The sequence below is a fragment of the Thalassovita mangrovi genome, from assembly GCF_009857745.1.
GTDB classification, from domain to species: Bacteria; Pseudomonadota; Alphaproteobacteria; order Rhodobacterales; family Rhodobacteraceae; genus Thalassobius; species Thalassobius mangrovi.
On sequence record NZ_WWEN01000002.1, the window covers coordinates 677,659 to 733,640 of the forward strand.

General features: G+C 63.1%; 55 protein-coding genes and 1 tRNA gene (1 of these 56 running past the window's edge). 26 read left to right on the forward strand and 30 right to left on the reverse strand.

From position 1 onward, the window contains the following. Positions 1-113: 113 nt before the first annotated feature. From GR167_RS05050 to GR167_RS05080, 7 genes are all read left to right on the forward strand, one after another. The gene (locus tag GR167_RS05050; RefSeq protein WP_160972340.1) at positions 114-1,460 is read left to right on the forward strand and encodes a substrate-binding protein; all 1,347 of its coding nucleotides are present in this window, start codon (positions 114-116) and stop codon (positions 1,458-1,460) included. Positions 1,461-1,587: 127 nt separating this feature from the next. Next, the gene (locus GR167_RS05055; protein ID WP_160972341.1) at positions 1,588-2,595 is read left to right on the forward strand and encodes a branched-chain amino acid ABC transporter permease; all 1,008 of its coding nucleotides are present in this window, start codon (positions 1,588-1,590) and stop codon (positions 2,593-2,595) included. Positions 2,596-2,601: 6 nt separating this feature from the next. Further along, positions 2,602-3,801, forward strand: a complete 1,200-nt coding sequence (locus GR167_RS05060; RefSeq protein ID WP_160972342.1) for a branched-chain amino acid ABC transporter permease — start codon at positions 2,602-2,604, stop codon at positions 3,799-3,801. Between the two features lie 13 nt (positions 3,802-3,814). Further along, positions 3,815-4,570 (forward strand): ABC transporter ATP-binding protein, encoded by a 756-nt coding sequence (locus GR167_RS05065; protein ID WP_160972343.1) that lies wholly within the window; start codon positions 3,815-3,817, stop codon positions 4,568-4,570. A 12-nt stretch (positions 4,571-4,582) separates the two neighbouring features. Then, a complete protein-coding gene (locus GR167_RS05070) occupies positions 4,583-5,338 on the forward strand; it encodes an ABC transporter ATP-binding protein (RefSeq protein WP_160972344.1) in 756 nt (251 codons plus the stop codon). Between the two features lie 72 nt (positions 5,339-5,410). Then, the gene (gene acs, locus GR167_RS05075; RefSeq protein ID WP_160972345.1) at positions 5,411-7,360 is read left to right on the forward strand and encodes an acetate--CoA ligase; all 1,950 of its coding nucleotides are present in this window, start codon (positions 5,411-5,413) and stop codon (positions 7,358-7,360) included. 151 nt (positions 7,361-7,511) lie between these two features. Next, positions 7,512-7,787, forward strand: coding sequence for a glucose-6-phosphate isomerase (locus tag GR167_RS05080; RefSeq protein WP_160972346.1), 276 nt, complete (start codon positions 7,512-7,514; stop codon positions 7,785-7,787). A gap of 45 nt (positions 7,788-7,832) precedes the next feature. Here the strand turns inward: GR167_RS05080 and GR167_RS05085 are convergent, their stop codons facing one another. The 4 genes from GR167_RS05085 to GR167_RS05100 all read right to left on the reverse strand — a co-directional run bounded on the left by GR167_RS05085 (position 7,833) and on the right by GR167_RS05100 (position 11,938). Next, a complete protein-coding gene (locus tag GR167_RS05085; RefSeq protein WP_160972347.1) occupies positions 7,833-8,339 on the reverse strand; it encodes a helix-hairpin-helix domain-containing protein in 507 nt (168 codons plus the stop codon). Positions 8,340-8,463: 124 nt separating this feature from the next. After that, positions 8,464-9,267, reverse strand: a complete 804-nt coding sequence (locus GR167_RS05090) for a 3-hydroxybutyrate dehydrogenase (RefSeq protein WP_160972348.1) — start codon at positions 9,265-9,267, stop codon at positions 8,464-8,466. Further along, positions 9,267-10,784, reverse strand: a complete 1,518-nt coding sequence (locus tag GR167_RS05095) for a class I adenylate-forming enzyme family protein (RefSeq protein WP_160972349.1) — start codon at positions 10,782-10,784, stop codon at positions 9,267-9,269. The genes GR167_RS05090 and GR167_RS05095 overlap by 1 nt, the downstream gene beginning before the upstream one ends. Next, the gene (locus GR167_RS05100) at positions 10,781-11,938 is read right to left on the reverse strand and encodes an acetyl-CoA acetyltransferase (RefSeq protein WP_160972350.1); all 1,158 of its coding nucleotides are present in this window, start codon (positions 11,936-11,938) and stop codon (positions 10,781-10,783) included. The genes GR167_RS05095 and GR167_RS05100 overlap by 4 nt, the downstream gene beginning before the upstream one ends. Before the next feature lie 169 nt (positions 11,939-12,107). Between GR167_RS05100 and GR167_RS05105 the strand changes: the two genes are divergently transcribed. The 4 genes from GR167_RS05105 to aat all read left to right on the forward strand — a co-directional run bounded on the left by GR167_RS05105 (position 12,108) and on the right by aat (position 15,388). Then, entirely contained in the window at positions 12,108-12,644 is a 537-nt protein-coding gene (locus GR167_RS05105) for a LuxR C-terminal-related transcriptional regulator (RefSeq protein WP_160972652.1), read from the forward strand. A gap of 171 nt (positions 12,645-12,815) precedes the next feature. Further along, positions 12,816-13,313: an acetyl-CoA carboxylase biotin carboxyl carrier protein gene (accB, locus tag GR167_RS05110; protein ID WP_160972351.1), complete on the forward strand. Its 498-nt coding sequence runs from the start codon at positions 12,816-12,818 to the stop codon at positions 13,311-13,313. Between the two features lie 10 nt (positions 13,314-13,323). Beyond that, positions 13,324-14,670: an acetyl-CoA carboxylase biotin carboxylase subunit gene (accC, locus tag GR167_RS05115; RefSeq protein ID WP_160972352.1), complete on the forward strand. Its 1,347-nt coding sequence runs from the start codon at positions 13,324-13,326 to the stop codon at positions 14,668-14,670. A gap of 64 nt (positions 14,671-14,734) precedes the next feature. Continuing rightward, positions 14,735-15,388 carry a leucyl/phenylalanyl-tRNA--protein transferase gene (gene aat / locus GR167_RS05120; protein ID WP_370741246.1) on the forward strand — a complete coding sequence of 218 codons (654 nt, stop codon included), beginning with the start codon at positions 14,735-14,737 and terminating at the stop codon, positions 15,386-15,388. On the opposite strand, the gene GR167_RS05125 is transcribed toward aat, so the two are convergent. The 7 genes from GR167_RS05125 to GR167_RS05155 form a co-directional block, all read right to left on the reverse strand. Then, the gene (locus GR167_RS05125; protein ID WP_212769830.1) at positions 15,343-15,708 is read right to left on the reverse strand and encodes a DUF2155 domain-containing protein; all 366 of its coding nucleotides are present in this window, start codon (positions 15,706-15,708) and stop codon (positions 15,343-15,345) included. The genes aat and GR167_RS05125 overlap by 46 nt on opposite strands. Beyond that, the gene (mlaD, locus tag GR167_RS05130; protein WP_160972353.1) at positions 15,705-16,169 is read right to left on the reverse strand and encodes an outer membrane lipid asymmetry maintenance protein MlaD; all 465 of its coding nucleotides are present in this window, start codon (positions 16,167-16,169) and stop codon (positions 15,705-15,707) included. The genes GR167_RS05125 and mlaD overlap by 4 nt, the downstream gene beginning before the upstream one ends. Positions 16,170-16,179: 10 nt before the next feature. Beyond that, on the reverse strand, positions 16,180-16,563 hold the full coding sequence (locus tag GR167_RS05135; protein WP_160972354.1) for an NADH:ubiquinone oxidoreductase subunit NDUFA12: 384 nt from the start codon (positions 16,561-16,563) through the stop codon (positions 16,180-16,182). Positions 16,564-16,751: 188 nt separating this feature from the next. Next, complete coding sequence (locus GR167_RS05140) at positions 16,752-17,111, reverse strand: RidA family protein (protein WP_160972355.1); 360 nt, start codon at positions 17,109-17,111, stop codon at positions 16,752-16,754. Between the two features lie 18 nt (positions 17,112-17,129). Further along, positions 17,130-17,684 (reverse strand): hypothetical protein, encoded by a 555-nt coding sequence (locus tag GR167_RS05145; RefSeq protein WP_160972356.1) that lies wholly within the window; start codon positions 17,682-17,684, stop codon positions 17,130-17,132. Then, a complete protein-coding gene (gene clpX / locus GR167_RS05150; protein WP_160972357.1) occupies positions 17,685-18,950 on the reverse strand; it encodes an ATP-dependent Clp protease ATP-binding subunit ClpX in 1,266 nt (421 codons plus the stop codon). Positions 18,951-19,083: 133 nt separating this feature from the next. Further along, on the reverse strand, positions 19,084-19,722 hold the full coding sequence (locus tag GR167_RS05155) for an ATP-dependent Clp protease proteolytic subunit (protein ID WP_160972358.1): 639 nt from the start codon (positions 19,720-19,722) through the stop codon (positions 19,084-19,086). A 249-nt stretch (positions 19,723-19,971) separates the two neighbouring features. Here GR167_RS05155 and GR167_RS05160 point away from each other — a divergent pair, with 249 nt between their 5' ends. Continuing rightward, the gene (locus GR167_RS05160) at positions 19,972-20,979 is read left to right on the forward strand and encodes a GlxA family transcriptional regulator (protein ID WP_160972359.1); all 1,008 of its coding nucleotides are present in this window, start codon (positions 19,972-19,974) and stop codon (positions 20,977-20,979) included. Between the two features lie 306 nt (positions 20,980-21,285). On the opposite strand, the gene GR167_RS05165 is transcribed toward GR167_RS05160, so the two are convergent. From GR167_RS05165 to GR167_RS05205, 9 genes are all read right to left on the reverse strand, one after another. Further along, positions 21,286-22,371, reverse strand: a complete 1,086-nt coding sequence (locus GR167_RS05165) for a c-type cytochrome (protein ID WP_160972360.1) — start codon at positions 22,369-22,371, stop codon at positions 21,286-21,288. Next, positions 22,355-23,641 carry a sulfite dehydrogenase gene (soxC, locus tag GR167_RS05170; RefSeq protein ID WP_160972361.1) on the reverse strand — a complete coding sequence of 429 codons (1,287 nt, stop codon included), beginning with the start codon at positions 23,639-23,641 and terminating at the stop codon, positions 22,355-22,357. The genes GR167_RS05165 and soxC overlap by 17 nt, the downstream gene beginning before the upstream one ends. 88 nt (positions 23,642-23,729) lie before the next feature. Further along, positions 23,730-25,433, reverse strand: a complete 1,704-nt coding sequence (gene soxB, locus GR167_RS05175; protein ID WP_160972362.1) for a thiosulfohydrolase SoxB — start codon at positions 25,431-25,433, stop codon at positions 23,730-23,732. A 144-nt stretch (positions 25,434-25,577) separates the two neighbouring features. Continuing rightward, positions 25,578-26,432, reverse strand: coding sequence for a sulfur oxidation c-type cytochrome SoxA (gene soxA, locus GR167_RS05180; RefSeq protein WP_160972363.1), 855 nt, complete (start codon positions 26,430-26,432; stop codon positions 25,578-25,580). Positions 26,433-26,491: 59 nt separating this feature from the next. Continuing rightward, entirely contained in the window at positions 26,492-26,821 is a 330-nt protein-coding gene (gene soxZ, locus GR167_RS05185; RefSeq protein ID WP_160972364.1) for a thiosulfate oxidation carrier complex protein SoxZ, read from the reverse strand. Between the two features lie 21 nt (positions 26,822-26,842). Continuing rightward, entirely contained in the window at positions 26,843-27,259 is a 417-nt protein-coding gene (soxY, locus tag GR167_RS05190) for a thiosulfate oxidation carrier protein SoxY (protein WP_160972365.1), read from the reverse strand. 31 nt (positions 27,260-27,290) lie between these two features. After that, positions 27,291-27,761, reverse strand: a complete 471-nt coding sequence (gene soxX / locus GR167_RS05195) for a sulfur oxidation c-type cytochrome SoxX (RefSeq protein WP_160972655.1) — start codon at positions 27,759-27,761, stop codon at positions 27,291-27,293. 148 nt (positions 27,762-27,909) lie between these two features. Beyond that, positions 27,910-28,497 (reverse strand): thioredoxin family protein, encoded by a 588-nt coding sequence (locus tag GR167_RS05200; protein WP_160972366.1) that lies wholly within the window; start codon positions 28,495-28,497, stop codon positions 27,910-27,912. A 19-nt stretch (positions 28,498-28,516) separates the two neighbouring features. Then, positions 28,517-29,257: a cytochrome c biogenesis CcdA family protein gene (locus GR167_RS05205; protein ID WP_306419551.1), complete on the reverse strand. Its 741-nt coding sequence runs from the start codon at positions 29,255-29,257 to the stop codon at positions 28,517-28,519. An 80-nt stretch (positions 29,258-29,337) separates the two neighbouring features. Between GR167_RS05205 and GR167_RS05210 the strand changes: the two genes are divergently transcribed. The 3 genes from GR167_RS05210 (at position 29,338) to GR167_RS05220 (ending at position 31,249) form a co-directional block, all read left to right on the forward strand. Further along, positions 29,338-29,706, forward strand: a complete 369-nt coding sequence (locus GR167_RS05210) for a thioredoxin fold domain-containing protein (RefSeq protein ID WP_160972367.1) — start codon at positions 29,338-29,340, stop codon at positions 29,704-29,706. Positions 29,707-29,804: 98 nt separating this feature from the next. Further along, on the forward strand, positions 29,805-30,149 hold the full coding sequence (locus tag GR167_RS05215) for an ArsR/SmtB family transcription factor (protein WP_160972368.1): 345 nt from the start codon (positions 29,805-29,807) through the stop codon (positions 30,147-30,149). 41 nt (positions 30,150-30,190) lie between these two features. Continuing rightward, positions 30,191-31,249 (forward strand): YeeE/YedE family protein, encoded by a 1,059-nt coding sequence (locus GR167_RS05220; RefSeq protein WP_160972369.1) that lies wholly within the window; start codon positions 30,191-30,193, stop codon positions 31,247-31,249. A gap of 223 nt (positions 31,250-31,472) precedes the next feature. Here GR167_RS05220 and GR167_RS05225 read toward each other — a convergent pair whose 3' ends face one another. Both GR167_RS05225 and putA read right to left on the reverse strand, forming a co-directional pair. Then, positions 31,473-32,702: an acyl-CoA dehydrogenase family protein gene (locus GR167_RS05225; RefSeq protein WP_160972370.1), complete on the reverse strand. Its 1,230-nt coding sequence runs from the start codon at positions 32,700-32,702 to the stop codon at positions 31,473-31,475. A 143-nt stretch (positions 32,703-32,845) separates the two neighbouring features. Further along, on the reverse strand, positions 32,846-36,283 hold the full coding sequence (gene putA, locus GR167_RS05230) for a bifunctional proline dehydrogenase/L-glutamate gamma-semialdehyde dehydrogenase PutA (RefSeq protein WP_160972371.1): 3,438 nt from the start codon (positions 36,281-36,283) through the stop codon (positions 32,846-32,848). Positions 36,284-36,404: 121 nt separating this feature from the next. Here putA and GR167_RS05235 point away from each other — a divergent pair, with 121 nt between their 5' ends. Continuing rightward, the gene (locus GR167_RS05235; protein WP_160972372.1) at positions 36,405-36,896 is read left to right on the forward strand and encodes an Lrp/AsnC family transcriptional regulator; all 492 of its coding nucleotides are present in this window, start codon (positions 36,405-36,407) and stop codon (positions 36,894-36,896) included. Positions 36,897-36,973: 77 nt separating this feature from the next. Here GR167_RS05235 and GR167_RS05240 read toward each other — a convergent pair whose 3' ends face one another. The 3 genes from GR167_RS05240 to GR167_RS05250 all read right to left on the reverse strand — a co-directional run bounded on the left by GR167_RS05240 (position 36,974) and on the right by GR167_RS05250 (position 41,158). Then, positions 36,974-38,887, reverse strand: coding sequence for an FAD-binding monooxygenase (locus tag GR167_RS05240; RefSeq protein WP_160972373.1), 1,914 nt, complete (start codon positions 38,885-38,887; stop codon positions 36,974-36,976). Positions 38,888-39,294: 407 nt separating this feature from the next. Then, positions 39,295-39,381: transfer RNA gene (locus GR167_RS05245), tRNA-Leu, on the reverse strand. A gap of 148 nt (positions 39,382-39,529) precedes the next feature. Continuing rightward, entirely contained in the window at positions 39,530-41,158 is a 1,629-nt protein-coding gene (locus GR167_RS05250) for a peptidoglycan-binding domain-containing protein (protein WP_160972374.1), read from the reverse strand. 89 nt (positions 41,159-41,247) lie between these two features. Here GR167_RS05250 and lipB point away from each other — a divergent pair, with 89 nt between their 5' ends. Continuing rightward, positions 41,248-41,913: a lipoyl(octanoyl) transferase LipB gene (lipB, locus tag GR167_RS05255; protein ID WP_160972375.1), complete on the forward strand. Its 666-nt coding sequence runs from the start codon at positions 41,248-41,250 to the stop codon at positions 41,911-41,913. A 129-nt stretch (positions 41,914-42,042) separates the two neighbouring features. Further along, positions 42,043-43,002 (forward strand): NAD(+) synthase, encoded by a 960-nt coding sequence (gene nadE / locus GR167_RS05260; protein WP_160972376.1) that lies wholly within the window; start codon positions 42,043-42,045, stop codon positions 43,000-43,002. A gap of 4 nt (positions 43,003-43,006) precedes the next feature. Here nadE and GR167_RS05265 read toward each other — a convergent pair whose 3' ends face one another. Then, on the reverse strand, positions 43,007-43,822 hold the full coding sequence (locus tag GR167_RS05265; protein WP_160972377.1) for a M90 family metallopeptidase: 816 nt from the start codon (positions 43,820-43,822) through the stop codon (positions 43,007-43,009). 131 nt (positions 43,823-43,953) lie between these two features. After that, a complete protein-coding gene (gene argC / locus GR167_RS05270) occupies positions 43,954-44,883 on the reverse strand; it encodes an N-acetyl-gamma-glutamyl-phosphate reductase (protein ID WP_160972378.1) in 930 nt (309 codons plus the stop codon). 250 nt (positions 44,884-45,133) lie between these two features. On the opposite strand from argC, the gene GR167_RS05275 reads away from it, so the two are divergent. The 3 genes from GR167_RS05275 to GR167_RS05285 all read left to right on the forward strand — a co-directional run bounded on the left by GR167_RS05275 (position 45,134) and on the right by GR167_RS05285 (position 48,245). Further along, positions 45,134-45,550 carry a c-type cytochrome gene (locus GR167_RS05275; RefSeq protein ID WP_160972379.1) on the forward strand — a complete coding sequence of 139 codons (417 nt, stop codon included), beginning with the start codon at positions 45,134-45,136 and terminating at the stop codon, positions 45,548-45,550. A 335-nt stretch (positions 45,551-45,885) separates the two neighbouring features. Next, positions 45,886-47,562: a cytochrome c oxidase subunit I gene (gene ctaD / locus GR167_RS05280; RefSeq protein WP_160972380.1), complete on the forward strand. Its 1,677-nt coding sequence runs from the start codon at positions 45,886-45,888 to the stop codon at positions 47,560-47,562. Positions 47,563-47,741: 179 nt separating this feature from the next. Next, positions 47,742-48,245, forward strand: a complete 504-nt coding sequence (locus GR167_RS05285; protein ID WP_160972381.1) for a DUF2244 domain-containing protein — start codon at positions 47,742-47,744, stop codon at positions 48,243-48,245. Positions 48,246-48,317: 72 nt separating this feature from the next. On the opposite strand, the gene GR167_RS05290 is transcribed toward GR167_RS05285, so the two are convergent. Next, a complete protein-coding gene (locus tag GR167_RS05290; protein WP_160972382.1) occupies positions 48,318-48,788 on the reverse strand; it encodes a GatB/YqeY domain-containing protein in 471 nt (156 codons plus the stop codon). 209 nt (positions 48,789-48,997) lie between these two features. On the opposite strand from GR167_RS05290, the gene carA reads away from it, so the two are divergent. Together carA and GR167_RS05300 are read left to right on the forward strand one after the other, a co-directional pair. Next, positions 48,998-50,158: a glutamine-hydrolyzing carbamoyl-phosphate synthase small subunit gene (gene carA, locus GR167_RS05295; RefSeq protein ID WP_160972383.1), complete on the forward strand. Its 1,161-nt coding sequence runs from the start codon at positions 48,998-49,000 to the stop codon at positions 50,156-50,158. 77 nt (positions 50,159-50,235) lie between these two features. Beyond that, a complete protein-coding gene (locus tag GR167_RS05300) occupies positions 50,236-52,077 on the forward strand; it encodes a glycosyltransferase (protein WP_160972384.1) in 1,842 nt (613 codons plus the stop codon). A gap of 7 nt (positions 52,078-52,084) precedes the next feature. Here GR167_RS05300 and GR167_RS05305 read toward each other — a convergent pair whose 3' ends face one another. Beyond that, positions 52,085-52,711, reverse strand: a complete 627-nt coding sequence (locus tag GR167_RS05305) for a GntR family transcriptional regulator (RefSeq protein ID WP_160972385.1) — start codon at positions 52,709-52,711, stop codon at positions 52,085-52,087. Positions 52,712-52,836: 125 nt separating this feature from the next. Here GR167_RS05305 and GR167_RS05310 point away from each other — a divergent pair, with 125 nt between their 5' ends. From GR167_RS05310 to GR167_RS05320, 3 genes are all read left to right on the forward strand, one after another. Continuing rightward, positions 52,837-53,481 (forward strand): pyrimidine 5'-nucleotidase, encoded by a 645-nt coding sequence (locus tag GR167_RS05310; RefSeq protein WP_160972386.1) that lies wholly within the window; start codon positions 52,837-52,839, stop codon positions 53,479-53,481. Between the two features lie 111 nt (positions 53,482-53,592). Then, entirely contained in the window at positions 53,593-53,808 is a 216-nt protein-coding gene (locus GR167_RS05315; protein ID WP_160972387.1) for a hypothetical protein, read from the forward strand. Positions 53,809-53,869: 61 nt separating this feature from the next. Continuing rightward, on the forward strand, positions 53,870-55,072 hold the full coding sequence (locus GR167_RS05320) for a UbiH/UbiF family hydroxylase (RefSeq protein WP_160972388.1): 1,203 nt from the start codon (positions 53,870-53,872) through the stop codon (positions 55,070-55,072). A 134-nt stretch (positions 55,073-55,206) separates the two neighbouring features. Here GR167_RS05320 and GR167_RS05325 read toward each other — a convergent pair whose 3' ends face one another. Further along, a protein-coding gene (locus GR167_RS05325) for a HAMP domain-containing methyl-accepting chemotaxis protein (protein ID WP_160972389.1) crosses the window boundary here: on the reverse strand, positions 55,207-55,982 show its 3' end. It continues 1,288 nt past the right edge of the window; only the last 776 of its 2,064 coding nucleotides appear in the window; its start codon lies off the right edge, out of view — the gene reads right to left on this strand; its stop codon occupies positions 55,207-55,209.

The following is a 55,982-nucleotide window of genomic DNA, read 5'->3' on the forward strand; positions in this document are numbered from 1 at the left end:
TCAAAAGCCGTTGTTGCGAAGTTTTCTTTTCCGCGCTGATAATCAATTTGCACGAATGTGCGCGCGGCACTGCTTGAGGAGGCTTGCCGCAAATCACAAAACGGGAGGAATTTATGTCCAAGACCAATCTGACGCGTCGTGGCGTGCTGAAGTCGGGTGCCGTTGCCGGTGCCGGCGTCGCGCTTCCGACGATCTTCACCGCATCGTCGGCGGCGGCCTATACGAACGAACCCACCGGTGGCACCGTCACCCTGGGCTTCAACGTGCCCCAGACCGGCCCCTATGCGGATGAGGGCGCCGACGAACTGCGCGCCTATGAGCTGGCGGTCGAACACCTGAACGGTGGCGGCGACGGCGGCATGATGAACACGTTCTCGTCGAAGGCGCTGAAGGGCAACGGCATCCTGGGCAAGAAGGTCGAATACGTGACCGGCGACACCCAGACCAAATCGGACGCCGCCCGCGCATCGGCCAAGTCGATGATCGAAAAAGACGGCGCCATCATGATCACCGGCGGGTCGTCCTCGGGCGTGGCCGTGGCCGTTCAGGGCCTGTGCCAGGAAGCCGGCGTGATCTTCATGGCGGGTCTGACCCACTCGAACGACACCACCGGCAAGGACAAGAAGGCGAACGGTTTCCGTCACTTCTTCAACGGTTACATGTCGGCAGCCGCGCTGGCGCCGGTGCTCAAGAACCTCTACGGCACCGACCGCAAGGCCTATCACCTGACCGCGGACTACACTTGGGGCTGGACCCAGCAGGAATCGATCGCAGCCGCGACCGAAGCCATGGGCTGGGAAACCGTCAACAACGTTCTGACCCCGCTGGCGGCGACCGACTTCTCGTCCTACATCGCGCCGGTTCTGAACTCGGGCGCGGACGTTCTGGTTCTGAACCACTACGGCGGCAACATGGTGAACTCGCTGACCAACGCGGTTCAGTTCGGCCTGCGCAACAAGCAGGTGAACGGCAAGAACTTCGAAATCGTGGTTCCGCTGTTCTCGCGCCTGATGGCACGCGGCGCCGGCGAAAACATCAAGGGCATCGTCGGTTCGACCAACTGGCACTGGTCGCTGCAGGATGAGGGTTCGAAAGCCTTCGTGAAATCCTTCGGCACCAAGTACGGCTTCCCGCCGAGTCAGGCCGCGCATACCTGCTATGTGCAGACCCTGCTTTATGCGGATGCGTGCGAACGCGCCGGTTCGTTCAACCCCTGCGCAGTCGGCGAGGCCCTGGAAGGCTTCGAATTCGACGGCATGGGCAACGGTCCGACCCTGTACCGCGCCGACGACCACCAGTGCTTCAAGGACGTGCTGGTCGTGAAGGGTAAAGAAAACCCGACCTCGGAATTCGACCTTCTGGAAGTTGTCGAAGTCACCCCGGCGGCGCAGGTCACCTACGCACCCGATCACCCGATGTTCGCAGGCGGTTCCCTGGGCACCTGCAACCCGGGCGCATAAGCTCAAAAAGAACAATGAAATCAGGGCCGTGCGCGCAAACCGCGCGCACGGCCGTTTCGGCCAATGCATCGGGGCACACCCGTGCGGCCTGCTGGCCGGCAGCCGATAAATTTCCAAGGTGGGGACAATGGACGCAATCATCCTGCAAATCCTGAACGGGCTCGACAAGGGCTCGGCCTATGCGCTGATCGCGCTCGGGCTTACGCTTATTTTCGGCACATTGGGCGTCGTGAACTTCGCCCATGGCGCGCTGTTCATGATCGGCGCCTTCTGCGCCGTCTTCGTGCAACGGGTGCTGACCCTGTCGGTCGAAACCGTCGATCCGACCAAGACCGACTTTCTCGGCAATCCGCTGAAGGTGAAAACGCCCTATGTCGAAAACTGGTTCGGCCATGATTTCGGCTCGGCGATCATCGACTGGTCGGTGCCGCTGTCGGTGCTGTTCTGCATCCCGGTCATGGTGCTGATCGGTTTCGTGATGGAACGCGGGCTGATCAAGCATTTCTACAAGCGCGAACATGCCGACCAGATCCTGGTGACCTTCGGGCTTGCCATCGTGCTGCAGGAAGTGATCAAGGCCTTCTACGGCGCCAACCCGATCCAGACCCCTGCCCCCGAAATGCTGTCGGGCGTCGCCACCCTGGCCGGCGGCATCGTCTATCCGGTCTGGCGGATCGTCTATTTCTGCTTTGCCGCGCTGATCATCGGCGGCGTCTTCGCCTTCCTGCAATTCACCACTTTCGGCATGGTCGTGCGCGCCGGCATGGCGGACCGCGAAACCGTGGGCCTGCTGGGCATCAATATCGACCGCCGCTTCACCATCATGTTCGGCATGGCCGCCGCGGTGGCAGGTTTGGCCGGGGTGATGTACGGGCCGATCAACGCGCCGAATTACCATATGGGGATGGATTTCCTGGTGCTGTCCTTCGTCGTCGTGGTTGTCGGCGGCATGGGATCGCTGCCGGGCGCCGTCGCCGCAGGGTTCCTGCTGGGCATTCTGGAAAGCTTCGCCTCGACCACCTGGGCGACCACCACCATTCCCGGCATCAACCAGATCATCATCTACCTTGTCGCCATCATCATCCTGCTGACCCGTCCGCGCGGTCTGCTGGGTAAAAAAGGCGTGATGGAGTAAGAGACAATGTTTGGACTCAACAAAAAAGACAGCGCTCTGCTGCTCGCCGTCGCCGTGCTGACCATGCTGGCGCCCTTCATCCTGAACCCCTTCCCCACCGATAGCGGGCTGGCGCAGTTCAATGCCGGGTATCCGGACCTGATGCAGCGTTTCGTGATCTTCGGCATCTTCGCCATCGGCTTCAACATCCTGTTCGGCCTGACCGGATACCTGTCCTTCGGCCACGCGGCCTTCCTGGGTGTCGGGTCCTATTCCGCGGTGTGGATGTTCAAGCTCTTGTCGATGAACATCATCCCGGCGATCATCCTGTCGGTGATCATCGCGGGCCTGTTCGCGCTGGTGATCGGTTACGTGTCGCTGCGCCGCTCGGGGATCTACTTCTCGATCCTGACCCTGGCCTTCGCGCAGATGTCCTTCGCCCTGGCCTATTCGGTGCTGACCCCGATCACCAACGGGGAAACCGGCCTGCAGCTGAGCCTGGACGATCCGCGCATCCTGGACGGCGCCAGCACCACCGGGTCGCTGCCGGTGACCAGTCTGTTCGGGCTGGAAATGCGCGAAGCGGTCGACATGGCGGTGGGCCCGTGGAGCTTCACCTTCTCGGTCGGCTACTATGTCTGCGCCGTGTTCATGATCCTGGCCTTCTATCTGGCGATCCGCATCTTCCGGTCGCCCTTCGGCATGATGCTGCGCGCGATCAAGTCGAACCAGCAGCGGGTCAGCTATACCGGCCTGAACCCGCGCCCCTACACGCTGGCGGCCTTCGTCATCTCAGGCATGTATGCCGGTCTGGCCGGTGGGTTGCTGGCCTCGATGGACCCGCTGGCTGGCGCCGAGCGGATGCAGTGGACCGCATCGGGCGAGGTGGTTCTGATGACCATCCTCGGCGGTGTCGGCACCCTGATCGGCCCGGTTCTGGGCGCAGGCCTGATCAAGTATTTCGAGAACATCTTCTCGAAGATCAACGACAACGTTCTGCATGGCTGGTTCAGCTTCCTGCCCGACGGGATCGAGGATTTCATCGTGACCATCATCCACCCCTTCGTGGGCAAGGGCTGGCACCTGACGCTGGGCATCATCTTCATGCTGGTGGTGACCTTCCTGCCCGGTGGCCTGGTCGAGGGCGGACAGCGCATCGCGCGCATGTTCCGCGGCAAGAAGAAAACCGGTGGCGCCGATGCCGCCAAAACCGAAGCTGCAGAATAAGGAGACGCGAAGAATGGGTATTCTTGAAGTCAAAGGCGTCAACAAGCGCTTCGGCGGTCTGCAGGCGCTTGGCAATGTGAACCTCAGCGTGAAGGAAAATTCCGTTCACGCCATCATCGGCCCCAACGGGGCGGGCAAATCCACCCTGCTGAACTGCCTGGTGGGCAAGCTGATCCCCGATACCGGGTCGGTGATGTTCGACGGCCAAAGCGTGCTGGGGCGCAAGCCGCATGAAATCAACCAGATGGGCATTTCCCGGGTGTTCCAGACACCCGAGATCTTCGGCGACCTGACGGTGATGGAAAACATGATGATCCCGATCTTCGCCAAGCGCGACGGGGCCTTCCGGATGCATGCGATCGAAAACATGATGGCCGAAAAGGACGTCGTGGAAGCGGCCGAACACATGCTGGAAGAAATGAACATGGCCGACAAGCGCGGCATGCATTCGGCCTCGATGTCGCGCGGCGACAAGCGGCGGCTGGAAATCGGCATGTGCCTGGCGCAGGAACCGAAACTGTTGCTGCTGGACGAACCCACCGCCGGGATGGCGCGGGCCGACACCAACAACACGATCGACCTGCTGAAACAGATCAGCGACGAACGCGACATCACCATCGCGATCATCGAACACGACATGCACGTGGTGTTTTCGCTGGCGAACCGGATCACCGTTCTGGCCCAGGGCACGCCGCTGGTCGAGGACGATCCGGAAAACATCAAGGGCAATCCCAAGGTGCGGGAAGCCTATCTGGGCGAAACCGCGTAAGGAGTTGAGACCATGAACGTCAAACCTGATTTCTCGAAGGGTCACAACCTTGCCGAAACCGCCCCGGCCTTCCTGTCGGTCTGGGACATTCACGCCTATTACGGCGAGAGCTACATCGTGCAGGGCGTCGATTTCAACGTGCACGAGGGTGAAATCCTGGCCCTGCTGGGCCGCAACGGGGCGGGCAAGACATCCACCCTGCGCGCCATCGCGCGGCTGGACGACCCGGCGATCACCCATGGCGAGGTCTGGCTGGATCACCAGCCGCTGCACCTGATGAATTCCTACAAGGCCGCCCAGGCCGGGATCGCGCTGGTCCCCGAAGACCGCCGCATCATCCCCGGCCTGACGGTTGAGGAAAACCTCAAGCTGGCGCAGATCGCCCCGCCGATCGGCTGGTCGATCGACCGGCTGTACGAACTGTTCCCGCGGCTCGGCGAACGCCGCCTGCAGGAAGGCGTCACCCTGTCGGGCGGCGAACAGCAGATGCTGGCCATCGCCCGGGCGCTGGCGCGCGACATCAAGGTACTGCTGCTGGATGAACCCTATGAGGGCCTGGCCCCGGTGATCGTCGACGAGATCGAGCGCACTTTGCGCAAGATCAAGGAACAGGGGATCACAACGGTGATTGTGGAACAGAACGCCGTGCGGGCCCTTGAACTCGCCGACCGTTCGGTCATTCTCGACACCGGCACCGTCGTATTTGACGGGTCGGCCGCCGAAGTTCTGCAAAACAAGGAACTTCGCGAAGAATACCTGGCCATCTGACCTTGGCCGGATCGGGCCTGCCCGGAGGAGGGCAGGCCATTGAACTAAGATTGAATTGAGGGAGGCCCTCCGATGACCGAAAACATCTATCCCGTGCCGCAGGAATTCAAATCCACGGCGCATGTCGATGCCGCGAAATACGAAGAGCTTTACAAGGCGTCGATTTCGGACCCCGAAGGGTTCTGGCGGGAACAGGGTCAGCGTCTGGACTGGATCAAGCCCTTCACCAAGGTGAAAGACACGTCCTTCGCGCCGGGCAATATCGACATCAAGTGGTACGAGGACGGCACGCTGAACGTCAGCGCCAACTGCATCGACCGTCACCTGGAAACCCGCGGCGACCAGACCGCGATCATCTGGGAACCCGACGATCCCGAGGATGAAGCGCAGCACATCACCTATGCCGAACTGCACCGCCGCACCTGCCGGATGGCCAACATCCTGGAAGACCTGGGCGTGCGCAAGGGCGACCGGGTGGTGATCTACCTGCCGATGGTCCCCGAGGCGGCTTACGCGATGCTGGCCTGCGCCCGGATCGGCGCGATCCATTCGATCGTCTTCGCGGGCTTTTCGCCCGACGCCCTGGCGGCGCGCATCAACGGCTGCGACGCCAAGCTTCTGATCACCGCCGACCACGCCCCGCGCGGCGGCCGCAAGACCCCGCTGAAGGCCAATGCCGACGCCGCCCTGCTGCATTGCAAGGACACGGTGAAGTGCCTGGTGGTCAAGCGCACCGGCGATCAGACTACCTGGATCGACGGCCGCGATTACGACTACAACGAACTGGCAATGGAAGCGGACGATTATTCCAAGCCGGTGGAAATGGACGCCGAAGATCCGCTGTTCATCCTCTACACCTCCGGGTCGACCGGCCAGCCCAAGGGCGTGGTGCACACCACCGGCGGCTACCTCGTCTATGCCGCGATGACGCATGAAATCACCTTCGATTACCACGACGGCGACATCTACTGGTGTACCGCCGATGTGGGCTGGGTCACCGGGCACAGCTATATCGTCTATGGCCCGCTGGCCAATGGCGCCACCACGCTGATGTTCGAAGGCGTGCCGACCTACCCCGATGCGGGCCGGTTCTGGGCGGTCTGCGAAAAGCACAAGGTGAACCAGTTCTACACCGCCCCCACCGCGATCCGCGCGCTGATGGGCCAGGGCGTCGAATGGGTGAACCGCTACGACCTGAGCGACCTGAAACTGCTGGGCACCGTGGGCGAACCGATCAACCCCGAAGCCTGGGCCTGGTACAACGACAATGTCGGCAAGGGCCGCTGCCCGATCGTCGACACCTGGTGGCAGACCGAAACCGGCGGTCACATGATGACGCCGCTGCCGGGCGCACATGACACCAAGCCGGGCGCCGCGATGAAACCGTTCTTCGGCGTCAAGCCGGTGGTCCTGGACCCGCACACGGGCCAGGAAATCGACGGCAACGGGGTCGAGGGCGTGCTGTGCATCGCCGACAGCTGGCCGGGCCAGATGCGCACCGTCTGGGGCGATCACGAACGGTTCGAAAAGACCTATTTCGCCGATTACAAGGGCTACTACTTCGCCGGCGACGGTTGCCGCCGCGATGCCGACGGCGACTACTGGATCACCGGCCGCGTCGATGACGTGATCAACGTGTCGGGCCACCGGATGGGCACGGCTGAGGTCGAAAGCGCGCTGGTGGCGCATCCCAAGGTGGCCGAGGCCGCCGTGGTCGGTTACCCGCACGCGGTCAAGGGCCAGGGCATCTATTGCTATGTCACCCTGATGAACGACGTCGACCCTTCGGACGAGCTTTACAAAGAGCTGCGGACCTGGGTGCGGACCGAAATCGGCCCGATCGCCAGCCCCGACCTGATCCAGTGGGCCCCGGGCCTGCCGAAGACCCGCTCGGGCAAGATCATGCGCCGCATCCTGCGCAAGATCGCCGAAAACGACTACGGCTCGCTGGGCGACACCTCGACCCTGGCCGATCCTTCGGTGGTCGACGACCTGATCGAAAACCGCATGAACAAGGGTTAATTCCTCCCCCCTTTCACATGCGAAGACCGGCCTTTTTCGGGCCGGTCTTTTTCTTTGCGCGTTTGCGCAAGATCAAGATGGGGCGGAAATTATGCGGTTAAGGTTGTATGCATCAACTGCATTATTCCACCATTCGCGAAAGGGGAATTTCATGAGACATCTGATCCTTGGCGGCCTGGCCGCGTCGCTGCTGGCCCTGCCCGGCTGCTACGGCATGACCCGCGACGAAAGCATGGTTGTGGGCGGCCTGACCGGCGCGGCCCTGGGCATCGTTACCGCAGACATGCTGGATGCCAACCGCAACTGGACCATCATTGCCGCCCTGGCCGGCGCGGCCGTGGGCACCCAGGTCGCGGTCAACAACTCGACCAACGAATGCGCCTATTCCAGAGGCGACGGCACCTATGTTGTGCGCCCCTGCTACTAAGGCTTAGCGTACTGAGCTGAAAGGGCCGCCTCCGTCAGGGGGCGGTCATTTTTTCTTCTTGCCCGCCTTGCCGGTTTTCTTCGGCTTGTCCTTGGCCGGTTTCTTGCCGGCCTTCTTGGATTTTTCCGCCTTCGGCTTCTTTTTCTCGGCCTTTTTCTTGTCGGCTTTTTTATCGGAGGCGGCCTTGGCCGCTTTTTTCTTGCCGTCCTTCTTGGGGGCCTTGTCCTTCTTGGGCTTGTCCGCCGTCTTCGCTGTCTTGGCTTTCTTCGGCGCCTTTGCGACCTCTGCGGCGGCCTCCACTATGGGTTCAGGCGCAGGTTCGGCGGCAGGTTCCGGCGCGGGCGCGGCCTCGGGCGCGATTTCCGCCAAGACCCCGGCCACTTCGCGGGCGGCGGCCACCAGCATCAGCGCGCGCGCCGGACCGACGCGCGGGATGGTGATCAAGTCGGCCGGGTCGGCCTTGGCCAAATCCGCCGCGGTGCGAATCCCCAACTCGCCCAGCTGCGCGGTGATCGCCGGGCCCACGCCCTTCACGTCGGAAACCTCTGTCATCTCTGCCTGTCCTCATCCATCCCGGAAAGTTTCGGGGACCCTACAGCAAAAGCACAGACAATGTATATACATTTCCGCGAAGAATTCCGGCGCCGCCCTTCATAGGCGGCGCCAGAGCGTTCCGTTACTGCGCGGTCCAACCGCCGTCGACGGGGATCGCGGTGCCGGTCACGTTATGGGCGATCGGGGCACAGAGCCACAGCGCCAAGGCACCGATTTCCGACGGGTCCGACATCCGCTGCGAGGGCTGCTTTTCCGACACCAGATCGGCGATCCCGGCATCGCGGTCACCGCCAAAGGCCGCCGCGCGGGCGTCGATCTGCGGGCCAAGGATGGCGGTTTCGGTCCAGCCGGGGCAGATGCAGTTCACCGTCACCCCGCCCGCGTCCCTGCGGCCTTGCGCGGCATATTCCAGCGCCGCCACCCGGCTCAGCCCCACCAGCCCGAACTTGGCCGCCACATAGGGCGCCTTTTCCTTGCTGGCGACCAGCCCGTGCACGCTGGCGATGTTGATCACCCGGCCATAGCCGCGTTCGGCCATTTTCGGCAGCGCCTTTTGCATTGTGGCAAAGGCCGAGCTGAGGTTGATCTGCAGGATCGCGTCCCACTTGTCGCGCGGCATCTCGGCCAGCGGCGCTGTGTGCTGGATGCCTGCATTATTGACCAGGATGTCGGCGCCGCCCCAGGCCTCGACCGCGTCCATCATGTCGTCGATCTGATCGGGGTGACGCAGGTCGCCGCGGAAAAATTCCGCCTGCGGCGATCCCTTGGCGCGCAGATGTTCGCAGACCTCGTGCACCTGCGCGTCGCCCGCGATGCCGTGCACCGCGATCCGCGCCCCCGCCTCGGCCAGGCTTTCGGCGATGGCCAGGCCAATCCCCTGTACCGATCCCGTGATCAGGGCGGTTTTGCCGTTCAGATCCGTCATCACATCTCCTCCAGTCGTTTGCGCAGCTCGGTTTTCAGAACCTTGCCGTAATTGTTCTTGGGCAGCTCAGGCACCGCGAAATACGCCTTGGGCCGCTTGAACCGCGCGATCTGATCCAGACAATGCGCGTCGAGCGCCGCTTCGTCCAGCGCCGCGCCCGGGGCCATCACCACGAAGGCCACCACGTCTTCGCCCCATTCTTCGTTGGGGCGGCCCACCACGCTGACCTCGGCCACCGACGGGTGGGTCAGCAAAGCCTCTTCCACCTCGCGGGGATAGATGTTGGTGCCGCCCGAAATGATCAGGTCCTTGGAGCGGTCCTGCATGGTGACGTAGCCGTCTTCGTCCATGAAGCCGACATCGCCGGTCATCAGCCAGCCGCCCTGGATGGTCTTTTCGGTCGCTTCGGGATTCTGCCAGTAACCGGGCATCACGATATCCGACCGCACCATGATTTCGCCCGCCTGCCCCCAGGGCAGTTCGTTGCCGTCAGAATCTCCGATCCGCACCTCGACCGCCGATTGCGCCCGGCCGACCGACTTCAGCCGCTCCTGCCAGCGCAGGTGGGTCCGGTCGGCAACGTCGTGGCGCGACAGGGCGGTGATGCCCATCGGCGCCTCGCCCTGGCCGTAGATCTGCACGAAGATGGGGCCGAAATGATCCACCGCCTCGGCGATATCGGCCAGGTACATCGGCCCGCCGGCATAGACGATGGTGCGCAGCCCCTCACCCGTTTCGTCATTGGCCTTGGCGATCTGGGTCATCCGCTTGACCATGGTGGGGGCGGCGAACATCTGCACATTGCCGAAATGGCGCGCGAGATCGAAAATCTCGGCCTCGTCGAAGCCGCCCGAGGGCGGGCAGACATGGCGCGCGCCCATCCGCACATGCACCATGTTGTAAAGCCCCGCGCCGTGGCTCATTGGCGCGGCGTAAAGGATGGCATCGTCGCCGCTGACCTGATCGACATCGGCGAAATAGCTCAGCGACACGGTGGTCAGCATCCGGTGGGTGATGATCACCCCCTTGGGCCGCCCAGTGGTGCCCGAGGTGTAGAACAGCCAGGCCAGATCGGCGGGGTTGCGCGCGATCGGCGCGGCGGCGGGATCGCCTTGCAGGATGCCCGCGTAAGCGTCAGAGGTCACGTCGACGATATCGCCCGCCGCATCGGCATCGCGCAACGCCTCGGTCAGGCCCGGCGAGGTGAAGCTGATCTTCGTTCCCGAATTGTCGATGATCCAGGCCGCTTCGCGCCCGTGCAGTTTCGAATTGATCGGCACCACCGCGGCCCCGGCATACCAGGCGCCATATTGCACGATCAGGAAATCGGGACAGTTCTTCATGAAGATCGCCACCCGGTCGCCCGGTGCCAACCCCTGAGCGGTCAGCCAGCCCGCAACCTGCAGCGCCTTTTCGTGGAAGGTGGCATAATCGGCGACGCAATCGCGGCCCAGATAGAGGGCGGGTCGATCCGGATGGATCTGCGCGCTGCGTTCAAGCCAGGATGCGATATTCATTTCACCACCTCGAGGATCGACACGTGCGACGCCACGCCCGATCCGCCCATGTTGAAGACCAGCCCCAGCTCCGCGCCGGGATGCTGCATCGCGTCGGCCTGCCCAGTCACTTGCCGGGCGATCAGCGCATGCATCGACACGCCGGTGGCACCAACGGGATGGCCCTTGGCCTTCAGCCCGCCGGACAGGTTCACCGGCAGGCGCCCACCGGCATAAACGGTGCCGTCTTCCAGCACGCTGGCCCCCTGCCCCTTGGGCGCGAGGCCCATCGCTTCGTAGATCATCAGCTCGGCGATGGTGAAACAGTCATGCACCTCGGCCACGTCGATATCGTTCACGGTGACGCCCGCGCGCTGATAGGCCAGCGCCATCGCCCTTGCCGGGCCTTCGAAATCGGTCAGCTTGCGCGCCGACATCGGCAGCATGTCACTGACATGCGCGACCGAGCGGAAGCGCACCGCCTTTCGCACATCGCCCAGCAGATCGTCGGCCACCAGAACCACCGCCGCCGCACCGTCGGATACCAGTGAACAGTCGGTTTTCTTCAAGGGTGCGGCGATCATCGGGTTGCGGTCGCTTTCCGTGGCGCAGAATTCCAGGTCCAGCGGCTTTTGCAGCTGCGCCAGCGGGTTGTGCACCGAATTGCCGTGGTTCTTAGCGGCGATTTTTGCCAGCGCCAGGGAATGATCGCCGAATTCCTTGAAATAGGCCTGGGCGAATTGCGCAAAGATGCCGGGGAAGGAGGTGCCCGCCTCTTCCTTCTGGTAAGACGCACGCCCCAGAGCGGCGGTCACGTCGGCGCCGGACAGGTGGGTCATCTTTTCCACGCCGACCACCAGCGCCACCTTGCACTCGCCTGCCAGGATCGCCTGACGCGCCGCATGGACCGCCGCCGATCCCGAGGCGCAGGCATTTTCCAGCCGCGTCGCCGGTTTGTACCGCAGCCCCGGATCGATCCCCATCATCAGCGACGAAGCGAAACCGTCATCCACCATCCCGGCGTTGAAGTGGCCCAGCCACATGCCGTCGACATCCGCGCCCGCGATGCCGGCATCGGCAAGCGCCTGACGCCCGGCCTCGATGATCAGATCCTCAAGCGACTGGTCGCTCAGACGGCCGAATTTCGTGTGGCCCCACCCTGCGATGCAAACCATGTCTTCCTCCCTTATTTGACTGTAGCAGGAAACCACCAGCCCGATAGCGGTTCAATTGGTAGAAATACGCGAGCACGGCCTGCGGCCTTGTTCCGGGCCGGGCCATGTCCCTTTCAGCCAAACACAGTTGCCCCGCATACCGGTTTCGCGGCATATGTGGCGCATGGAAATTTCCGACCTTGGTTTCGAATACGCGCCCATCGGGCTGTGCGTTCTGGAAAACCGCATCATTCGCGGCTGCAACCGGCATTTCGCCGAAATCTTCGGGGCCCCCGCCGCAGACTTCACCGACGTGCCGCTGGCCGATTTCTATGCCAGCGCGGAAGATTACGAAGCCATCGGCGCGCGCGGGCTGGCGGCGATGCGTGAAACCGGGCGCTATGGCGACGAACGGATCATGAAGCGCCGCTCGGGCGAATTGTTCTGGTGCCGGGTGCGGGGCCAGTCGCTGACCCCCGACGATCCGTTCCGGCGCGGCATCTGGTCGTTTTCCGACCTGTCGGACGAACGCCCCATCGTGGCCCTGACGCAGCGCGAACGCGAGGTGGCGATCCTGACCTGCCGCGGCATGACCAGCAAGGAAATCGGCCTGGAATTGAGCCTGTCCTACCGCACGGTCGAGGTCTATCGCGCCCGGCTGCTGGAGAAATTCCAGGCCCGCAAGCTGGCGGAACTGGTGGCGAAACTGTCCGGCATGCCGCTGTGATTCCTCTCATTGCGACATTTTGAACATTTTCCCCTCGTAATTTTGTGCAAAAACCCCCATTTTCCCGTGCAGAAGGGCGCTTTCCGCTCCGTCAAGGATCGCCTATAAGGCGGCAAATTGGGGAACAGGCCCCGCCGACGCGCGGGCCAACCGAAACCGGTCGAGGACAATATGACAAAGAAAAACCATGATTCCGACGTGGCCTTCATCCAGGCTCTGGCAGAACTTTTGCAGGAAAACGATCTGACCGAGCTTGAGGTCATGCGCGAATATGGCGACAACGACAGCCTGAACGTGCGCGTCAGCCGCGCCACCCAGGTGGTGACCCAGGTGGCCGCGCCGGTCGCGGCAGCAGCCCCCGCCGCAGCCCCGGCCCCGGTGGCCGCCCCGGCCGCAGCCGAAGCCCCCGCCGCTGCCGAGGACCCCGCCAGCCATCCCGGCGCCGTGACCTCGCCGATGGTCGGCACCGCCTACCTGCAGCCCGAACCGGGCGCGCCGAGCTTCATCAAGGTCGGCAGCCAGGTCAGCGAAGGCGACACCCTGCTGATCATCGAGGCGATGAAGACCATGAACCACATCCCCGCCCCCAAGGCTGGGACCGTGAAGCGTATCCTGGTCGAAGACGGCGCCGCGGTCGAATTCGGCGCGCCGCTGGTCATCATCGAATAAGGCGCAGGCGATGTTCGAGAAAATCCTCATTGCCAACCGGGGCGAGATCGCGCTGCGCGTGATCCGGGCCTGCCGTGAAATGGGCATCCAATCGGTGGCGGTGCATTCCACCGCCGATTCCGACGCGATGCATGTGCGCATGGCCGACGAAGCGGTCTGCATCGGCCCGCCCGCGGGCGCGCAAAGCTACCTGTCGATCCCGGCGATCATCGCGGCCTGTGAAATCACCGGCGCGCAGGCGATCCATCCCGGCTATGGCTTCCTGTCGGAAAACGCCAATTTCGTGCAGGTGATCGAAGATCACGGCCTGACCTTCATCGGCCCGACCGCCGAGCATATCCGCGTCATGGGCGACAAGATCACCGCCAAGGACACGATGAAGGACCTGGGCGTGCCCTGCGTGCCCGGTTCCGACGGCGGCGTTCCCACGCTGGAAGACGCCAAGCGGATCGGCGAGGAAATCGGCTATCCGGTGATCATCAAGGCCACCGCAGGTGGCGGCGGGCGCGGCATGAAAGTGGCGCAGACCGCAGCGGACATGGAAAGCGCCTTCATGACCGCGCGGGCCGAGGGCAAGGCCGCCTTCGGCAATGACGAGGTCTATATCGAGAAATACCTGACCACGCCGCGCCATATCGAGATCCAGGTCTTCGGCGACGGCAAGGGCAACGCGGTGCATCTGGCCGAACGCGACTGTTCGCTGCAGCGCCGTCACCAGAAGGTGTTCGAAGAAGCCCCCGGCCCCTGCATCACCCCCGAGGAACGCGCCCGGATCGGCAAGATCTGCGCCGATGCGGTCGCCAAGATCAACTATATCGGCGCCGGTACGATCGAGTTCCTGTATGAGAACGGCGAGTTCTATTTCATCGAAATGAACACCCGCCTGCAGGTGGAACACCCGGTCACCGAAAGCATTTTCGGCGTCGACCTGGTGCGCGAACAGATCCGCGTGGCCGAAGGGCTGCCGATGTCGTTCACCCAGGACGACCTGGAAATCAACGGCCATTCGATCGAAGTGCGGATCAACGCCGAGAAGTTGCCGAATTTCTCGCCCTGCCCGGGCAAGATCACCGCGTTCCACGCCCCCGGCGGGCTTGGCGTGCGGATGGATTCGGCGCTGTATGACGGCTATTCGATCCCGCCCTATTACGACAGCCTGATCGGCAAGCTGATCGTGCATGGCCGCGACCGGGCCGAGGCGCTGAGCCGGCTGAACCGGGCCCTGGGCGAATTGATCGTGGACGGCATCGACACCACGCTGCCGTTGTTCCACGCGCTGCTGCAGGAAGAAGACATCCATTCCGGCAACTACAACATCCACTGGCTTGAAAAATGGCTGGAAACCAACATGGGCTAAGGCCCTCGCGGCGGGCGCAGGATGTGCCCGCCGTTTTTCGTTCCGGACAGAAGGCGCAAATCCCGTGAAGGATGACCGCGAACCCTTTCTGACCCCCGAGCTTTTGCTGAGCGCCTATGCGTCCGGCGTTTTCCCGATGTCCGAAGGCCGCGACGATCCCGAGATTTTCTGGGTCGATCCCCGCCTGCGCGGCATCTTCCCGCTGGACAGGTTCCACATTTCGCGATCCCTTGCAAAGCGGATGCGGCGCGGCGGTTTCGGCGTATCGGTCAATGCCGATTTCGAAGGCGTGCTGCGCGGCTGCGCCGACCGCGACGAGACCTGGATCAGCGGCGTGATCCATGACCTTTATGTCCAACTGCACGATCTGGGCCACGCCCATTCGCTGGAAGTCTGGATGGAGGGCGAGCTGGTCGGCGGCGTCTATGGCGTCACGCTGGGGCGGGCGTTTTTCGGCGAAAGCATGTTTTCGCGCCGCACCGACGCGTCGAAGATCGCCCTGGCCTATTTGGTGGACCGGCTGAACCTGGCCGGGTTCACCCTGTTCGACACCCAGTTCATTACCTCGCATCTGGCGTCACTGGGGGCGATCGAAATTCCCCGCGCCGAATATCACCGGCTGTTGCACGAAGCATTGCAGGGCCACGCGGATTTCACCGCGCCGGAGCTGCCTCATTCACCCTCGGAGGTGATACAGCGCAGCACCCAGACGTCATAGCGCGCGTGATCCAGCGCGTTCAGCGCCGGGGAGGAGGCCATCATCCAGCCCTGGAACAGCACCCCGTCGCGGTCCTGTTCGCGGATCGTCAGGAAGGCATAGGCGTCGCCCGCCGGGTTGCCCACCGGGAAGCGGCATTCGCGCAGTTCAACCGACAGGCGACCATACTCGGCCGAGGCGCCGTTCTGCAGCTCGATATCGGTGGTTTCGCCGCTGACCTTGTCCAGCCCGCGCAACATCGCGCCGCGGCCTTCGCTAACCTCTTCGGCCATGGCGGGCGCGGCGGCCAGCAGCGCCAGCAGCGACAGGATGCGGATCATTGCGCGCTGTCCGACGAGCTGCCGGAGCTGGAGACGAATTTCATCAGCAGCGACACCAGCGACACCGACCCTTGGGTATCTTCGATTTCATCGCCGGGGCCGAAGTTGAACGGCGACCCGCCGGGCACGATTTCCACGAAATTGCCGCCCAGCAGCCCTTCGGAGGAGACCGCGACGGCGCTGTCATCGGGGATGTCGATGCCGTTCCTGACGCTGAACGTGGTGTCGGCGCGGAAGGTCTGCGGGTTCAGTTCGATCCCCGTGACGGTGCCGATCTTGACCCCGGCCAGCCGCACATCGGTGCCCACGGTCACCCCTTCGAGCGACCGGAAGGAGGCGCTCAACGGATAGCCTGTGCTGCGTTCGGTGAAGCCGGTCACCTGACCGGCATAGATGACGAAGCCGATGGCAACGGCCAGAACCGCGCCCCCAACGACCACTTCGGTTTTGTTTTCGGACATCGGTACGGCCTTATTCCGGCGACCAGGCCTCGTAATCGCTGCGCGCGGAAGGTTCGGCGCGGCGGATCGATCCGGCGGGCGCATAGGCCTGCGCGGTCCCGGTCAGGTTTTCCAGATGCGGTTTTTCCCAGGTCTTGTGGACCATCGGGCGATCGGTCGGCGCTTCCTTGAAGGTGTGGTGCAGCCAGCCATGCCAATCGGGGCTGACCCGGCTGGCTTCGATTTCGCCGTTATAGATGACCCAGCGGCGCTTGCCGTCACGGGACTGGTAGAACACGTTGCCCTGTTCATCCTCGCCCACTTTCACGCCCTTGCGGGCGGTGTAGAGCTGAGTGTTGAGCGTCTGCCCGTCCCACCAGGTGACGGCGCGCAGAAGGGTGTTCAGAAGGCCCATGAGTCTCTCCGCAATTTCCTATGGCTGGTATGGCGTAATTCGGGAGCGAGGTCCAGTAGGTTGACCGTTTCGGAACCGGATCGACCCGGCGTCGCGTGGAAGCCGGGCTAGCGTCCGTCCGCGGACTGTCGCCAGCCCGGCTTGCGCGTCGGTTCGGCCTCCATTTCAGAGACCATTCCAGAATCGGCTCAGCCGGCCAGCGCGGTCAGTTCGATCTCGATGCGGAATTTCGGATCGATCAGCCCGCATTGGATCATCGTCGCTGCCGGGGGATTGTCGCCGAACACCTCGGCCAGCACCGGCCAGCAGGGTTCGAATTCGGCAGCGTCGGGCAGGTAGTAGTTCACCCGCACCGCATTGGCGAAAGAAGTCCCCGCCTGTTCCAGCGCCTTGCCGATGGTGTCGAGCGCCGAACGGCACTGTTCCTCGACGGTGTCGCCCTGTCCCACGGTGCCCGCCACATGGACGAAACCGCCGGCCACGACGGCGCGGCAATAGCCGATCTTGGCTTCGAATTCGCCGCCCGAATGAATGCGTTTGATGGTCATTTCATTACCTCTTTGAACTTAGTCGCCGAAACGAATACGCGCGGCGATGTTCTGAGGCAATGAGTAGATGTAGAGTATTTCGTCCACCACCGATCCGCGCTGATACCAGCTGCCCGGTTCGGCCAAGGCGCGGGACAGCCGAGCGTTGGTCGCATCGTCAAAATATTGGGAACAAAAGCTCAGCGCCATTCTCGTGTTGTCATCGAGCTCTGGCTCAGGCGTTTCCTTCCAGTCGCCACCGAAGCGATAGCGCAGGTTGGTCGTCATCCCGTCGGGATCCAGACGCCGCGTGGGCGGAAGGTCCGGCGCGCCATCGTGCAATTCCACAACTGAATAGGTGCAATCCCAACCGGGCCAATCCGGGCCAATTGGATGGTATCCCCGGCTGGCGAGGACGCTGCGAATGGGCACCAGTTCCTCGAAAAAGGCCACTGCATAGGCAGGATCGTCCGCCCTGGCGTTGTAACGTGCTTTCAAGCCGTTCCAGCCCCATATGGTCAAAAAATAAATGCCCGCGAAGATCGCGAGCATTTTAAGGACATTGAATGCCAGTTGCCGAAAGAACCAGCGCATTTAGCTGGCGCTGGCCTCTTCCTTCTTGGCGTCCGCGTAGATCATCAGCGGCTTGGCGTCCGAGGTCACCGCCTCTTCGTTCACCACGACTTCCTCGACATTGTCCATGCCCGGCAGTTCGAACATGGTGTCGAGCAGGATGTCCTCGAGGATCGAGCGCAGACCGCGCGCGCCGGTCTTGCGCTGGATCGCGCGCTTGGCGATCGCGTGCAGCGCGTCCTCGGTGAAGGTCAGCTGGCTTTCTTCCAGTTCGAACAGGCGCTGGTACTGCTTGACCAGGGCGTTCTTCGGTTCGGTCAGGATGGTGACCAGCGCGTCCTCGTCCAGGTCTTCCAGCGTCGCGATGACCGGCAGACGGCCGACGAATTCCGGGATCAGGCCGAATTTCAGCAGGTCCTCGGGTTCGAGATCCTTGAAGATCTCGCCGACGCCGCGTTCGTCCACGTCACGCACATCGGCGCCGAAGCCCATCGCCGAGCCCTTGCCGCGCTGCGCGATGATCCGGTCCAGTCCGGCGAAGGCGCCGCCGCAGATGAACAGGATATTGGTGGTGTCCACCTGCAGGAACTCCTGCTGCGGATGCTTGCGGCCGCCCTGCGGCGGCACCGAGGCGACGGTGCCTTCCATCAGCTTCAGCAGCGCCTGCTGCACGCCCTCGCCCGACACGTCGCGGGTGATCGAGGGGTTTTCCGACTTGCGGGTGATCTTGTCGACCTCGTCGATATAGACGATGCCGCGCTGCGCGCGTTCGACGTTGTATTCCGACGACTGCAGCAGCTTCAGGATGATGTTTTCCACGTCTTCGCCCACGTAACCGGCTTCGGTCAGCGTGGTGGCGTCGGCCATGGTGAAGGGCACATCGAGGATGCGCGCCAGCGTCTGCGCCAGCAGCGTCTTGCCGCAGCCGGTCGGGCCGATCAGCAGGATGTTCGACTTGGCCAGTTCGATATCGCCGGATTTCTGCGCGTGGTTCAGCCGCTTGTAGTGGTTGTGCACCGCCACCGACAGAACCCGTTTCGCCATCGCCTGACCGATCACGTAGTCGTCCAGCACGTTGCAGATGTCCTGCGGGGTCGGCACCCCTTCGGAGGATTTCAGCCCGGCGCTCTTGGTCTCTTCACGGATGATATCCATGCAGAGCTCAACGCATTCGTCGCAGATGAATACGGTCGGTCCGGCAATCAGCTTGCGTACCTCGTGCTGGCTTTTGCCGCAGAAGGAACAGTAAAGCGTGTTCTTGCTGTCGCCGCCGTTTGAATTCGCCATGTCTTCCCTTTCAGGCCAGGTATATCGAGCGCTTGTCCGTGCTTCTTGATCAGAGAGCTTATGACAGGCCCTTGGCCGCTACAATGCAAAAATATGACACAGGGCCGCCGGGGGCGGCCCCATGCCGACGCCGTTACGTGGCGCCCTTGTCGTCTTCCCCCGACGCCCGGCTGGACACGATTTCGTCGATCAGGCCCCAGGCCTTGGCTTCCTCGGGCGACATGAAGTTGTCGCGCTCGAGCGCCTGTTCGACTTTTTCCAGCGTCTGGTTGGTGTGGTGGACGTAGATTTCGTTCAGACGCTTCTTCAGTTTCAGCGTCTCTTCGGCGTGGATCATGATATCCGTCGCCTGGCCTTGGAAGCCGCCCGAGGGCTGGTGCACCATCACCCGGCTGTTGGGCAGCGAGAACCGCATCCCCGGCGCGCCCGCGGTCAGCAGCAGCGACCCCATCGAGGCCGCCTGGCCGATCACCAGGGTCGACACCTTGGGTTTGATGTACTGCATGGTGTCGTAGATCGACAGGCCGCTGGTCACCACGCCGCCCGGCGAGTTGATGTACATGCTGATTTCCTTGGACGGGTTTTCCGCCTCGAGGTGCAGCAGCTGCGCCACGATCAGGCTGGACATGCCGTCATGCACCGGACCGTTGACGAAAATGATGCGCTCTTTCAGCAGGCGCGAGAAGATGTCGTAGGCCCGTTCGCCGCGGGAGGTTTGTTCCACCACCATCGGGACCAGGGTGTTCATGTAAACTTCTAAGGGATCTTTCATTTCCGCCTGCCTGTTGCTTACCGTCATGATCATTATCGACCAAATCCGCATAGAATCTTAGTGCTGCGCCAAACCGACTACAAGGGCAGGACGTTCATTTGTCACAAACAGGGGGATCGGACGGCCAGTTGTCGCAATTCTTGCCAGCGGCGGCGCAAAACGTATAGGGTCGATTCCGGACCCGGCCTAATCCTTCTTGCGCCGGATCAGTTCCGGATTCCCGCCGTTTTGCCCGTTCCAAGACCAGAGATGCAACAAGACCACTTTATCCAGCGCGCGGCCACCGCCAATTTCCCGATGAAATTCGAAGGTGAACCGCAGGATTTCTATTTCCTGCTGCTGCCCAACACGACGATGCTGGCGGTGGCCTCGGCCATCGAACCGCTGCGGATCGCCAACCAGCTGACCAAATCGAAGCTCTATCGCTGGTTCACCATGACCGAAGACGGCGAACCGGTGCGTTGTTCGACCGGGGTCAAGGTGACCCCGGACATGGCGCTGGAACCCATGCCGGCCAATGCGATGGGATTCGTCTGTTCCTCCATCGCGCCGAATGGAATCGCCTCGGAAAAGACGATCAACTGGCTGCGCCGCGAAGACCGGTTCGGCCGGCCGCTGGGCGGTATCTGCACCGGTGCCTTCGCGCTGGCCGAGGCGGGGCTTTTGAACGGGCGGCGCTTCACCCTGCACTGGGAAAACCACGACGGATTCGCCGAGGCCTATCCCGAGCTGGTGCCCTCGCCCAATATCTATGAAATCGACGGCAAGGTGATGACCTGCGGCGGCGGCAATTCGGCGATCGACATGATGCTGGCGCTGATCGAGGAACGGCACGGGCCGGACCTGGCGACGCTGGTGGCCGACATGTGCCTGCACACGCGCACCGGGCCGGTCAATTCACCGCAGAAATCGGCGCGCTCCTTCACCATCGGCACCCGCAACCGCAACCTGCTGGAAGCGATCCGGGTGATGGAAAGCGCGCTGGAGGAACCGCTGTCGATGGCCGAGCTGTGCACCCGGCTGGGCGTGTCGCGGCGCCAGATCGAGCGGCTATTCAAACGCTACCTGGGGCAAAGCCCGATGTCCTATTACAACGGGCTGCGGCTGACCCGGGCCTACGGGTTTCTGAACGAAACCGACATGACGGTGACCGAAATCGCGGCGGCGACCGGGTTCCGCTCGTCCAGCCACCTGGCCCGCGCCTTCCGCAAGAAATATGGCAACAACCCCAATTCCTACCGCAAATACTGGCTGTGAGGCCGGGCAGAGCCGCTACCAGACGTCGGGGTCGATGCCCTGGCGCCTGAGCGTTTCGGGCTGATGGAAAACCATGACTGCATGTGCGTCCGTCGTCGCCTGGCCTGATCGCCAGCCCAGGCCAGGACCGGACCGACGGACACAAGTGCCCCGAGCCAGGGCAAGAAAGACAGCTCTTGGAATGAACAGACGCCTCACGAGCGTCGTTTCCCCCGAAATCGTGCCCCTATCACGTCAAACAGTGGCAAAAACACAAAACGGGGCCATCTTTCGATGGCCCCGCCTGCACTCGCTATGCGAAAATTTTTACTGGGAAACGGATTTCAGGTATTCCGTAACCGCCTTGATGTCGTCTTCCTTCTTCAGGCCGGCAAAGGACATCTTGGTCTTGTTGATGAAGTCCTTCGGCTTGCTCAGGAAGTGGGCCAGGTTTTCTTCGGTCCAGACACCGCCGGATTCGCCGAACTCCTGCATCCCCTTGGAATACTTGAAGCCCTCGATCGCACCGGCCGGGTGGCCGACGATACCGTTCAGAACCGGACCGGTCTTGTTCTTGGCGCCTTCGCCCACCTGGTGGCAGGCCTTGCACTTCTTGAAGACCTTTTCACCGGCCGCGACCAGTTCGGGGTCGAGAGCCGCGGTTTCGGTCGCAGCGGGCTCGGCTGCCGGTTCCGCCGCAGGCTCTTCAGCCTTGGCTTCCTCAACCGGGGCAGCGGTTTCTGCCGGTGCTTCTTCAGCAGCAGCTTCTTCCGCGGCGCCTTCCTCTTCCGGGGTCACGTCCAGAACCGTGGCGCGCATGGTGATCTTCACCTCGCCTTCCTTGCAGTTTTCCATGCAAGGTTCGGTCCAGAAATGCGCCTCGGACGTGTTGCGGTCATCGACGATGAACCCGCCCGCGTTGGGCATTTCCACATCCAGGAAGTTTTCGTTCGACAGAACGAAGTCGTCTTCGACCAGGTAGTTCGAATACAGGATGTAGGCCACGATCGCATAGACGTCGTCATCGCTCATGGTCTGAGCGGCACCGAACGGCATCGAACGGCGGACATAGTCGTACACGGTCGACAGGTAGGGCCAGTAGGACCCCACGGTCTTCAGCGGGTCCTTGTCGGCCAGGGAGCCTTCGCCACCGGCCAGTTTCGGCCAGTTGCCGGAACCTTCGGCGAATTCACCGTGGCAGACGGCGCAGTTTTCGATGAAAACCACTTCACCGTCTTCGACCGACCCCGAACCGACCGGCAGGCCGGATCCGTCGGGATGCACGTCGAGGTTCCAGGCGGCGATTTCTTCCGGCAGCGCCTCGCGGCCCAGGCCCAGCTTCCCGGCCAGGGCCGGCGACGCGGTCATGGCGACCAGTGCGGAACCGATCAGGAGATTACGATACTTCGACATTTTCGGCCTCCCCATCTGCCTTGACCCACCAGGTCTGAATGCAGTTGTTGTGATACACAGAGTTTTCGCCACGGACTTCGCGCAGCATTGCCTTGGTCGGCTGGACATAGCCGGTTTCATCCATGGCACGCGACTGCAGGAACATTTCTTCGCCGTTCCACTCGGTGTCGAGATAGAAGCGGGTCAGAGCCATCGGCTGACCGGGGTTGGCCAGACGCGCGGTTTCCCAAGTCTTGCCGCCGTCCTTGGACACGTCGACGCGGGTGATCGCGCCACGGCCCGACCAGGCCAGACCGGTGATGACCAGCGGGCCCTTGCCATGCTTGATCGGCGATTGCGGGCTGGGCGAGGTGACGACCGATTTGGCGTCCATGACCCAGGTCCACTTGCGGCTGGTGCCGTCTTCCAGCGTGTCGGTGTATTTCGAGGTCTCTTCGCGGCTTTCGACCGCAGAGTCCGAAACTTCGATACGACGGATCCACTTGACCCACATGTTGCCTTCCCAGCCGGGAACGACCAGACGCGCGGGGTAACCGTGTTCCTTGCGCAGCGCTTCGCCGTTGGCCTTGAAGGCGATCATGCAGTCGTCCAGCGCCTTTTCCATCGGGATCGAGCGGCCGTTCGAGGACGCGTCGGCGCCTTCGACATAGACCCATTTGTCCTTCAGGTCGCCGGCGGCGTTCAGGCCCGCCTCTTCCAGCAGGGTGCGCAGGGTCACGCCGGAATATTCCATGTTATGGATCATGCCGTGGGTGAACTGGGCGCCGTTCAGCTGTGCGCCGGCCCATTCCATTCCGGTGTTCGCCGCGCATTCCAGGAAGAAGGTTTTGTTGACGCGCGGGAAGCGTTCCAGGTCTTCGTAGGTGAAGACCAGCGGCGTGTCGACCAGGCCGTTGATCATCAGCCGGTAGTCTTCCTTGCGCAGCTCGATCGCGCCCGAGTGGTGGCGTTCGAACGCACAGCCCTGCGGGGTGATGGTGCCGTCCAGCGCGTGGATCGGCGAGAAGTTGATCGAGCTGATCGTGTCGGCGGTCAGCCATTCGACGTTGCGACGGATCACATCGTCTTCGTATTTGATCGGCAGGCCGTAGGGCGTTGCATCGACACCTTCGCCGGTGCCCATTGCCCATTCCTGCTTTTCGGTGATCAGGGGATCGGGGCCAGCAGCGTTTGCTGCCCCGGCTCCGGCTACTACCCCCGCCGTCGACGCCAGCGTCCCTTTCAGGAACGCGCGCCGCGAGGGCTTCTTGCCAGTGAAGCGGACGGTCATTTGTCTTTGCCTCCTAGTTAAATCATCAAATTCATTTGCGTGAATTTGTTATGGACAGTAATGCGCCAAGAGGTCGCGGTTGGGGCTTTTAAGCCCCAACCACCTTAACGTTGTCGCGCGGTTGCACCGAGACGGTGCCTTGCTTGCGGATATGGCTTTCGACCACATCCCAGATTTGCGGGCCTTCGGTGCCTTCGTTCACGCTGGCCCAGCCGGCAACCACATAGGTCTTGGCCGGATCGACCGATTCGCCGGTCTTCAGCATGGTCAGACCGCTGATCCGTTCGCCTTGCGGCTTGGTCACGTCGATCGTGTAGCCCATGCCGCCGATGCGGACCATGTCACCGCCCTGCTGGTAGTAGGGATCGGTGTTGAACAGGTTGTCGGCCACGTCTTCCAGAACCACCTTGATGTACTCGCCGGTCATTTCGGTCCGGTAAGCTTCACCATAGGTCATCGAGGTCACGTTCCAGATGTCTTCGCGGGTGATGTCCTGACCCGGCAGGATCGACGGACCCCAGCGGACGCCCGGCGACATGGCGATATCGGCTTCGCGTTCGCTCAGCAGCGCGTCGCAGATCAGGTCGTCCCAGGTGCCGTTGAAGTTGCCGCGGCGATACAGAACGCTGGCATCGTCGGTGCGGCCGATCACTTCGGACATCTTGTCCAGGTGCGGCGCGCGCTGTTCGTCGATCAGCTTGGTCACCACCGGATCGGGGGTGATCACGTCCGAGAAGATCGGGATCAGCTTGTGGCGGAAGCCCATCATGCGGCCGTCACGCACGTCCAGATCGACGCGGCTGACGAATTTGCCGTTCGAGCCCGACGCGATGATGATCGTCTCGCCGACCAGGACCGGTTCGGGAACCGCGTCATGGGTGTGGCCCGACAGGATCACGTCGATACCTTTGACGCGGGACGCCATCTTCTTGTCCACGTCGAAGCCGTTGTGGCTCAGCAGCACGACCAGCTCGGCGCCTTCGCCGCGTGCCTCGTCGACGACTTCCTGCATCCGCTCGTCACGGATACCGAAGCTGTACTCGGGGAACATCCAGCGCGGGTTGGCGATCGGCATGTAGGGGAAGGCCTGACCGACAACGGCGATTTTCACGCCACCGCGTTCGAACATCTTGTAGGGGGCGAAATCTTCCGCCGGTTCGTCCCACTCGGCGTCGAAGATGTTGGCGCCCAGGGCCGCGAAGGGCAGGTCCTGCACGATTTCGCGCACGCGTTCGCTGCCCAGGGTGAATTCCCAGTGGAAGGTCATCGCATCAGGCTTCAGCGCGTTCATCACGTTGACCATGTCCTGGCCTTCGGTGTGATAGCAGGTGTAGGAGCCGTGCCAGGTGTCGCCGCCATCCAGCAGCAGCGCGTCGGGACGGTCTGCGCGGATCGCGTTGATCACGGTGGACACGCGATCCAGACCACCGACCTTGCCATAGCCACGGGCCAGCGAGGTGAAGTCGTCATAGGTCAGCGCATAGGCCGAGGGAGACCCGTCTGCGATGCCGTACATCTTGCGGAAATCGGCGCCGGTGATGTGCGGCACCTGCCCGCGGGCAGCGCCAACACCGAGGTTGATTTCGGGTTCACGGAAATAGATCGGCTTCAGCTGAGCGTGAATATCGGTGATGTGAATCAGCGATACGTTGCCGAAAGTATCGAATTCCAGCAGCTGATCCTGAGTCAGTTTCTGCTGTGCGGCGAGGCGGGCCCAGTTACCGAAACCGGATGCGCCAAGCATCGCGGATGCAGCCATTGAGACCTGGAGGAAGTCGCGGCGGGAGATCATTGCACAAAGCTCCGAACAGTTATAGTAAACCAAGCCCCTGACCCTATGGACCAGAGGTTAGGCCAGTTTCTGACCTGAATTCAACCTGCTGAGATTTATAGTTGTTGTCCGGGGGCACCTTCTGCGGCGCCCCCGGAAGGTATCTTAGTTACGCACCGACGGTCCTTCGACCGACAGCCCGTTGCCGCGGCTTGCGACATAGAGTTCCAGCGCGAGGAAATCCTCGCTGCCCGGCTTGTAGGTTTCGGCACGGGTATCGCGCACGCACCCCTTGAAGCGGCCCTGCGGGGTGGTCAGCTTCGTGTCCTTGAGACGGTACACCGGGAAGGCGTTGATCTGACCCTGGCTGAGGTGGTCAGCGCGGATCATGTTGCCGTAGTTTTGCTCGTGGCAGCTTGCGCAGGACAGGTCCAGCTGACCGGTGCGGGTGTAGAACATTTCCTTGCCCTTTTCCCACATCGCCTTGGCCGGTCCGTCGATCGCCACATTGACCGGCATACCGCGCGACACCGAAGCGATCAGCGCTTCCATGTCCTTGGCGGGACCCGCGTCATAACCCCAGGCTTCGGCGCCCATCCGGTTGGTGCGGCAGTCGTTGAACTGCATCTGCAGGTTGCGAACTTCGCCAGCGGCTTCGTTCCACTTCGGATAGACCGCCTTGACGCCCTTCATGCTTTCCGCGACATCGCCGTGGCAGGAGGCGCAGGACTTGCCTTCGCTACCGTCAACGGTTTCCCAAACGCCCATGGCGTTTTCGACAAACAGCATACCGGGATTGTCGAAATCGTCCATTTCCATTGCCTGGGTGGCGTCGTCACGGAAATGCCAGCCCGACATGATTTCGTCCAGCGCACCTTCAAGGTGTGCCGGCGCCGGGGCCTTGGTCACGATTTCAATTTCGCCGTTGATGACCAGGCTGTCATCATCCGCATCCGCCATACCCAGCGTCGGAACCGACAAGGCCAGGACTGCGATTGCGCTCATTGGCTTGAATTTCATCTAGCTTCCTCCCTGTATAAGCTGCCTTGCCCCCGGGAAGGGACAAGGCGCTATTATTATTAAGCGACTTCTACCGGCTTGGCGTCTTCGTAGACCGACCCGTCATCGTCATACCAGGTGAACTTGAATTCACCGGCTTCGGGCACGATGGCCTCGAATTCGAAATAGGGGTTGGTCGAGATCGCCGGCTCCAGGGTCACGTCGATGACGGACTTGCCGTTGAACTCGCAAGTGAAGCGATTGATGATCGAACGCGGAATGATCGAACCATCCTTGTTCTTGCGCTGACCCGATTCCATCTTGTGGCTGATCAGGGTTTTCAGCGTGACGGTTTCGCCAGCTGCGGCCTTTTTCGGGGCCTTGACGCGGGGTTTTACACCTTCTGCCATTTTTCTTCTCCTTGAACCTGATTAGCCGCCGCAGCCGCCGATGGTGACCTTAACGGTCGAAGCAGCCTTCGCGAAGGAACCGTCAGCCATTTTGGCGATGGCGACGACGTCCTGGGTGCCGGCCAGACGGATACGAGTCGATGCCGACTGCGAACCGGCCAGTTCGCCGAACTTGAAGGTTGCCACGCCCGGGGTCGGGTTGCCGGTCGCCAGCAGCAGGATTTCGCTTGCGCCTGCAGCTTCGACCGAAACCGGAACGGTGTTACCGTTTTCGGCGATTTCGGGCGCGGTCAGGTTGACACCGCCTTCGGCAACGTCTGCGCCACCGGTGAAGGCGGCAATTGCGTCTTCAGCAGCCGCGTTGACCTGGAACGGCAGAACGGTCAGTGCCGCGGCCCCCAGCCCAAGCGCCAGCGTATCGCGTCTTGAGAATTCCATATTTAACTCCATTACTTACTGGTCAACCCGATCACTCTTTCAGAGTGCTCAGGAACGCGACCACGTCTTCGATTTGCTGAGCCGACAACAGCGGATCCAGCGGACCGTCCGGCGCTTTGCCGGTATAGGCGTTACCCGGACGGGTAAACCCGTCGGTTTTGAAATAGGCCGGCATGACCGTGCCTTCATAGGTCATCTTTGCATTGACAAGGATGCCGCGCAGCTGGGTTGCATCCCAACGATCGGCGACCCCATCCAGCATCGGACCTACGTTCCCCGGGAAGGGGGCATCCAGCGTGGAAACCTCGTGACAGGCAACGCAGTTCCCCATGCTTTTGGTGGAAAAGATCTTGGCGCCCTCTTCAGGGTTGCCGGCCACGCCCGTCAGCGAAGCCTCAACGCCGCCATCTTCATTGAAAACCACGTCTGCATAGGTGACCGGGTTGGCGCTTGCCGTCCCGGCAGCGAGCAGTGCCGCCAGTGTCAGTGTTGAAAGCCTCATGATTCCTCCCTTGGCTACCAGTTCTTTGGCTGTGTTAGCTTGGTGTACGGTAGTCGACAAAGGACCCGGACGCAACATCAAATTCACAGAAGTGAATTTCATTTGAAACCCCCAAACCCCTATCTACGTTACGAATTATGTATCTGCGCTACTGATTATTCCGCTCGGAAATCTTGCGCGCATGGTAGCGTTGAAAATCCTCACCGTTATCAAGCAGGTATCGTTTTTCGTTCACCCAGACGAACATATCATAGGTTGTCTGCTTTCCGAAAGCCCCCGGCATCATTGCAACGGCCGCTTGCGGCGCGGGCACGCCTTCGGGCACCTCTTCGGGGAAGAAAAGAACGGTCGGGGTGAACAGAATCCCCCATTTGCGCATCATCGCGGACTGTTCCATTTCCTCGCCATCGAAATCGGTCGCCGAATCGTTGCCGTGCAGATTGAGCTGCACCACGAAGAAGTTTTCCGAGATGTAGTCGGAAACCCACGGATCGGGATAGATCTCCTCGTGCATCTTCTTGCAGTAGATGCAGCCGCGCTGCTCCACCATCACCGCCAGCCGCTTGCCTTCGGCGTTGGCCTCGGCCAGGTCCTCGCGCAGGTCCTTGAAGGTGTCGCGCATCCAGGGCTCCTTGTGCAGCCCGTCATCGCCGATCTCGGCCGCCCAGGCCGGCAGCGCCGCGTTCAGCCCCACCGCCAGCCCCGCCGCCAGCAATCCCCGTTTGGTCAGTTTCATATCAACCCTCCCTACTCTCTCAAATCGACTGGAAGCTTGGGAAGGCTTCCAGCATCCAATTGGCAATCTCGTTGACCGACCCCGTCAGGATCAGGATCGCGAACAGGATCAGCAGCGCCCCCATCACCTTTTCCATCTTACCCAGATGCTGACGGAAACGGCCGGCAAATTTCATGAACGGCGCCGTGAACAGCGCCGCGATAATGAAGGGCAGCACCACGCCCGCCCCGAAGACGACCACCATGAGCAATCCCTGCCAGGCGGTGTCATCGGTGCTGGCCATCATGAACACCCCGGTCAGAACGCCGCCCACGCAGGGCGTCCAGCCCGCCATGAAGGCCACGCCCACGAAATAGGAACTCAGCACCGTCATATTGGCGGTGTCGCCGGCATTCATCTGGAACTGGCGATCCAGGAACCCGATCCGGAAGACGCCGAGGAAATGCAGCCCCATGATAAGGACGATCCCGGCCGCCACATAGCTGAACCAATCCATGTTCTGCTTGAACAGCGTGCTGACCGCGAAGGCCCCTGCCCCGAGAATGGTGAAGACGGTCATCATCCCCAGCGAAAACATCACCGCTGCCGCGATCAGGCGCATCCGCGCGCCCGGCGCCAATTCTCCATCTCCGGTGATCTGATTCATGCCCACCCCTGCCATGTAAGACAGGTAAAACGGTACAATCGGCAAAATACACGGCGAAAAAAACACGACGATTCCGCCAACAAATGCGCTCCAAAGGCTGATATCCATCAGCATTAGCGCTCCTCCCTTGAACAATTCACATATTCATATTACGTTGTTTAAAATACTTGCGTCAATCTAATGTATACCGTGCCATGCAGATTATTTTTCGCTTTCTCGCCCCGTTCATTCTGATCCTTGCCCCGGCTTTGACGCAGGCGGCAGAACTGATCATGGTCGAACGCCAAGGGTGCCATTACTGCCTCGCATGGAAGAAGGACCTGGGTCCGATCTATCCCAATACCGCTGCCGGTCAATACGCGCCGCTGCGCATCATCGACATCGCCGATGACGTTCCCGAAGACCTCAGTTTCGACCGCAAGATCGTTTTCACCCCCACTTTCGTGCTGGTCGAGGACGGCAAGGAAATCGGCAGGATCGAAGGTTATCCGGGCGAAGATTTCTTCTGGGGCCTGCTGGAAATGATGCTCAAAGCCAAGACAGATTTCGGCGGAGCGACCTGAAAATGGCGTCTGAACGCCGCGTCGGGCTGGACGAAGAGCCCCAAATTGGGCAGAAGGGCCCAGATTTAAGCGCGGAACAGACTTGCCCGAGGTGTTGCATGGGATTGCCGATGTTTGACGACACCATAACCGAAGAAGAAATGGACCTGATCGTGGACAACGCGACCACGGCGTCCAATTTCCTCAAAGCCGTCAGCCACGAAGGCCGGCTGATGATCCTGTGTCACCTGGTGACCGGGGAAAAATCGGTGACCGAACTCGAAGAATTGCTGTCGGCCCGCCAGGCGGCCGTTTCGCAGCAGCTGTCGCGCCTGCGGCTCGAAGGGCTGGTGATCCCGCGCCGCGAAGGCAAGGCGATCTACTATCGATTGGCCGATGACCGCCCCCGCCGTATACTGGAACTGGTTTACGAATTGTTCTGCACCGACACGGCCCGCGGCTGAACAGCCCGGTCTCCGCGTCCGGTCAAGGGAGAGACCCTTTCATGCTTGATCTACTCGGTGAGGAACTAGCCGTTGCCCTGGTCGGGCTGTTCGGCGGCGTATTGCTGGGCCTGGCGGCGCGACTGGGCCGCTTCTGCACCATGGGCGCGATCGAAGACGTGCTCTATGGCGGTTCGAGCCGGCGCATGCGGATGTGGATCCTGGCCATCGGCGTGGCGGTGATCGGCGGCTTCGGGCTGTCCGCGCTCGGGCTGCTGCGCACCGAAGACACCTATTACCTGTCGATCCGCTGGATGCCGGTCGCCTCGATCCTGGGCGGGCTCATGTTCGGCTATGGCATGGCGCTGGCGGGCAATTGCGGCTACGGCTCGATCGCGCGGCTGGGCGGCGGCGACCTGCGCGCCTTCGTCATCGTGGTGGTGATGGGGGTGAGCGCCTATGTGGTGCTGTCGGGGCCGCTGGCCGGGCTGCGGGTGATGATTTTCCCCCAGCAGGACGTGGTCAACGACGTGCCGCCGGGCCTGGCCCATATGATCGGCAACTGGACCGGGATGCCGGTCAATGCGATCGGCCTGATCATCGGCGTGCTGATCACCCTCGCCGCGCTGGCCAGCAAGGATCTGCTGTCCGATCCCAAGGCCATCTTCTGGTCGGTGGTAGTCGGCGTCGCCGTCACCTCGGGCTGGGCCGGCAGTTCCTGGGTCGCCACCCACGGCTTCGAGGAAGTCCCGGTGGTGTCGCATAGTTTTTCCGCCCCGGTGGGCGAAAGCCTGCTCTACCTGATGACCGCCTCGGCGCGGCTGCCCTCCTTCGCGGTGGGATCGGTGGCCGGCGTGGCGCTCGGCGCCTTCATCGGGTCGCTGTTCAAGGGGCATTTCCGCTGGGAAGCCTGCGAGGATCCGCGCGAATTGCGCCGCCAGATCACCGGCGCGATCCTGATGGGCGTCGGCGCGGTGCTGGCGCTTGGCTGCACCATCGGCCAGGGCGTGTCGGCGTTTTCGATGCTGGCCTTTTCCGCCCCCGTCACCTTCGCGGCGATCTTCGCCGGTGCCGCCTTTGGCTTGCGCCAGCTGATCGAGGGCTTCCAGCCCGCCGAGTAACGGCCACCCTTTCCCAACAGAGCGCCTGCGGCGCACAGGCTTTGCTTCGCCTTGCGACGAAGCGGATCGGGGGCGCTGCCCACCGTCGTGGCAAGCCACGACTCCCCCCGGGATATTTGAAAACAGAAGAAGAAAAGCCCCCCTGCTTTCATCTTGGTGAAAATACCTTGGGGGGGTGAATTGGCCAAAGGCCAAGAGGGGGGCCAAGGCCCCCCTCCCGTTTTCAGACTTTTTGCTGCGTGTATTTACGCAGCTCGGAGCGCGCAATCTGGCGGCGGTGCACCGCGTCGGGACCGTCGGCCAGCCGCAGGGTCCGCACATGGGTCCATTTATGCGCCAGCGGCGTGTCTTGGCTGATCCCTTGGGCGCCGAAGATCTGCGACGCCTCGTCGATCACCTTCAGCGCCATGCGCGGCGCCACCGTCTTGATCATCGAAATCCACGGCGCGGCAGCGCGGGCATCGCCCTGGTCCATGTACCACGCAGCCTTCAGGCACAGCAGCCGGGCCTGTTCGATCTCCATCCGGCATTCGGCGATGATGTCGTAATTGGCGCCCAGATGCGCGATCGCCTTGCCGAAGGCTTCTCGCTCCAGCGACCGTTTGCACATCAGTTCCAGCGCCGATTCCGCCTGGCCGATGGCGCGCATGCAGTGGTGGATGCGCCCCGGTCCAAGCCGGCCTTGCGAAATCTCGAAGCCGCGGCCTTCGCCCAGCAGCAGGTTTTCCGCTGGCACCCGCACGTCGGTGAAACGCATATGCATATGGCCGTGCGGCGCGTCGTCGGCGCCATAGACCTGCATCGGGCGGATGATTTCAATCCCTTCGGATTTCGCATCCACCACGATCATGCTGTGGCGCTGGTGTTTCGGCTGCTCTTCGCCGCCGGTCTTCACCATCACGATATAGACGGCACAGCGCGGATCGCCCGCACCCGACGCCCACCATTTTTCGCCGTTCAGCACGTATTCGTCGCCGTCACGGACGCAGGACATCGAAATGTTGGTGGCATCCGAGGACGCGACATCGGGTTCGGTCATGCAATAGGCCGAGCGGATTTCCCCCGCCAGCAGCGGCATCAGCCACTTTTCCTTCAGCGCAGGCGTACCGTAGCGTTCCAGCACTTCCATGTTGCCGGTATCGGGGGCGGAACAGTTGAACACTTCCGCGCCCAGCGGCGTCTTGCCCATTTCCTCGGCGAAATAGGCGTATTCGACGGTGGAGAGCCCGAAGCCCTTGTCACTGTCGGTCAGCCAGAAATTCCACAACCCCTCGGCCTTGGCCTTGGCCTTCAGCCCTTCGAGGATTTCCGATTGCCGCTCGGTATATTGCCAACGATCGCCCTTGGCGATCTCGGCCTCGTATTCCTCGTTCAGCGGCTCGATCTCGTCGCGCACCATCGCTGCGACGCGGTCCAGCAGCTTCCGGTTCTCCTCCCGAATCCCGAAATCCATGTCTCCTCCCTCATTCCTCTATGCGAAAATAGGTTCCGCAGATTTTAGATCATGCCGGGAAGGAAATGGAAAGCGCGAAAGTGACAGGGGTCACCCCGGGACGGGGTTACCCTACGTCGCTTTCGCGCCCGGGGCCAGAGGGATCAGAGCGTTTCCTCGCCCGCCAGCAGGCTGGCATTGCCGCCCGCCGCGGTGGTGTCGACGCATAGATGCCGTTCGTGCAGCGCGTGGGCCGCGTCGGGCCGGCCGGTGATCAGCGGGAGGATCGGGCCGTCGCGCTCGGCCAGCGCCCGGGCGTAGTCGCGGGCGGTGTCCGCCCCGCCCCACCAGATCACGCCGGAGATGCCCGCGATGTCGCGCAGCAGGTCGGCGGGCACGGCCCCGGATACGGCCTGGGCCGCGCCGCCGAGCGCCTCGATCCGCGCCGCCTGTTCGCGCGCCGCCTCCGCACCCGGACCAAGGCACAGGACCGGATCGCGCGGGACAAGCGTCAGCCGGTTCATTTCCCCGGTCGGGCCCGGCAGGTCGATCTGGCGCGGCGCGGCGGCGGGTTTGGCGGCGGCGATGTCGGCGGCTAGATGCGCGGCGGAAACCTCCGCGCCCGTTTCATCCTCGACGGTATCGACGGCAGCACGGGTGAAGCGCGGCAAGTAATGCGGCCCGCCCGCCTTCGGCCCGGTGCCGGACAGGCCCTCGCCACCGAAGGGCTGGCTGCCGACGATGGCGCCGATCTGGTTGCGGTTGACGTAGATGTTGCCGGCATGGACCTGATCGGCCACCTCCTGCACCCGGGTGTCGATCCGCGTATGCAGCCCGAAGGTCAGCCCGTAACCGGTGGCGTTCACGTCCGCGATCACCTGATTGACCTCCCCCGCCTTGAACGTCGCCAGATGCAGGACGGGGCCGAAGACCTCGCGCTCCAGATCGGCGATGCCGGTCACCTTGATCAGGGTCGGGGCGACGAAAGAGCCCCTGCCCGGTTCGTTCAGCGCATGCAGAACCCGGCCTTGTTCGCGCGCAGCGCCGATATAGGCGTTGATCTCGTCCCGCGCGGCCGCGGTGATGACCGGGCCGATATCGGTATCCAGCGCCCAGGGATCGCCCAGCGACAGTTCCTCCATCGCGCCGATCAACATCTTGCGGAACGCCGGTTCGATGTCTTCCTGTACGTAAAGGCAGCGCAGCGCCGAACAGCGCTGGCCGGCCGACTGGAAGGCCGAGGCGACAACATCGCGCACCGCCTGTTCCGGCAATGCGGTGCTGTCCACGATCATCGCGTTCAGCCCGCCGGTTTCGGCAATCAGCGGCGCGCCGGGGGCCATGGTTCCGGCCATTGCGCCCTGGATCATCCGCGCCGTCGCGGTCGATCCGGTGAAGGCCACGCCCTGCACGCGCGGGTCGGAGGTCAGCGCGCGACCGACCACCCGGCCCTCGCCCGGCAGCAATTGCAGCGCCGAGGCCGGGACGCCCGCCTTGTGCAGCAGCCGCACCGCGAAGCAGGCGATCAGCGGCGTGGTTTCGGCGGGCTTCGCCAGCACACCGTTCCCGGCAGCCAGCGCCGCCGCGATCTGGCCGGTGAAGATCGCCAGCGGGAAGTTCCACGGGCTGATGCAGGTGAAGACGCCGCGGGCGGGGTTTTCCAGCCTTTCCGCCTGCGCTGCGTAATAGCGCAGGAAATCCACCGCCTCGCGCAATTCGCCCACCGCGTCGGGCAGCGACTTGCCTGCCTCGCGCGCCAGCAGGGCGAAGATTTCGCCGAAATGGTCCTCATAGAGGTCAGCGGCCCGGCGCAGCGTTTCAGCCCGTTTCGCCACCGGCGCAGACCACGGTTTCGCCGCCGCCAGGGCGGTTTCGACATCCTTGGCGCTGGCCAGGACCACCTTGCCGATCACCGCGCCACTGGCCGGGTTATGCGCGTCATGCCTTGCACCGCCCTGCACCGGCCCCGCGATCAACGGTTCGGCGCGGTCGGGAAGATCGATGTCGCGCGCCGCCTCGATCCGGGCAAGCTCGGTCGTGTCGAACAGATCGAACCCGGCGGAGTTGCGGCGGCTGTCGCCGAACAGGTCCGGCCCGGTGGCGATGCGTGCACCCGTTGCCATTTCGTCTTCAAGCGCGTCGAAGGGACAGGCGGCGACCACCGAGGCCGGGATATCTTCGTCCACGATCTGGTTCACGAAGGAGGAATTGGCGCCGTTTTCCAGCAGCCGCCGCACCAGATAGGCCAGCAGGTCGCGATGCGCCCCCACCGGCGCGTAGATTCGGCAGTGGGTGCCCTCGTCGCGCAGCACCAGGTCGTGCAGCGCCTCGCCCATGCCGTGCAGGCGCTGAAATTCGTAAGCCGCTTTCGGCAGGTCCCCGGCCATGTCCAGCACGGCGGCGACCGTATGGGCGTTATGGGTGGCGAATTGCGGATAGATGCGGTCGGTCAGGCCCAGCAATTTGCGCGCGTTGGCGATATAGCTGACATCGGTGGCGGATTTGCGGGTGAAAACCGGGAAATCACGCAGCCCCTCGACCTGCGTATGCTTGATCTCGGTATCCCAATAGGCGCCCTTCACCAGCCGCACCATGATACGGCGATCCAGCTTTTCGGCCATTTCATACAGCCCATCGATCACATCCGGCGCGCGGCGGCCATAGGCCTGCACGACGACGCCGAACCCGTCCCAGCCGGTCAGCTCGGGATCGGCCAGCACGGTTTCTATCACCTTCAGCGACAGGCCCAGCCGGTCGGCTTCCTCGGCGTCGATGTTGAAGCCCATGCCCGCCTTGGCCGCCTGCCGCGCCAGATCGCGCAGTACAGGCACCAGTTCGGCCATCACCCGGTCGGTCTTGGCGACCTCGTAACGCGGATGCAGCGCCGACAGCTTGACCGAGATACCGGGGTTTGACCGGATATCGCCGGAGGTGCAGCCCTTCGCGATGGCGGCGATGGCAGCGGCGTAAGAGGCCGCATAGCGCTTGGCGTCCTCGGCCGTCATCGCCGCCTCGCCCAGCATGTCGTAGGAATAGCTGTATCCCTTCGACTCCTGCCCCTTGGCGCGGTCCATCGCCGATTTGATGTCCTGGCCCAGCACGAATTGCCGCCCCATTTCGCGCATCGCGCGGCCCACGGCGGTGCGGATCACCGGTTCGCCCAGCCGCTTGACCGCCTGTCGCATATGCCCCGCCAATCCCGGCGCCTCGGCCTTCAGCACCCGGCCCGTCAGCATCAGCCCCCAGGTCGAGGCATTGACCAAGGGCGAGGCCGAATGGCCCAGATGCTTGCCCCAGTCGGACGGCGCGATCTTGTCCTCGATCAGCGCGTCGATGGTCACGGAATCGGGCACCCGCAGCAGCGCCTCGGCCAGGCACATCAGCGCGATGCCTTCCTCGGTCGACAGCCCGTATTCGGCCAGGAACACCTCCATCAGCCCCGGTTTGGCATCGTTTCGGATGCGGCTGACCAGGGTTTCGGCACGTTTGGAAATCGCTTCGCGCTGCGCGGCGTCCAGATTGGCCATCGCGACCAGCGCGGTCACGGCGTCGGTTTCGTTCAGGCGTTTGTTGCGGTCCCAACGGGGGTCAAGGTCGATCATGCTGGCCTCGGGCGGAAAGATGTTGCGTTATGACAAGGATACTCCAATTCGATTGTTCATATCGTCCATTTGAATTAGACACACAGACGATCAGACCTTAATCGCACCGGAATTCAGACCAATGGATCAGACCGAACAGGAATTGCCCGGCATCGACCGGTTCGACCGCCGGATTCTGGAAATCCTGTCGGTCGAGGCGCGGATTTCGATGACCGAACTGGCGCAGCGGGTGGGGCTGTCGAAAACGCCTGTGCTGGCGCGGGTGCGACGGCTGGAAAAGGACGGTTATATCACCGGTTACCGGGCGCAGCTGTCGACGCAGAAACTGGGGCTCGACCACGTCGCCTTCATCCAACTCAAGCTCAGCGACACGCGCGAAGCGGCGCTGGCCGCCTTCAACGCCGCCATCCGCAAGATCCCCGAGGTCGAGGAATGTCACATGATCGCGGGCGGTTTCGATTACCTGATCAAGGTGCGCAGCCGCGACATCCGCGATTACCGCCGGGTGCTGAGCGAAAGCATTTCCACCCTGCCCCATGTCGCCTCCAGTTCGACCTATGTGGCGATGGAGACGGTGAAGGAATCCGGCTTCGACCAGCTGAACGAGTTCTGAGCCCCGACAAAGGAACACAACGCAAAACGGGCGCCCCGATCCGGGACGCCCGCCTCTCAGAAACCGTTCCGGCCCGCTCAGCCTTGCATCAGCACGCCGTCGAAGAATTCGGACAGCTCGGCATAACCGTCCAGCGGCAGCACATGGGCGATATACTGGTCGGGGCGCACCACGATCATGCAGCCCTTGTCGCGGTCGATGCCGCGCATGTCAAAGATATCACCCAAGCCCTTGTGATCGGTGCAGAAAACCTTTTCGTGGTCCTGCAGGCCCAGCTTGCCCTTCATGGGTTTCAGCAACGACGGCATGTCCTCATAGGCCAGGTCTTCGAAGGTCTGCTGGAACACCCCGCGCAGATCGATCACCGCGTCGATGTCTTCGCCCGCGCGGGTGTATTTCACCACCGGCGAAGCGGCATCACTTTCCAGCCAGTCGGCCAGCTTGTGGATCGCCGACCCGGCGGCCGAACTGTCGCCCTTGCCCGCGAAGGCATAGATGCGCCAGCGGCCGTCTGCCTGTGCCGCATGGCCCAGCTGCATCTGCATCGCATCCGCCAGCCGCACCACCGGGGCGGAATGGAACCGGCGGCCGATTTCCTCACCCGTGGCCAGCGCCTGATGGGTCGGCATGCCGACCAGGGCGGAGGCTTCGTATTTCACCGCCAGACCGCCGGTGAATTCCAGGTTCTCGATGAACTGTTTCTGGAACCGCGGCATGTCCGACCCGTCCAGTTCGGATTCGCCCGGCGGCGCCGACATGATCCGCGCCCATTCGTGATCGGTATCGACCAGACGCTTGGCCTCGGCCCAGCGTTCGGCGGAATAGCTGCGCAGCAGGCTGGCATCGGCGCGGCCCTGCAGCACATGCGCCAGCTTCCAGCCCAGGTTGAACGTGTCCTGCATCGACACGTTCATCCCCTGCCCCGCCTTGGGGCTGTGGGTATGGCAGGCGTCGCCGGCGGTGAAGACGCGCGGATTGCGATCTTCGCCCGCGGGCACATCGTCGAACCGGTCGGTCATCCGGTGGCCGATTTCATAGATCGACCACCAGACCACTTCCTTCACGTCGATCGTGTAGGGCTGCATGATCCGGTTCGCCGCCGCGATCATGTGATCGGCGGTGAAATTGCGGCTGCTGACCCGTTCGTCGGGGTTGAGCTTGTCCAGCTCCACATACATGCGGAACAGGTAGCCGCCCTCGCGCGGCAGGATCAGCACGTTGCCCTCATGCGCCGAGGTGACCAGGCATTTCTGCCGCACGTCGGGGAAATCGGTATTGGCCAGGATGTCCATCACGCCCCAGGCCTGATGCGCCGCGTCGCCATGCAGCTTGCCGCCGATCGCCTGGCGCACGTTCGACCGCGCCCCATCGCAACCCACAACGTAGTTGGCGCGCACGGTCTTGGTCGCGCCCGCGTTCACCCCGGTGTTTTCCAGCGTCACGGTGACCGGGTGGTCGTCGGTCGTGGGATCGATTGCCACGTCCCGCACCGCCCAGCTGTAATCCGGCTCCAGCCGCGAGGGCGAGTTTTTCATCACGCCAAGGAACAGTTCATGCACCCGCGCCTGGTTGATCAGCGTATGCGGCATTTCCGAAGACCCTTCGGGCACGTCCTGCACCCGGCCGATCCGCTTGATATGGGCGGGGTTGGCCGGGTCCGGCGTCCAGAAAGCGGTCTGGTTCACCCAGTAGCTTTCGCGCTTGACGGTTTCGCCGAAGCCGAAAGCCTGGAACATTTCCATCGTGCGGGTGTTGATGCCGTCGGCCTGGCCCTTTTCGATCGGACCCGGTTTCTGATCGACGATCATCGTGTCGATTTCGGGAAACTGCGACAGCTGCGCGGCCAGGCACAGCCCGGCCGGGCCGCAACCGGCGATCAGCACGTCGACCTGTTCCGGCAAGGGCGCGTGCGGGCCCCGGTCGCGCCGGTTCGGTGCCGCGTTCTTGATATCGGGATCGCCACCGCGAAAACCGTCCACGTAAAATTGCATCGTAAATCCTCCCTGTCGCACAGCCGCAAGCATTCGTTCAGATGCACAGTTGATAATTGCACGCGCCCGTTTTGGTCAATAATTAATTAGTGTACTATCTTTATATCGGGCAACATGTTGTTATTGCGATAACTTCTAGCCTTCCCAGGCAAACGGCTAACCCGCATTCGAAGCACAAGGGATGCTGTTGTTCTTGATTCGGCAGGTCGCATCGCCGGCCCCACACCCTCAACCGTGTGGGATGCCTCCCCATCCTTTGAACGCCCAAGACGTCCAGAGGGTGCAAGATAGCAATCTCATGCAAACGAGGCATTGCAACCGCCGCGACCTTGGCAGGCTGGCTGGCGGGCCGGTCACATCGGACACTCGTCATTTCTTGGGGAAATCAACCACCTGATCGGGTGATTTGGTGCGGTCGAGAAGACTCGAACTTCCACTCCGGTTAAGGAACAGCGACCTCAACGCTGCGCGTCTACCAATTCCGCCACGACCGCACGTGATCAGGTAGTGCCGCGCGTATAGACGAGCCGAACCGGGTTGTGAAGGGGCAAATTCGTCCCCGGGATGGGTTTTCCCCTTCACAACCCGGAACGACAAAGGGCGACGCCGCGCGCCGCCCTTTTCCGGTGCGATCCCCGCCGCTTATTCCAGCGAGAAGCTGGGCAGGCCCGAAGCCGCCCCGGCCGCCGGCATGGTCATCGCGCCGCCGCCAAGCCCCTGCGCGGCGGCCTTGATCAGACCGACCCGTTCGGGCTGGCCGGGGGCGAAGACCGGTTCAGCCCCGGCTTCCAGCGCCGACACCGCCATGGCGTACCAGTCCTGCGCCTGCGGCACCGATTTCGCCACGCCGAAACCCTGCGACAGGTGATGGCCGACCAGTTCGGCGTAAGGCACCTGGCCGATACCCACCATCAGCATCGCCGATCCCAGGGCGACCTCCATCTTGTCGCGGCGATAGCCCGAGAACAGGCAGATTCGCGCGGTGTTGTTGAGCTGCGCCAGCGACATGTTGGAATTCAGCACGAAGGTCTGCACCTCGCCGGTGACATCCGCGGCACTACCCGATGCCAGCTTGGCGATATAAGGCGCCAGCGCCGGACCGAAGGCGTCGCATTGCGCGTCGACCTGCGCCGGGCTCAGCCCCTGCACCTTGGCGACCATGTCCTCGCCCGCGCCGATCGCATAGGTCCGGGCCAGGCAGAACTGTTCGCTCAGCGCCAGGTCGGGATCGCGCAGCGAGGCCAGGGTGACAAAACCGCCGTTGGAATTGGTCAGCAGGCTGACCTTGCTGCAATGGCTGGCCAGCGACGCGGCGGGCGGGGTGTCGCCCGCCATGGCGAAGGGCTGAATGCCGCCCAGCGGCGCGGCGGGCTGGGCCGGTTGGGCCGCCGCCATCGTGGTCTGCGGCGCGGGCTGTTGCGGCACCGGCAGCGGAACCGGGTTGGGCGCGGCGGCCATGGTGACGCCCGGTTCGACCAGCTTGCAGTCGGCCTGGTGGCATTCGAAGCTGGCCGGGGTCACCCCGCGGGCCTGGAAATCGGTCCGGCGATAACCCTGCGGCGTCGAGGCGAAGACCATCACCGTGCAATTCGAGGTGCCGCACCAGAAGGAACTGCCGCTGACCGAGGTGTCGAGGATGTAATCGTTCTTGCCGTCCTTGTTCAGGTCGGCCAGCTGCATGAAGCCCGAACGCTGCATTAGCTGTTCGGCCGAAGGTTCGGTGCTGCTGGCGATCTCGTCGATGGCCTGGCTGACCTCCATCGGAACGCCGCCATAGCCGGTGCCATAGCCCCCGGCGCTCCGGGTGCCCGCCGCTTCGTCGCGCCAGGTGTGCAGCAAGCCGCGCACGCCCTGCGGGCCCTGCATCGCCTTGATCACCTGCGGCCCGCCGATCTGGGCGCGGTTGTAGGACGACACCAGGAAATCGCGCTCATAGGGGGTCAGCTGGCCGGTGGCCGGGAAACCCATATGGGCCTGGTACTGGGAAATCGCGCCGCGCGATCTGCTGCCCAGAACGCCGTCCGGGGTGCCCGCCGGAAAACCGAAATAGTTCAGAGAGGCTTGCACTTCGCGGTTCTGTTGCCGGGTCACCGAGCTGGTGCTGTAGGTCGTGGTGGTGCGCTTCTTGTTCTTGTTGGCCTCGTTGACGATCACACCGCCGATGATGCCGCCGACGATGGCGGACCCAAGGTTGTCGGCAAAGGCCGGGGCGGATATGGAACCCGCCATCATGGCGGCGACAATGGCGGTTTTTAGCGACTTGGAAAACATGCTCCTCGCTCCCTATAGATATAAAACAATGGAATCATGATAGCACATTCCTCCTCGATCGGGGGAAAACTGCGGGAAGGACGGGCACGATGGTCGAATGGATCGTCAGCGAGGGATTGACGGATTACGACGATGCCGTCGCCTTCATGGAAGACCGCGCCGCGCGGATCGCTGCGGGCGAGGCCGGGGAATGCATCTGGCTGGTCGAACATCCGCCGCTTTACACCGCCGGCACCTCGGCCAAGCGCGAGGACCTGACCGATCCCGACCGGTTCCCGGTCTATGACAGCAAGCGCGGCGGCCAATACACCTATCACGGCCCCGGCCAGCGGGTGGCCTATGTGATGCTGGACGTGGGCAAGCGCGGCCATGACGTGCGCCGCTTCGTGCAGCAGCTCGAAGAATGGGTGATCGCGACGCTGGACGAATTCAACATCAAGGGCGAAATCCGAGACGGCCGGGTCGGCGTCTGGGTCGAACGCAACGACAAGCCGCTGACCGTCTCGGGCGCGGTGGCCGAAGACAAGATCGCCGCCATCGGCATCCGGCTGCGCAAGTGGATCAGCTTTCACGGCGTGTCGATCAATGTCGATCCCGAGCTGGAACATTTCAGCGGCATCGTGCCCTGCGGCATCACCGAACACGGCGTGACCAGCCTGGTCGATCTGGGCCTGCCGGTGACGATGGAGGACCTCGACGTGGCGTTGCGCCGCCGCTTCGACGAGGTTTTCGGGGAGCTGCCGGCAGAGGCGTGAGCCCACCCCTTGATGCAGATCATGGTTCCGCCGCCCGATACGGCGGAGCCTTGCAGGGCCGGACCGTTCCGCCCTGCACCCCAGCGGATCGCGGCGGCAGTCGCAATCATCCGTCGCGGGGAATTCACCATGACAGCTCTCGAAATTGACACGGAACAGGCGATCGACACGATTTCCGGCTACCTTCGGGACATCGTCAAATCGTCCAGCACCGACGGCGTGATCATGGGGCTGAGCGGAGGGTTGGATTCCTCGGTCTTGGCGGCGCTGGCCGTGCACGCGCTTGGCCCCGAAGCGGTCAGGGTCGTCTATCTTTTCGACCGCGACAGCGACAGCGAAATCGCCGGGAATGCGCGCCTGATGGCCGGTTTCCTCGGGCTGGAGCTCGAGGTGACAGACATCTCGGGCGAAATGAAGAAGCGCGGAGTTTATGCCCCGCTGTTCATCAAGGCTCTGCGCCTGAACCCGCTGGTGGCCAAGGTCAGCTCCGGCAGCTACAGGCTGATCTGCGGTGAATCGCCGTTCAAATCCGCGCTGCGCGACGGCGGCGGCGAAACGCTTCACCCGTGGTACAAGCGGCTGATGTTCAACATGACGATGCATCATGTCGATACCGGCTTCGCCCAGCGTCATCAATTCCGCCGCCAGACGATGGAAGCCCTGGCCAAGCAGAGGAACCTGTTCCTGATCGGCGCGGCGAACCTGTCGGAATGCGAAGTCGGCTGGTTCGTGAAAGGCGGAATCGACGATCTGCCGGTGCAACCGATGACCGGGCTGTTCAAGACACAGGTACGCCAGCTGGCCAAGGCGCTGAACCTGCCCGAACCGGTGCGCAGGCAACTGCCGTCGCCGGACATGGCCAAGGGGGTGACCGACGAATTCGGCATCGGCCACGATTACAGCGACGTCGACCTGGTGATCGACGGGTTTGATCGTGGCCTGTCCGATCCGGAAATCGCCGCGCTTGGCATCCCGCAGTCGGAAATCGACGATATCCGCGACCTGATGCGGCTGTCAGAATGGAAACGGCAATCACCGCACGAAACCCCGCCGGTCAGCGGCCGTTACGGATCGCCGCTGCGGGTGTGACCGGCTATTCCCAGGTCTCCGGCTCCAGCCGGAACAGCAGCGACAGCTGTTCGTAAATCGCCGGTTCCTTGTGCTTGAGGATCGCGGGCTTCTCGAAGAACGCCTCGACCGCCACGGCGAAGAATTCTTCCGGCCCCTCCGCGCCGTAGGCATCCAACACCGTCTTGTGCCCCGCCTCGACATTGTGGACATGCGCCTCGTAAGCGGTGGCGAAGGCGCGTGCCCAGGCGGCGAAGCTCTGCGCCCCGTCGAGCACCGGGACACCGTCGGTATGGCCCGACAGGTCGTCGATCTGGTGGGCGAATTCGTGGAACACGACATTGTGGCCGTCCCGGTCGTTGAACGCGCCCTGTTGGGCATGGGCCCAGGACAGGATCACCGGCCCGCGCGCCCAGCTTTCCCCGGTCCGCACGGTTTCACGTTCGGTCACGACATAGCCGTGATGTTCGGTCTGCCGCGATTTGAAGGCCCCGGGATAGATCAGGATGGTGCGCAGATGGTCGTACCAGGTATCGCTGTTGACGATCAGAAGGCAGGCCTGCGCGGCGATGGACAGCCGCATCTCCTCGGTCACTTCCAACCCGTCGCAGCCGATGAATTCGATCTGGTCCAGGAAGGCGTTGATCTTGCCTTCCAGCTTGCCGTGCAGCGCATCGGGAAGCCTTCGGGTCAGCGGCACCTGCTGCGCGACGATGGCGCGCTGCGGATCGGACAGCGGGGAGGCGAGAAGGTTCTCGCGCTTCTGTCGTTTCGACCGGGCGCGGAATACGAAAACGCCCGCGGCGGCAGCGACGCATAGCAAGATAAGGTAAACGGTCACGGGGGGATCACCTCGCCGGGCAGAACACACCTGATAAAGCTAAGCATTGCCCGGCGCAAAACAACCGGTGGCCCTGCTGCAGTCCTGGCCCGCAAAAGAAAACGCCCCGGGCGAACCGGGGCGTCCTTGACTCAGGCGGCGTCGCGTTCCGCCGCCGCGCCGATCATCAGGTCGAGGTTCTGCACAGCAGCGCCCGAAGCGCCCTTGCCCAGATTGTCCAGCACCGCGATCAGAACGACCCGGCCGGTTTCCGCGTCGCCGCGGACCGAGATTTCCAGATCGTTGGTGCCGTTCAGCGCGGTCGGAACGATGCGGCTGTCCTGATCCTCGATCGGGGCAACCCGGATACGCTCGCCGCCTTCATAATGCTGCGACAGCGCCTCGTGCAGTTTCGCCATGCTGACATCGCCCGGCAGGTCGGACAGGTGCAGCGGAATCTGCACCGCCATGCCCTGCTCGAAATTGCCCACGGTCGGCACGAAGATCGGCATCCGGTCGAGACCGCTGTATTTGACGATCTCGGGCAGGTGCTTGTGATGCTGGCCGGTGGCATAGGTGAAGGCGTCGGGCGCCTCGCCGCTTTCATATTCGGCGATCAACCCCTTGCCGCCGCCGGAATAGCCGCTGAGCCCGTTGATGCTAATCGGGTGATCGGCCGGGATCAGCCCCGCCTGCACCAGCGGCGCCAGCATCGCGATCGCGGCGGTGGAATAGCAGCCGGGATTGGCGACATAACGCGCCGATGCGATCCGCGCGGCCTGATCGGCCGACAGTTCCGGCAGCCCGAAGGCCCAGTCGGGGTTCACCCGGTGCGCGGTCGAGGCGTCGATGATCCGCACCGGCAGATCGGCGGACAGAGCCACCGCTTCCTTGGCGGCGTCGTCGGGCAGGCACAGGATCGCCACGTCGGCGCTCGCAAAGGCCGCCTTGCGCGCCTCGGCATCCTTGCGCAGGTCGGGATCAATCTGGACCAGTTCGATATCCGCGCGGCGCAGCAGGCGATCACGGATCTGAAGTCCCGTCGTGCCAGCCTCGCCGTCGATGAATACCTTGGTCGTCATGATTTCCCTCATATATCTCATGGGTCGCGCGGGATTGCGCGTGCCCGGTCCTACTCCGGTAGCGGCAGAATCAGAAGCGTTTTCTGGACGGATTTCGGCGATTTCCCGCTACAAACCGGTACAAAAGCGGAACGGACCGGCGATTGCAGCGACAAACTGCGACAATTCATCTTGAATTCGTCCTGTTGATAAGGGGGCAATGTGAAGTATCTACGCAGGACGCGAACTGAAAATCCTGAGGAGGCCCGCAATGAAAAAACTGCTGACCGCTACCGTGACCCTGGCTGCCCTGGCTGCCCCCGCTTTCGCCGAAGGCGACGCCGCAAAGGGCGAAAGCGAATTCAAGAAATGCAAAGCCTGCCACACGATCACCGCTGACGACGGCACCGTGATCTACAAGGGCGGCAAGACCGGCCCGAACCTCTATGGCGTGATCGGCCGTACCGCCGGCACCGCTGATGGCTTCAAATACGGCGACGGCCTGAAAGACGCGGCAGCAGCCGAATTCGTCTGGACCGAAGAAGCGCTGGCCGCCTATGTCGTGGACCCCAAGGTGTGGCTCGGCGAGCAAGGTTATGCCGCCAAGTCGAAAATGTCCTACAAGCTGAAAAAGGGCGGCGAAGACGTCGCGGCCTATCTGGCATCGGTCGCCCCCGCCGCGGAATAAGCGCGATCCCTTACGAATTCAGGCAGGCGTGCGGCTCTCCGCGCGCCTGTTTTCGTTCCGGGGCCCGGTTTCGCCCCCGGTATCCGGCGAATCCATTCATGACAGAGTCATCTTTTCATTCCGCCCCCGAAGGCGCGACCGCCCGGATTGCGACCGCCCCCTGCCCCGCAGACCCCTTTATTTCCTGAAAAACCGCGTGGGGTGCGACAAAATTCTTTGATCTGAATCAATTTCTGTAATTGCCGCTGCGGCTTGGGCATTCTAAAACGACAATTGAACACGGGCGCTTGGAGTCTCTCCTTGCGCCTTTCAATACACCAACAGGAGGCGAGAGCATGGCAGACGCAGCCATCCATGGCCACGAGCATGAAGACAATCGCGGTTTCTTCACGCGCTGGTTCATGTCCACCAACCACAAGGATATCGGTATCCTTTACCTGATCACGTCCGCCATCGTCGGTCTGATCTCGGTTTGTTTCACCGTTTTCATGCGCCTGGAGCTGATGGAGCCCGGCGTACAGTTCATGTGCCTCGAAGGCTTCCGTCTGTTCGGCGCAGCGGCCGGCGGGGAATGTACCCCGAACGGGCACCTCTGGAACGTCCTGATCACCTATCACGGCGTGCTGATGATGTTCTTCGTCGTCATCCCGGCGCTGTTCGGCGGTTTCGGCAACTACTTCATGCCGCTGCAGATCGGCGCGCCGGACATGGCGTTCCCGCGGATGAACAACCTGTCCTTCTGGCTGTATTTCGCAGGCACCTCGCTGGGCGTCGCCTCGATGCTGGCACCGGGCGGCAATGACCAGCTGGGTTCCGGCGTGGGCTGGGTTCTCTACCCGCCGCTCAGCGTCAACGAAGGCGGCATGTCGATGGACCTGGCGATCTTCGCGGTGCACGTATCGGGCGCATCCTCGATCCTCGGCGCGATCAACATGATCACCACCTTCCTGAACATGCGTGCCCCGGGCATGACCCTGTTCAAGGTTCCGCTGTTCGCCTGGTCGATCTTCGTCACCTCGTGGCTGATCCTGCTGTCGCTGCCGGTTCTGGCGGGCGCCATCACCATGCTGCTGACCGACCGTAACTTCGGCACCACCTTCTTCGATCCTGCCGGCGGCGGCGACCCGATCCTGTATCAGCACATCCTGTGGTTCTTCGGCCACCCGGAAGTGTACATCGTGATCCTGCCCGGGTTCGGCCTGATCTCCCACGTGATCGCCACCTTCTCGCGCAAGCCGGTCTTCGGTTACCTGCCGATGGTCTGGGCGCTGATCGCGATCGGCGGTCTGGGCTTCGTCGTCTGGGCGCACCACATGTACACCGTCGGCCTGTCGCTGACCCAGCAGAGCTACTTCATGCTGGCAACGATGGTCATCGCGGTGCCCACCGGGGTTAAGATCTTCAGCTGGATCGCGACCATGTGGGGCGGTTCGGTGGAATTCAAGGCGCCGATGCTGTTCGCCTTCGGCTTCCTGATCCTGTTCACCATCGGTGGTGTGACCGGTATCGTGCTGAGCCAAGCCGGCGTCGACCGCGCTTACCATGACACCTATTACGTGGTTGCCCACTTCCACTACACCATGTCGATGGGTGCAGCCTTCACCATCTTCGCCGGGATCTACTTCTACTTCGGCAAGATGACCGGCCGTCAGTATTCGGAACCGCTGGCGAAACTGCACTTCTGGCTGTTCTTCATCGGCGTGAACCTGACCTTCTTCCCGCAGCACTTCCTAGGCCGTCAGGGCATGCCGCGCCGCTACATCGACTATCCGGAAGCCTTCGCTTACTGGAACAAGATCTCGTCGATCGGTGCGCTGATCTCGTTCAGCTCCTTCGTCCTGTTCTTCGGCATCGTGATCTACGCGCTGCTGAAGGGTAAGAAGGAAACCCGGGCGAACTACTGGAACGAATACGCGGATACGCTGGAATGGACCCTGCCCAGCCCGCCGCCGGAACATACGTTCGAAACCCTGCCCAAGCAGGAAGAATGGGACAAGGGCCACGCCCACTGATCCCTGAGCGATCCAAGGACAGGCCCCGCAAAAGCGGGGCCTTTTCTTTTGTCAGGGCCTTGTCCCTGCCGCCGGACAAATGGGCAGCCAAGGCGTTTGCAAACGCCTTGGCACGCCCGTTCGAACGGGCGCGGTCCCTTGCCCATCGACATTCCCGCCCGACTTCCTATACCTGTGCCATGCCTTATCGCTGGACCGACACCGACGACCTGATCCTGACGCTGCGCCCGCACCGGTCGCTGCCGCGCCGGGGTTTTGCGGCGATGATCCTGATGGCCTTCCTGCTGGGCACGGTGCCGCTTTATGGGCTGCTGGGCACGGTGTTCCTTTGGGGGCTTTTGCCCTTCGTGCTGGCGATGGTGGGGGCGCTGTGGTGGGGGCTGGAACGGTCCTATCGCGACGGCGATATCCTGGAAGAACTGCGGCTGCGCGACCACGACCTGGTGCTGAGCCACAAACCCGCCCGCGGCGAGACCAAGGAATGGGCCTGCAACATCTACTGGGTCCGCGCCGAGATGCATGTCAGCGGCGGGCCGGTGCCGTTCTATGTCACGCTGAGCGGCAACGGTCGCACGGTGGAAATCGGGGCCTTCCTGTCCGAGGACGAACGCAAGGCGCTGTTCGGCGACTTGCAGGACAAGCTGACCGAGCTAAGGGCAGAATCCGCGCCGGACCGGGGCTGAAGAAACCGCTTTGCCAAAACGAAAAAGGCCCCCGCCGGGCGGGAGCCTTTATAAAATCCGGTCCTGAAACGCTCAGCCGTTGGCGGCGCTCAGCTGATCCTTGACCTTGGGTCCGACCGCGCCGAAATCCATCTGGCCGGTATATTGCGCCTTCAAGGCGCCCATCACCTTGCCCATATCACGAATCGAACTGGCGCCCACTTCGGTGATCGCCTCCGAAATCGCTTCGGTCACCTCGTCATCGCTCAGCTTGCGCGGCAGGAAATCCTCGATGATCTCGATTTCCGCCCGTTCCCGCTCGGACAGGTCCAGCCGGCCGGCCTCTTCGTACTGGCGGGCGCTTTCCTGGCGCTGCTTGACCATTTTGCCAAGGATTGCCAACACTTCCGTGTCGCCGACACCCTCGTCATTGCCATTGCCGCGTTCGGCGATATCGCGGTCCTTGATCGCGGCATTGATCAGGCGCAGCGTCGCCAGACGCATCGTGGCCTTGTCCTTCATAGCCTGTTTCAAGGCCGCATTGACCTTTTCGCGCATTTCCATTGGTCCCATCCCCTAGGGTTTTCCGATAGCCGCCGAACCTACTCAATTGCGGCGGCGCTGACAACCTGTCCTAATGCCCCGCCGCCCAGGGCGCGAATGCCCCCGGCTCCAGGCAGGCCCCGGACAGATTGGACCTGTCGGGCCTTGACCCTAGGGCGCGCCAGCCGTAGATATCCGCCAATTTGCCGCCCACCCCCGGAGACTCGATCATGGCCCAGACGCCCGACACACGCCCGACCGCATGCCTCGCTCTTGCCGATGGTACGATCTTCTATGGCAAGGGGTTCGGTGCCACCGGGATCACCCAGGCCGAGCTGTGCTTCAACACCGCGATGACCGGGTATCAGGAAATCATGACCGACCCGTCCTATGCCGGGCAGATCGTGACCTTCACCTTCCCGCATGTGGGCAATGTGGGCGTCAATCCCGAGGACGAAGAATCCGCCGAACCGGTGGCCGACGGCATGGTGGTCAAATGGGACCCGACCGAGCCCAGCAACTGGCGCTCGGTGCAGACCCTGGCCGAGTGGCTGGAAAGCCGCGGCCGGATCGCCATCGGCGGCGTCGACACCCGCCGGCTGACCCGCGCGATCCGCCAGCAAGGCGCGCCGCATGTGGCGCTGCAGCACGATCCCGAGGGCAATTTCGACATCGAGGCGCTGGTCGCCAAGGCGCGCGCCTTCGCCGGCCTCGAAGGCATGGACCTGGCCAAGGACGTCACCTGCGCGCAATCCTATCGCTGGGATGAAATGCGGTGGGCCTGGCCCGAGGGCTATAGCCGCCAGGAAGCCCCCAAGCACAAGGTCGTCGCCGTCGATTTCGGCGCCAAGCGCAACATCCTGCGCTGCCTGGCCTCGGCTGGCTGCGACGTGACCGTCCTGCCCGCCACCGCCACCGCCGAAGAGGTGCTGGCACATGATCCCGACGGCGTGTTCCTGTCCAACGGCCCCGGCGACCCGGCGGCCACCGGCGCCTACGCGGTGCCGATGATCAAGGGCGTGCTGGATGCGGGCCTGCCGGTCTTCGGCATCTGCCTGGGCCACCAGATGCTGGCGCTGGCGCTTGGCGCCAAGACCATCAAGATGAATCACGGCCATCACGGCGCCAACCATCCGGTCAAGGAACACGAAACCGGCAAGGTGGAAATCACCTCGATGAACCACGGGTTCGCGGTCGACAGCCAGACCCTGCCCGAAGGCGTGGTGGAAACCCATGTGTCGCTGTTCGACGGCTCGAACTGCGGTATCCGCATGGCCGACCGCCCGGTCTTTTCGGTGCAGCACCACCCCGAAGCCAGCCCGGGCCCGCAGGACAGCTTCTACCTGTTCGAACGCTTCGCCGAGTCGATGGCGCAACGGGAAAAAGCCTGACCCAATCGCGGTTAATCCGCCTTTAACCAAACCGCGCGATGCTTCCCGCAAGGATTTCACTTGCGGGAAACGCTGGTATGTATGTCGCCGAACGTATCGATTTCAGGGAAAGGCCCCGGAATTTCGGCCAGTTCCTGCTGGACTGGGGCATTCTGTCGGCCTCGCAGCTGCTGACCGCGCATGGCGAAATGGCGCTGGCCGACGCGTCGCTGTGCGACGTGCTGGTTTCGTCCGGCGTGCTGACGGCGGATGACGCCTATCGGCTGCAGGCCGATTGGCTGGATCTCGACTATTTCGAGGATTGCCACCTGCTGTGCGATCCGGACGTCCTGAACCGCTTCGATCCCCGGCTGTGCCTGAAACACGCGGCCTTGCCGCTGCGGATGCAAGACGGGCACCTGCTGATCGCGACTGGCCGCCCCGACCCGGTCACCACCGCCGATCTGGGCCTGCCCGGCCCGGCCCGCGACGCGCGTTTCGTGCTGGCGCCGGAACCGGCGATCCAGGCGCGCCTGGCCGCGCATTTCCGCGCCGATCTGACCCGCGCCGCCGCGACCCGGGTACCGGCCGCCGAAAGCTGCCGCAACTGGGGCCGCAACGGCGGAACCCGGATCATGCTGACCATGCTTGCCCTCACCGTCCTTGCCGCGCTGGTGTTGCTGTTTCCCAAGCCGATGTTCACCGCGCTGATGCTCTGGGCCTGCCTGACCCTGGCGATCGCGGCCACGATGAAATCGATTTCCTTCCTGTCCTTCCTGACGCGCCCTGCCCCGCGTGCGCCAGGCCCGCCGCACCCGGCGACGCCGTGGAAACGGCCGAAAGTGTCGATCCTGGTGCCGCTGTTCAAGGAACGCGAAGTGGCGCAGGTTCTGGTCAAGCGGCTGCAGCGGCTGACCTATCCCAAGTCGCTGTTGGATGTCGTGCTGATCCTGGAAGAAACCGACACGCTGACCCGGGCAGCGCTGGACGGGGCGGACCTGCCCGGCTGGATGCGGATCGTGATCGTCCCCGACGGCCAGCCCCGGACCAAACCGCGGGCAATGAACTATGCGCTGGATTTCTGCCGCGGCGACATCATCGGCATCTACGACGCCGAGGACGCGCCGGACCCCGATCAGATAGACCGCGTCGCAGAACGCTTCGCGCAAGCGCCCGACGACCTGGTCTGCCTGCAGGGCGTGCTGGATTACTACAATGCCGGGCAGAACTGGCTGGCGCGCTGCTTCACCACCGAATACGCGACCTGGTTCCGGGTGATGATGCCGGGCATGGCGCGGCTGGGTTTCGCCATCCCGCTGGGCGGCACCACCCTGTTTTTCCGCCGCGACGTGCTGGAACGCTTGGGCGGCTGGGACGCGCATAACGTGACCGAGGATGCCGATCTGGGTTTCCGCCTGGCGCGGCACGGCTATCGCACCGAAATGCTGCCCACCACCACCGGGGAAGAAGCCAATTGCCGCGTCCTCCCCTGGATCAAGCAGCGCTCGCGCTGGCTCAAGGGCTATATGGTCACCTACCTGGTGCATATGCGGTCGCCGCTGGTGCTGCTGCGGCAGATGGGGCCGTGGAAATTCATCGGCTTCCAGCTGCATTTCGTCACCGCGCTGTCGCAGTTCCTGCTGGCGCCGCTGCTATGGTCGTGCTGGCTGATCGTGTTCGGCCTGCCGCACCCGCTGACCGACCTGGGATCGCCCGCGCTGATCCGCGGGCTGAGCGTGCTGTTCTTCGGGGTGGAGATCTGCACCATGATCTTCGCGACACGGGCGGTCGCCGGGCGCGAACACCGGCACCTGTTACCCTGGGTGCCGACGCTGCATTTCTATTTCCCGCTGGGTGTCTTCGCCGCCTACAAGGCGCTGTTCGAACTGGTGTTCCAACCGTTCTACTGGGACAAGACCAAGCACGGGCTGTCGCTGTAAGCGCGGATCAGTCGTTGGCCTTGGAATCCCGCTTCAGCCGGGTCACGAAGGCGGTTGAGATGTGTTTTTTCAAAGCCTCGTAAGCGCGGTCTTCGTCGCGCTTTTCGATCGCGTCGACGATCGCGGCATGTTCGGCCAGCGCCCCTTCGCCGCGCCCCTCGGCCGCCAGCGAGGTGGTCGCCATCAACGCCATGGTCCGGTAGACGAGGTCGAGCTGCTGCACCAGGTAGCGGTTATGCGAGGCCAGGTGGATCTGCTTGTGGAACCGCCGGTTCGACCGCGACAGCGCCACCGGGTCGTTCATCAGCGCCCGGTCGTCGGCCACCATTTCCTTCAGCACGTCGACTTCTTCCTTGGTGGCATGATGGGCCGCCAGCCGTGCCGCCAGCCCTTCCAGTTCCGAACGCACCACGTAAAGTTCGCTGAGCTGGTTGTGATCGAGCGAGGCCACGATCAGGCTGCGCCCGTCGCGCGCCAGCAGCGATTGCGTTTCCAGCCGCTGCAACGCTTCGCGGATCGGGGTGCGCGACACGCCGAAACGTTCCGCCAGTTCGCTTTCCACCAATCGGTCGCCGGGGCGATAGATCCCTGTGTCGATTGCATCGAGGATCAACGTATAGGCATCTTTCTGCACCGGGCGGGCTCCTTTGTTCTTGGCCGTACTGAATTGGCAACAATCTGCGCAAACTACGCCCTACGGTATGCGACAATCAAGCCTCTGATATTGAACCTTTCGTCGCGGCTGACTAGTTTCCGCACATGCCCAGATCCAATTTCTCCCATGTCGACCAATGGGTCTTCGACCTCGACAACACGCTGTACCCGCCACAGGCGCGGCTTTTCGATCAAATCGAAAAGAAAATGACCCGCTACGTGATGGAACAGCTTGGCGTCGATCACGACCGGGCCAATCACCTGCGGCGTCATTACTGGGCCACCTACGGCACCACCCTGGCCGGGCTGATGCGCGAACATGACATCGATCCGGACCCCTACCTGATCGAGGTGCATGAAATTTCGCTCGACCACCTGGAACCCGATGCTTCCCTGGCCGCGGGCATCCGCGCCCTGCCCGGCCGCAAGATCGTCTATACCAACGGATCGGCCCCCTATGCCGAACGGGTGCTGGCGGCGCGCGGGCTTTCGGGGCTGTTCGACGCGGTCTATGGCGTCGAACATGCCGGGTTCCGCCCGAAGCCCGAAATCGAAGCTTTCCGCACGGTTTTCGACCGCGACGGCATCGCCCCGGAACGCGCCGCGATGTTCGAAGACGACCCGCGCAACCTGGCCGCACCGCATGAAATGGGGATGCGCACCGTCCATGTCGCGCCCGAAGCGCATCAGGCCGATCACATCCATCATCACACCGATGACCTGGCCGATTTCCTGGCCCGTCTGACCTGACTAAAAGTTGAACGAGGCACGATGCCGCACTGCGTCAAAACTGCATATTAAATTCACGATCACGAATGTTATTGAGGCGGTTCCAGTGATTGAACAGGACGACTCAATACAATGACCCTCGCAGACGCCTCCCAGGTCCAAGCGCCGACCTCGACCGAAACCAAGGAAAAGAAATCGCCCGACGCGCTGATCCTGCTGGCCGTTCTGGCCGTTGTCGCCCTGTGGGGCCTGTCGGTCTTCACCTTCGGCATCCCCGGTCTCTACATCCCCGCCGTCGCCGCCGTGCCGGTGATCTGGGTGATCCTGATCGCCATCACCCAAGGGTGACAGGATGACGCTTGGACTGCCCGGCGGATCGGTCTAGGTTGCCGCCGCAGGAGGCAGTCCGATGCAAACATTCGATGTCGATATTCTGGTGTCCGGCGGCGGTGTCGCCGGATTGACCGCCGCGGCCGTTTTCGGAACGGCCGGGTTCAGCGTGCTGTGCGTCGATCCCAGTCCCCCGGTCATTGAGCGGGACGCGGAAGGGTCCGACCTGCGCACCACCGCCTTCCTGCAGCCGGCGCAGGCGCTGCTGGAAAAGGCCGGGCTGTGGGCCCGGGTCGCAGATGACGCCGCGCCGTTGCAGATCATGCGCATCGTCGATGCCGGCGGCGACATCCCCGAACCGCGCGTGGTGAAGGATTTCAACGCGTCCGACATTTCCGACCGTCCCTTCGGGTGGAACCTGCCCAACTGGCTGCTGCGGCGCGAATTCATGGCGCGGCTGGCCGAACTGCCCAACGTGGAATTCCGCCCCGGCACCGGCACCAGGTCGGTGTTCACCCGCGAAGCGATGGCGCGGGTGGGACTGAGCGACGGCACCTCGGTCACTGCCCGCATGGTGATCGCCGCCGACGGGCGCAATTCCCCGGTGCGCGAGGCGACGGGCATCAAGGTCAAGACGACCCGCTACGGCCAGAAGGCGCTGGCCTTCGCCGTCACCCACCCGATCCCGCATGAGAACGTATCGACCGAGATTCACCGTTCCGGCGGGCCGTTCACCCTGGTGCCGCTGCCCGATTATCAGGGCATGCCCTCCTCCGCCGTGGTCTGGATGGAACGCGGCCCCGAGGCGATGCGCCTCGCCGCCCTGCCCGAGGACGCGTTCGAGGCGGCGATGACCGAACGGTCCTGTTCGCTGTTCGGGCCCCTTACGCTGGCCTCGCGCCGCACCGTCTGGCCGATCATCAGCCAGATCGCCGAACGGATGAGCGGCGAACGCGTGGCGCTGGTGGCCGAGGCCGCCCATGTGGTGCCCCCCATCGGCGCGCAGGGGTTGAACATGTCCTTGGGCGACATGCGGGTGCTGCTGGAACTGGCCGAGGCCGCGCCGGAGCGGCTGGGCGACCGGCAGATGCTGGACACCTATCACCGCCGCCGCCACACCGAGGTGCAGGCGCGTGTCACCGGCATCGACCTGCTGAACCGCGCCTCGATGATCGAATCCCGGCCCCTGCGCGATCTGCGTGCGGCGGGGCTGAACGCGATCTATTCGCTGGCACCGGTGCGCAAGACCATGATGCAGATGGGGCTGGGCGCGCGGGGCTAAATCCCCCGAACCGGAATGAAAAAAGGGCAGCCGGTCTCCCGGCTGCCCTTTGTTTTTCCGATATTCCTCTGAACCGGCACCGCGCGGGATAGCGCGCGATGCCGCGGGACAGGTCGGGGCTTGCGCCCCTTCCCTCAGCCGTTGGCGACGCGGATGAAATCCGCTTCGTCGTCGTCGTCATCGGCACTGGTGACATCCAGCACGACGCCTTCCGGCTTCTTCTCCGGTGCCGCCGCAGCCTTGAGGGCCACAGAGGGCTGCGTGTTCGCCGGGGCGCCAAGCGTCTCGGTCGGCAGTTCCAGCTTGAAGAAGCTGATGGTCTTCTGCAGCAGCTCTGCCTGTTCCGACAGACCCACGGCAGCCGTGGACATCTGCTCGGCGGCCGAGCTGTTCTGCTGGGTGACCGTATCGAGCTGCTGGATCGCGACGCTGATCTGACCCGCACCGGCGTTCAGTTCGACGTTGGCCGAGGAAATCCCGCTGACCAGTTCCGCGGTCTTCTGGATGTCCGGCACCAGGTTGTTGAGCAGTTCGCCCGCCGCCTGTGCCGAACGCACCGTTTCACCCGAAAGCCCGGAAATTTCCGTTGCGGCTTCCTGCGACCGTTCCGCCAGCTTGCGCACTTCCGAGGCCACGACCGCGAAACCGCGCCCGTGATCGCCGGCCCGAGCCGCTTCGACCGCCGCGTTCAGCGCCAGAAGGTCGGTCTGACGGGCGATTTCCTGGATCACCATGATCTTGTCGGCAATCGTTTCCATCGCGCTGACCGCCTCGCCGACGGCCTTGCCGCTGGTTTCCGCGTCCTGCGCCGCCTTGCGGGCGATGCTTTCGGTCTGGTTGGTGTTTTCGGCGGTCTGGTTGATCGTCGCTGCCATTTCCTCGATCGAGGCCGAGGTTTCCTCGGAAGAAG

What these genes read in the sequence shown, in the direction of transcription:
- GR167_RS05160 (WP_160972359.1), top strand. Translation starts at nt 19,972, where the DNA reads ATGCAACAAGACCACTTTATCCAGCGCGCGGCCACCGCCAATTTCCCG.
- soxA (WP_160972363.1), bottom strand. Translation starts at nt 26,432, where the DNA reads ATGAAATTCAAGCCAATGAGCGCAATCGCAGTCCTGGCCTTGTCGGTT.
- acs (WP_160972345.1), top strand. Translation starts at nt 5,411, where the DNA reads ATGACCGAAAACATCTATCCCGTGCCGCAGGAATTCAAATCCACGGCG.
- GR167_RS05080 (WP_160972346.1), top strand. Translation starts at nt 7,512, where the DNA reads ATGAGACATCTGATCCTTGGCGGCCTGGCCGCGTCGCTGCTGGCCCTG.
- GR167_RS05225 (WP_160972370.1), bottom strand. Translation starts at nt 32,702, where the DNA reads ATGGATTTCGGGATTCGGGAGGAGAACCGGAAGCTGCTGGACCGCGTC.
- GR167_RS05155 (WP_160972358.1), bottom strand. Translation starts at nt 19,722, where the DNA reads ATGAAAGATCCCTTAGAAGTTTACATGAACACCCTGGTCCCGATGGTG.
- GR167_RS05165 (WP_160972360.1), bottom strand. Translation starts at nt 22,371, where the DNA reads ATGTCGAAGTATCGTAATCTCCTGATCGGTTCCGCACTGGTCGCCATG.
- GR167_RS05140 (WP_160972355.1), bottom strand. Translation starts at nt 17,111, where the DNA reads ATGACCATCAAACGCATTCATTCGGGCGGCGAATTCGAAGCCAAGATC.
- GR167_RS05235 (WP_160972372.1), top strand. Translation starts at nt 36,405, where the DNA reads ATGGATCAGACCGAACAGGAATTGCCCGGCATCGACCGGTTCGACCGC.
- GR167_RS05070 (WP_160972344.1), top strand. Translation starts at nt 4,583, where the DNA reads ATGAACGTCAAACCTGATTTCTCGAAGGGTCACAACCTTGCCGAAACC.
- clpX (WP_160972357.1), bottom strand. Translation starts at nt 18,950, where the DNA reads ATGGCGAATTCAAACGGCGGCGACAGCAAGAACACGCTTTACTGTTCC.
- GR167_RS05090 (WP_160972348.1), bottom strand. Translation starts at nt 9,267, where the DNA reads ATGACGGATCTGAACGGCAAAACCGCCCTGATCACGGGATCGGTACAG.
- soxB (WP_160972362.1), bottom strand. Translation starts at nt 25,433, where the DNA reads ATGATCTCCCGCCGCGACTTCCTCCAGGTCTCAATGGCTGCATCCGCG.
- GR167_RS05060 (WP_160972342.1), top strand. Translation starts at nt 2,602, where the DNA reads ATGTTTGGACTCAACAAAAAAGACAGCGCTCTGCTGCTCGCCGTCGCC.
- GR167_RS05215 (WP_160972368.1), top strand. Translation starts at nt 29,805, where the DNA reads ATGGGATTGCCGATGTTTGACGACACCATAACCGAAGAAGAAATGGAC.
- GR167_RS05095 (WP_160972349.1), bottom strand. Translation starts at nt 10,784, where the DNA reads ATGAATATCGCATCCTGGCTTGAACGCAGCGCGCAGATCCATCCGGAT.
- GR167_RS05050 (WP_160972340.1), top strand. Translation starts at nt 114, where the DNA reads ATGTCCAAGACCAATCTGACGCGTCGTGGCGTGCTGAAGTCGGGTGCC.
- GR167_RS05135 (WP_160972354.1), bottom strand. Translation starts at nt 16,563, where the DNA reads ATGGGCCTTCTGAACACCCTTCTGCGCGCCGTCACCTGGTGGGACGGG.
- GR167_RS05125 (WP_212769830.1), bottom strand. Translation starts at nt 15,708, where the DNA reads ATGATCCGCATCCTGTCGCTGCTGGCGCTGCTGGCCGCCGCGCCCGCC.
- lipB (WP_160972375.1), top strand. Translation starts at nt 41,248, where the DNA reads ATGGTCGAATGGATCGTCAGCGAGGGATTGACGGATTACGACGATGCC.
- GR167_RS05250 (WP_160972374.1), bottom strand. Translation starts at nt 41,158, where the DNA reads ATGTTTTCCAAGTCGCTAAAAACCGCCATTGTCGCCGCCATGATGGCG.
- GR167_RS05220 (WP_160972369.1), top strand. Translation starts at nt 30,191, where the DNA reads ATGCTTGATCTACTCGGTGAGGAACTAGCCGTTGCCCTGGTCGGGCTG.
- GR167_RS05240 (WP_160972373.1), bottom strand. Translation starts at nt 38,887, where the DNA reads ATGCAATTTTACGTGGACGGTTTTCGCGGTGGCGATCCCGATATCAAG.
- argC (WP_160972378.1), bottom strand. Translation starts at nt 44,883, where the DNA reads ATGACGACCAAGGTATTCATCGACGGCGAGGCTGGCACGACGGGACTT.
- GR167_RS05300 (WP_160972384.1), top strand. Translation starts at nt 50,236, where the DNA reads ATGTATGTCGCCGAACGTATCGATTTCAGGGAAAGGCCCCGGAATTTC.
- GR167_RS05210 (WP_160972367.1), top strand. Translation starts at nt 29,338, where the DNA reads ATGCAGATTATTTTTCGCTTTCTCGCCCCGTTCATTCTGATCCTTGCC.
- GR167_RS05320 (WP_160972388.1), top strand. Translation starts at nt 53,870, where the DNA reads ATGCAAACATTCGATGTCGATATTCTGGTGTCCGGCGGCGGTGTCGCC.
- GR167_RS05285 (WP_160972381.1), top strand. Translation starts at nt 47,742, where the DNA reads ATGCCTTATCGCTGGACCGACACCGACGACCTGATCCTGACGCTGCGC.
- GR167_RS05100 (WP_160972350.1), bottom strand. Translation starts at nt 11,938, where the DNA reads ATGGTTTGCATCGCAGGGTGGGGCCACACGAAATTCGGCCGTCTGAGC.
- accC (WP_160972352.1), top strand. Translation starts at nt 13,324, where the DNA reads ATGTTCGAGAAAATCCTCATTGCCAACCGGGGCGAGATCGCGCTGCGC.
- GR167_RS05145 (WP_160972356.1), bottom strand. Translation starts at nt 17,684, where the DNA reads ATGCGCTGGTTCTTTCGGCAACTGGCATTCAATGTCCTTAAAATGCTC.
- GR167_RS05310 (WP_160972386.1), top strand. Translation starts at nt 52,837, where the DNA reads ATGCCCAGATCCAATTTCTCCCATGTCGACCAATGGGTCTTCGACCTC.
- soxX (WP_160972655.1), bottom strand. Translation starts at nt 27,761, where the DNA reads ATGAGGCTTTCAACACTGACACTGGCGGCACTGCTCGCTGCCGGGACG.
- nadE (WP_160972376.1), top strand. Translation starts at nt 42,043, where the DNA reads ATGACAGCTCTCGAAATTGACACGGAACAGGCGATCGACACGATTTCC.
- GR167_RS05200 (WP_160972366.1), bottom strand. Translation starts at nt 28,497, where the DNA reads ATGAAACTGACCAAACGGGGATTGCTGGCGGCGGGGCTGGCGGTGGGG.
- ctaD (WP_160972380.1), top strand. Translation starts at nt 45,886, where the DNA reads ATGGCAGACGCAGCCATCCATGGCCACGAGCATGAAGACAATCGCGGT.
- GR167_RS05275 (WP_160972379.1), top strand. Translation starts at nt 45,134, where the DNA reads ATGAAAAAACTGCTGACCGCTACCGTGACCCTGGCTGCCCTGGCTGCC.
- mlaD (WP_160972353.1), bottom strand. Translation starts at nt 16,169, where the DNA reads ATGTCCGAAAACAAAACCGAAGTGGTCGTTGGGGGCGCGGTTCTGGCC.
- carA (WP_160972383.1), top strand. Translation starts at nt 48,998, where the DNA reads ATGGCCCAGACGCCCGACACACGCCCGACCGCATGCCTCGCTCTTGCC.
- GR167_RS05065 (WP_160972343.1), top strand. Translation starts at nt 3,815, where the DNA reads ATGGGTATTCTTGAAGTCAAAGGCGTCAACAAGCGCTTCGGCGGTCTG.
- soxC (WP_160972361.1), bottom strand. Translation starts at nt 23,641, where the DNA reads ATGACCGTCCGCTTCACTGGCAAGAAGCCCTCGCGGCGCGCGTTCCTG.
- GR167_RS05315 (WP_160972387.1), top strand. Translation starts at nt 53,593, where the DNA reads ATGACCCTCGCAGACGCCTCCCAGGTCCAAGCGCCGACCTCGACCGAA.
- GR167_RS05085 (WP_160972347.1), bottom strand. Translation starts at nt 8,339, where the DNA reads ATGACAGAGGTTTCCGACGTGAAGGGCGTGGGCCCGGCGATCACCGCG.
- accB (WP_160972351.1), top strand. Translation starts at nt 12,816, where the DNA reads ATGACAAAGAAAAACCATGATTCCGACGTGGCCTTCATCCAGGCTCTG.
- GR167_RS05205 (WP_306419551.1), bottom strand. Translation starts at nt 29,257, where the DNA reads ATGCTGATGGATATCAGCCTTTGGAGCGCATTTGTTGGCGGAATCGTC.
- GR167_RS05290 (WP_160972382.1), bottom strand. Translation starts at nt 48,788, where the DNA reads ATGGAAATGCGCGAAAAGGTCAATGCGGCCTTGAAACAGGCTATGAAG.
- soxZ (WP_160972364.1), bottom strand. Translation starts at nt 26,821, where the DNA reads ATGGCAGAAGGTGTAAAACCCCGCGTCAAGGCCCCGAAAAAGGCCGCA.
- soxY (WP_160972365.1), bottom strand. Translation starts at nt 27,259, where the DNA reads ATGGAATTCTCAAGACGCGATACGCTGGCGCTTGGGCTGGGGGCCGCG.
- putA (WP_160972371.1), bottom strand. Translation starts at nt 36,283, where the DNA reads ATGATCGACCTTGACCCCCGTTGGGACCGCAACAAACGCCTGAACGAA.
- GR167_RS05055 (WP_160972341.1), top strand. Translation starts at nt 1,588, where the DNA reads ATGGACGCAATCATCCTGCAAATCCTGAACGGGCTCGACAAGGGCTCG.